Source organism: Pseudoalteromonas sp. BSi20311 (assembly GCF_000239875.1).
Lineage (GTDB): Bacteria > Pseudomonadota > Gammaproteobacteria > Enterobacterales > Alteromonadaceae > Pseudoalteromonas.
In genome coordinates, this window is sequence record NZ_BADU01000156.1 from 1 (window position 1) to 57,671 (window position 57,671).

Annotated in this window: 46 protein-coding genes and 1 tRNA gene (1 of these 47 running past the window's edge); 28 read left to right on the forward strand and 19 right to left on the reverse strand. The window is 40.7% G+C overall.

The window, feature by feature from the left end:
* Both P20311_RS15940 and P20311_RS15945 read left to right on the forward strand, forming a co-directional pair.
* Positions 1-2,505 (forward strand): efflux RND transporter permease subunit (locus P20311_RS15940; RefSeq protein WP_036985275.1); only part of this gene is annotated, 2,505 nt, incomplete at its 5' end.
* Positions 2,506-2,648: 143 nt separating this feature from the next.
* Positions 2,649-3,104, forward strand: coding sequence for a hypothetical protein (locus P20311_RS15945; RefSeq protein ID WP_008114806.1), 456 nt, complete (start codon positions 2,649-2,651; stop codon positions 3,102-3,104).
* Between the two features lie 70 nt (positions 3,105-3,174).
* Here the strand turns inward: P20311_RS15945 and P20311_RS15950 are convergent, their stop codons facing one another.
* Positions 3,175-3,681 carry a glycine cleavage system protein R gene (locus P20311_RS15950; protein ID WP_008114808.1) on the reverse strand — a complete coding sequence of 169 codons (507 nt, stop codon included), beginning with the start codon at positions 3,679-3,681 and terminating at the stop codon, positions 3,175-3,177.
* Between the two features lie 423 nt (positions 3,682-4,104).
* Between P20311_RS15950 and P20311_RS15955 the strand changes: the two genes are divergently transcribed.
* The 7 genes from P20311_RS15955 (at position 4,105) to P20311_RS15985 (ending at position 12,729) form a co-directional block, all read left to right on the forward strand.
* Positions 4,105-6,339: an ABC transporter permease subunit gene (locus P20311_RS15955; protein ID WP_008114809.1), complete on the forward strand. Its 2,235-nt coding sequence runs from the start codon at positions 4,105-4,107 to the stop codon at positions 6,337-6,339.
* Between the two features lie 15 nt (positions 6,340-6,354).
* Entirely contained in the window at positions 6,355-8,004 is a 1,650-nt protein-coding gene (gene pstA, locus P20311_RS15960) for a phosphate ABC transporter permease PstA (RefSeq protein WP_008114811.1), read from the forward strand.
* Positions 8,005-8,023: 19 nt separating this feature from the next.
* Positions 8,024-8,851 carry a phosphate ABC transporter ATP-binding protein PstB gene (gene pstB / locus P20311_RS15965; protein ID WP_008114812.1) on the forward strand — a complete coding sequence of 276 codons (828 nt, stop codon included), beginning with the start codon at positions 8,024-8,026 and terminating at the stop codon, positions 8,849-8,851.
* A 44-nt stretch (positions 8,852-8,895) separates the two neighbouring features.
* Positions 8,896-9,597, forward strand: coding sequence for a phosphate signaling complex protein PhoU (gene phoU / locus P20311_RS15970; protein ID WP_008114815.1), 702 nt, complete (start codon positions 8,896-8,898; stop codon positions 9,595-9,597).
* Positions 9,598-9,747: 150 nt separating this feature from the next.
* Entirely contained in the window at positions 9,748-10,422 is a 675-nt protein-coding gene (locus tag P20311_RS15975; protein WP_008114817.1) for a TIGR00153 family protein, read from the forward strand.
* Positions 10,423-10,461: 39 nt separating this feature from the next.
* Positions 10,462-11,730: an inorganic phosphate transporter gene (locus tag P20311_RS15980; protein ID WP_008114819.1), complete on the forward strand. Its 1,269-nt coding sequence runs from the start codon at positions 10,462-10,464 to the stop codon at positions 11,728-11,730.
* Positions 11,731-11,811: 81 nt separating this feature from the next.
* Positions 11,812-12,729, forward strand: coding sequence for a hydrogen peroxide-inducible genes activator (locus P20311_RS15985; RefSeq protein ID WP_008114821.1), 918 nt, complete (start codon positions 11,812-11,814; stop codon positions 12,727-12,729).
* A gap of 47 nt (positions 12,730-12,776) precedes the next feature.
* On the opposite strand, the gene P20311_RS15990 is transcribed toward P20311_RS15985, so the two are convergent.
* The gene (locus P20311_RS15990) at positions 12,777-12,980 is read right to left on the reverse strand and encodes a hypothetical protein (protein ID WP_008114823.1); all 204 of its coding nucleotides are present in this window, start codon (positions 12,978-12,980) and stop codon (positions 12,777-12,779) included.
* A gap of 187 nt (positions 12,981-13,167) precedes the next feature.
* Positions 13,168-15,699 (reverse strand): EAL domain-containing protein, encoded by a 2,532-nt coding sequence (locus tag P20311_RS15995; protein ID WP_008114824.1) that lies wholly within the window; start codon positions 15,697-15,699, stop codon positions 13,168-13,170.
* A gap of 253 nt (positions 15,700-15,952) precedes the next feature.
* Between P20311_RS15995 and queA the strand changes: the two genes are divergently transcribed.
* The 6 genes from queA (at position 15,953) to P20311_RS16025 (ending at position 23,369) form a co-directional block, all read left to right on the forward strand.
* Positions 15,953-16,984, forward strand: a complete 1,032-nt coding sequence (queA, locus tag P20311_RS16000; RefSeq protein WP_008114826.1) for a tRNA preQ1(34) S-adenosylmethionine ribosyltransferase-isomerase QueA — start codon at positions 15,953-15,955, stop codon at positions 16,982-16,984.
* A gap of 139 nt (positions 16,985-17,123) precedes the next feature.
* Positions 17,124-18,251, forward strand: a complete 1,128-nt coding sequence (gene tgt, locus P20311_RS16005; RefSeq protein ID WP_008114828.1) for a tRNA guanosine(34) transglycosylase Tgt — start codon at positions 17,124-17,126, stop codon at positions 18,249-18,251.
* 26 nt (positions 18,252-18,277) lie between these two features.
* A complete protein-coding gene (gene yajC / locus P20311_RS16010) occupies positions 18,278-18,613 on the forward strand; it encodes a preprotein translocase subunit YajC (protein WP_008114830.1) in 336 nt (111 codons plus the stop codon).
* A gap of 19 nt (positions 18,614-18,632) precedes the next feature.
* On the forward strand, positions 18,633-20,492 hold the full coding sequence (secD, locus tag P20311_RS16015) for a protein translocase subunit SecD (RefSeq protein WP_008114832.1): 1,860 nt from the start codon (positions 18,633-18,635) through the stop codon (positions 20,490-20,492).
* A gap of 9 nt (positions 20,493-20,501) precedes the next feature.
* Positions 20,502-21,449, forward strand: coding sequence for a protein translocase subunit SecF (gene secF, locus P20311_RS16020; RefSeq protein ID WP_008114834.1), 948 nt, complete (start codon positions 20,502-20,504; stop codon positions 21,447-21,449).
* Positions 21,450-21,581: 132 nt separating this feature from the next.
* Positions 21,582-23,369 (forward strand): bifunctional diguanylate cyclase/phosphodiesterase, encoded by a 1,788-nt coding sequence (locus P20311_RS16025; protein ID WP_008114836.1) that lies wholly within the window; start codon positions 21,582-21,584, stop codon positions 23,367-23,369.
* A 50-nt stretch (positions 23,370-23,419) separates the two neighbouring features.
* On the opposite strand, the gene suhB is transcribed toward P20311_RS16025, so the two are convergent.
* Positions 23,420-24,223, reverse strand: coding sequence for an inositol-1-monophosphatase (gene suhB / locus P20311_RS16030; protein WP_010391751.1), 804 nt, complete (start codon positions 24,221-24,223; stop codon positions 23,420-23,422).
* Positions 24,224-24,460: 237 nt separating this feature from the next.
* Between suhB and P20311_RS16035 the strand changes: the two genes are divergently transcribed.
* A complete protein-coding gene (locus P20311_RS16035; protein WP_008114838.1) occupies positions 24,461-24,877 on the forward strand; it encodes a VOC family protein in 417 nt (138 codons plus the stop codon).
* 46 nt (positions 24,878-24,923) lie between these two features.
* Here the strand turns inward: P20311_RS16035 and P20311_RS16040 are convergent, their stop codons facing one another.
* Entirely contained in the window at positions 24,924-25,589 is a 666-nt protein-coding gene (locus P20311_RS16040; protein ID WP_008114839.1) for a LiaF domain-containing protein, read from the reverse strand.
* Between the two features lie 579 nt (positions 25,590-26,168).
* Here P20311_RS16040 and P20311_RS16045 point away from each other — a divergent pair.
* From P20311_RS16045 to P20311_RS16060, 4 genes are all read left to right on the forward strand, one after another.
* Positions 26,169-26,771 carry a BON domain-containing protein gene (locus P20311_RS16045; RefSeq protein WP_008114840.1) on the forward strand — a complete coding sequence of 201 codons (603 nt, stop codon included), beginning with the start codon at positions 26,169-26,171 and terminating at the stop codon, positions 26,769-26,771.
* A gap of 65 nt (positions 26,772-26,836) precedes the next feature.
* Positions 26,837-26,995 (forward strand): YqaE/Pmp3 family membrane protein, encoded by a 159-nt coding sequence (locus P20311_RS18785; RefSeq protein ID WP_008114841.1) that lies wholly within the window; start codon positions 26,837-26,839, stop codon positions 26,993-26,995.
* A 276-nt stretch (positions 26,996-27,271) separates the two neighbouring features.
* A tRNA-Ile gene (locus P20311_RS16055) sits at positions 27,272-27,348 on the forward strand.
* A 259-nt stretch (positions 27,349-27,607) separates the two neighbouring features.
* Positions 27,608-29,485: a methyl-accepting chemotaxis protein gene (locus P20311_RS16060; protein ID WP_008114842.1), complete on the forward strand. Its 1,878-nt coding sequence runs from the start codon at positions 27,608-27,610 to the stop codon at positions 29,483-29,485.
* A gap of 86 nt (positions 29,486-29,571) precedes the next feature.
* On the opposite strand, the gene P20311_RS16065 is transcribed toward P20311_RS16060, so the two are convergent.
* Together P20311_RS16065 and P20311_RS16070 are read right to left on the reverse strand one after the other, a co-directional pair.
* Complete coding sequence (locus P20311_RS16065; protein WP_008114843.1) at positions 29,572-29,901, reverse strand: 5-carboxymethyl-2-hydroxymuconate Delta-isomerase; 330 nt, start codon at positions 29,899-29,901, stop codon at positions 29,572-29,574.
* A gap of 115 nt (positions 29,902-30,016) precedes the next feature.
* The gene (locus tag P20311_RS16070; protein ID WP_008114844.1) at positions 30,017-32,137 is read right to left on the reverse strand and encodes a winged helix-turn-helix domain-containing protein; all 2,121 of its coding nucleotides are present in this window, start codon (positions 32,135-32,137) and stop codon (positions 30,017-30,019) included.
* Between the two features lie 328 nt (positions 32,138-32,465).
* Here P20311_RS16070 and P20311_RS16075 point away from each other — a divergent pair, with 328 nt between their 5' ends.
* The 7 genes from P20311_RS16075 to P20311_RS16105 all read left to right on the forward strand — a co-directional run bounded on the left by P20311_RS16075 (position 32,466) and on the right by P20311_RS16105 (position 40,610).
* A complete protein-coding gene (locus P20311_RS16075; protein WP_008114845.1) occupies positions 32,466-35,486 on the forward strand; it encodes a TonB-dependent receptor domain-containing protein in 3,021 nt (1,006 codons plus the stop codon).
* A gap of 136 nt (positions 35,487-35,622) precedes the next feature.
* A complete protein-coding gene (locus P20311_RS16080; RefSeq protein WP_008466374.1) occupies positions 35,623-36,093 on the forward strand; it encodes a CreA family protein in 471 nt (156 codons plus the stop codon).
* 3 nt (positions 36,094-36,096) lie between these two features.
* The gene (locus P20311_RS16085; protein ID WP_008114847.1) at positions 36,097-36,879 is read left to right on the forward strand and encodes a hypothetical protein; all 783 of its coding nucleotides are present in this window, start codon (positions 36,097-36,099) and stop codon (positions 36,877-36,879) included.
* A 2-nt stretch (positions 36,880-36,881) separates the two neighbouring features.
* Complete coding sequence (locus P20311_RS16090) at positions 36,882-37,508, forward strand: LysE family translocator (protein ID WP_008114848.1); 627 nt, start codon at positions 36,882-36,884, stop codon at positions 37,506-37,508.
* Positions 37,509-37,519: 11 nt separating this feature from the next.
* The gene (locus P20311_RS16095; protein ID WP_008114849.1) at positions 37,520-38,014 is read left to right on the forward strand and encodes a gamma-glutamylcyclotransferase family protein; all 495 of its coding nucleotides are present in this window, start codon (positions 37,520-37,522) and stop codon (positions 38,012-38,014) included.
* A 27-nt stretch (positions 38,015-38,041) separates the two neighbouring features.
* Positions 38,042-39,583 (forward strand): serine hydrolase, encoded by a 1,542-nt coding sequence (locus P20311_RS16100; RefSeq protein ID WP_008114850.1) that lies wholly within the window; start codon positions 38,042-38,044, stop codon positions 39,581-39,583.
* A 103-nt stretch (positions 39,584-39,686) separates the two neighbouring features.
* Positions 39,687-40,610 carry a histone deacetylase family protein gene (locus tag P20311_RS16105; RefSeq protein WP_008114852.1) on the forward strand — a complete coding sequence of 308 codons (924 nt, stop codon included), beginning with the start codon at positions 39,687-39,689 and terminating at the stop codon, positions 40,608-40,610.
* On the opposite strand, the gene P20311_RS16110 is transcribed toward P20311_RS16105, so the two are convergent.
* Positions 40,590-40,889 carry a DUF4144 family protein gene (locus P20311_RS16110; RefSeq protein ID WP_008114855.1) on the reverse strand — a complete coding sequence of 100 codons (300 nt, stop codon included), beginning with the start codon at positions 40,887-40,889 and terminating at the stop codon, positions 40,590-40,592. The two genes, P20311_RS16105 and P20311_RS16110, sit on opposite strands and share 21 nt — an antisense overlap.
* A gap of 76 nt (positions 40,890-40,965) precedes the next feature.
* Between P20311_RS16110 and P20311_RS16115 the strand changes: the two genes are divergently transcribed.
* Positions 40,966-43,494: an EAL domain-containing protein gene (locus P20311_RS16115; RefSeq protein ID WP_036985280.1), complete on the forward strand. Its 2,529-nt coding sequence runs from the start codon at positions 40,966-40,968 to the stop codon at positions 43,492-43,494.
* On the opposite strand, the gene P20311_RS16120 is transcribed toward P20311_RS16115, so the two are convergent.
* The 11 genes from P20311_RS16120 to P20311_RS16170 form a co-directional block, all read right to left on the reverse strand.
* Positions 43,467-44,282, reverse strand: coding sequence for a DUF2797 domain-containing protein (locus P20311_RS16120; RefSeq protein WP_008114859.1), 816 nt, complete (start codon positions 44,280-44,282; stop codon positions 43,467-43,469). The two genes, P20311_RS16115 and P20311_RS16120, sit on opposite strands and share 28 nt — an antisense overlap.
* A gap of 21 nt (positions 44,283-44,303) precedes the next feature.
* Positions 44,304-46,844, reverse strand: coding sequence for an EAL domain-containing protein (locus tag P20311_RS16125; RefSeq protein WP_008114860.1), 2,541 nt, complete (start codon positions 46,842-46,844; stop codon positions 44,304-44,306).
* Between the two features lie 92 nt (positions 46,845-46,936).
* Positions 46,937-48,220: a phosphoribosylamine--glycine ligase gene (gene purD, locus P20311_RS16130; RefSeq protein ID WP_008114861.1), complete on the reverse strand. Its 1,284-nt coding sequence runs from the start codon at positions 48,218-48,220 to the stop codon at positions 46,937-46,939.
* Between the two features lie 14 nt (positions 48,221-48,234).
* A complete protein-coding gene (locus P20311_RS16135) occupies positions 48,235-49,053 on the reverse strand; it encodes a class I SAM-dependent methyltransferase (protein WP_008114862.1) in 819 nt (272 codons plus the stop codon).
* 109 nt (positions 49,054-49,162) lie between these two features.
* Complete coding sequence (purH, locus tag P20311_RS16140; protein WP_008114863.1) at positions 49,163-50,749, reverse strand: bifunctional phosphoribosylaminoimidazolecarboxamide formyltransferase/IMP cyclohydrolase; 1,587 nt, start codon at positions 50,747-50,749, stop codon at positions 49,163-49,165.
* Between the two features lie 332 nt (positions 50,750-51,081).
* Positions 51,082-51,372: a DNA-binding transcriptional regulator Fis gene (fis, locus tag P20311_RS16145; RefSeq protein ID WP_002957804.1), complete on the reverse strand. Its 291-nt coding sequence runs from the start codon at positions 51,370-51,372 to the stop codon at positions 51,082-51,084.
* A 19-nt stretch (positions 51,373-51,391) separates the two neighbouring features.
* Complete coding sequence (dusB, locus tag P20311_RS16150; protein WP_171034673.1) at positions 51,392-52,363, reverse strand: tRNA dihydrouridine synthase DusB; 972 nt, start codon at positions 52,361-52,363, stop codon at positions 51,392-51,394.
* 282 nt (positions 52,364-52,645) lie between these two features.
* A complete protein-coding gene (prmA, locus tag P20311_RS16155) occupies positions 52,646-53,527 on the reverse strand; it encodes a 50S ribosomal protein L11 methyltransferase (RefSeq protein ID WP_008114871.1) in 882 nt (293 codons plus the stop codon).
* Between the two features lie 71 nt (positions 53,528-53,598).
* Positions 53,599-55,443, reverse strand: a complete 1,845-nt coding sequence (rpoD, locus tag P20311_RS16160; protein ID WP_008114873.1) for an RNA polymerase sigma factor RpoD — start codon at positions 55,441-55,443, stop codon at positions 53,599-53,601.
* A gap of 124 nt (positions 55,444-55,567) precedes the next feature.
* Positions 55,568-57,319: a DNA primase gene (gene dnaG, locus P20311_RS16165; protein WP_008114875.1), complete on the reverse strand. Its 1,752-nt coding sequence runs from the start codon at positions 57,317-57,319 to the stop codon at positions 55,568-55,570.
* A gap of 160 nt (positions 57,320-57,479) precedes the next feature.
* On the reverse strand, positions 57,480-57,671 hold the 3' portion of the coding sequence (locus tag P20311_RS16170) for a GatB/YqeY domain-containing protein (RefSeq protein ID WP_008114877.1). 255 nt of this gene lie beyond the right edge of the window; the window shows 192 of its 447 coding nt (coding positions 256-447); its start codon lies beyond the right edge, outside the window — the gene reads right to left on this strand; the stop codon is at positions 57,480-57,482.

The following is a 57,671-nucleotide window of genomic DNA, read 5'->3' on the forward strand; positions in this document are numbered from 1 at the left end:
ATTATTCAAACTGCCATTAAGCAAGGCAATCAAGAAATGGGTGCGTCGGTAGTTGAAATGGCAGAAGCCGAATACATGGTAACCAGTACTGGCTACGTAAAAAGTGTCGCTGATTTAGAAGCTATTCCTTTAGGTATAAACGCTAACGGTACTGCACTACAGTTACGTGATGTTGCTAATGTGCGTCTAGGTCCGCAAATGCGCCGCGGTGTTGCCGAGCTTAACGGCGAAGGCGAAGTGGCTGGTGGCGTAGTGGTTATGCGCTTTGGTGAAAACGCGCAAAAAACCATAGAGCTCGTTAAAGCTAAATTAGAGTCACTTAAAAAAGGGCTACCAGAGGGGGTTGCAATTGTACCTGTGTACGATCGCTCTCATTTAATAAAGGACGCAGTTGATAACCTTACCTCTAAATTGACGGAAGAGCTTATTGTAGTGGCTTTAGTGTGTGTGGTGTTTTTATTTCATGTACGCTCATCGCTGGTGGCTATTATTACCTTACCGTTAGGCATACTCACCGCTTTTATTATTATGTATTGGCAGGGGATTAACGCCAATATCATGTCATTAGGCGGGATTGCTATAGCGATTGGTGCCATGACCGATGGTGCGATTGTGATGATTGAAAACATGCACAAGCACATGGAGAAAAAACCGCTAACAGATGAAAACCGTTGGCAAGTGGTGATTGACTCTGCCAGTGAAGTAGGGCCTGCGTTATTTTTTAGCTTATTAATAATTACAGTGAGCTTTATGCCGGTATTTATTTTAGAAGCTCAGGAAGGGCGAATGTTTGCGCCATTGGCGTACACAAAAACCTATGCAATGGCGGCCTCTGCGGGATTAGCAATTACCTTAGTACCCGTACTGATGGGTTATTTTATTCGCGGTAAGGTGATATCTGAAAATAAAAACCCAGTTAACCGTTTATTGGTAAATAGTTATAAGCCGCTGTTAAATATAGTATTAAAATTTCCAAAAAGCACCTTGCTGGTTGCGCTAGTTATTACTTTAGTGGGCTTTTATCCGGTTAATAAAATAGGCAGTGAATTTATTCCACCTCTTGATGAGGGGGATCTAATGTATATGCCGACTACTTACCCAGGAATTTCAATTGGTAAAGCACGCGAGCTATTGCAGCAAACCGATAAATTGATTGCCAGTGTGCCTGAGGTAAAAACCGTATTTGGTAAAATTGGACGAGCGGAAACGGCAACTGATCCGGCACCACTGACCATGATTGAAACCTTCATACAGTTTAAGCCTAAAGATCAGTGGCGCGAAGGCATGACCACTGAAAAACTCAAACAAGAGCTGGATGCTTTAGTTAAGTTTCCTGGGCTGACTAACGCTTGGGTAATGCCAATTAAAACGCGGATAGATATGCTGGCTACAGGGATTAAGACCCCTGTGGGTATAAAAGTAGCGGGGCCAAATTTGAATGAGATTCAAAAAATAGGTCAACAAATAGAGATATTACTTAAAGATCTTCCCGGTACGGCGTCTGTTTACTCAGAGCGTGTAGCGGGTGGGCGTTATATTAAGGTAGATATTAACCGTGAAAAAGCAGCGCGCTACAGTTTAAATATTGCTGATGTGCAACAAGTAGTCGCAACCGCTATTGGTGGCATGAACGTGACTGAAACGGTTGAGGGTCAAGAGCGCTACCCGGTTAATATTCGTTATCCGCAAGCGTACCGTGACTCCCCCGAAGAACTGATGCTTTTACCTATAGTTACTCCAACGGGGCAACGAATTGCACTTGCTGATGTGGCGGATGTATTTATTAGTGATGGTCCGCCTGGCATAAAAAGTGAAAATGCCCGTTTAAATGGTTGGAGCTTTATTGATATTAAAGATACAGATATTGGTAGCTATGTAGCAAATGCTCAGCAGTTACTAAACGAGCAGCTTACTTTACCTGCTGGATACTCTATAACTTGGGCTGGGCAATACGAATACATGGAGCGCGCTAAAGCTAAACTGAGTTATGTGTTGCCGCTAACCTTAGCCATTATTGTAGTGCTGCTTTATCTTAACTTTAGAAGCTTCACCGAGGTATTTATCATTATGGCGACTTTACCACTAGCAATGATAGGTGGCATTTGGCTAATGTACTTAGAAGGCTTTAACTTCTCTGTTGCTGTGGGGGTCGGCTTTATTGCTCTTGCAGGGGTGGCTGTAGAAATTGGCGTTATTATGTTGGTGTATTTAAACCAAGCGTATAAAGCGCAGGTAGAGGCCGCTTCTCAAGTGGGAAAAAGCCTGAGTATTGAGCAGCTTAAGCATGCCATATTAGAAGGCGCCGGTTTACGTGTTCGCCCGGTAATGATGACGGTAGCAACCATAGTAATTGGCCTATTACCTGTGTTATATGGCACCGGTACGGGGAGTGAAGTAATGAGCCGTATAGCGGCACCTATGGTCGGTGGTATGTTCAGTGCTATTGTTTTAACACTGCTGGTGTTGCCTGCTGTGTATTTATTGTGGCGAAAGCGAAACCTATAATATTTACATTGGTTGTGTAACTTGTACTGAAAATATCAGTACAAGTTAGGCAACCTTTTTTTATCCACTGATTTTATTGTGTTTTTTATTGGCATGATTCACGCATCTATTTAATCATTAGGGTTAAAAAGTAAGGAACGCACATGCAAGTAAAAACAATTCAAGAAGTGTTCGATTGGACCGTTCAATTTCATACACAAATGGCGGCTAATTTCTTTAGTGTTAGGGAGTTAATGGGTGAGCGAAATGTGGCGCTGGCTGATTATTGTGTTGATTATGAAAAAAAGCTCGCAGAGGATTTAATTGGATTCAAGGCAATCAGCGAAATTAATACCTTAAACACCTACTGTTATGAATACTTTTTAGAAAATAAAGATATTGTTCAATTTACTGATTTAGACCGAGACCAAGATCTTAATGCACAAGCGATTCAAGAATACTTATCTACGCAGCATCAAAAAGTGCTGGATGTTTATAGTTACTTATCGGATAAGGCTCAATCGCCCGAGGCGCAAGAAAAGTTAAATCAGCTTCATGAATTAGAAGAGCAAGGTTTGAAGCAAATGATGCAAAGCATTAATCGTCATGCTGATATGTAGTTTTAAGAGTTACTTATAAAAAGGGCGCTATAGTTAGCGCCTTTTTTGTGTTTTGAATAATAAAGCAAATTTAATTTTGCTCTATATCAACCACTAAGTCGCTAGTAATTGATTCAAGTGCGTTAATAACCTCTTCTTTATTCAGTCCGTTAGGTAGGCTCACGGTGGCAACGGCACTAAATATAGGCACTCCCCAGTTTGGCGCACTTTGCTGCCTAGAATTTAAGTTTGTAATATTCGCGCCTTTATGGCGAATAACACTTGCCAGCTCTTGCACTATACCTGGGCGATCATTACCGGTGATCACAAAATTAAGTTGCTCCAGCTCTACAGGCTCAATTTCAATGTTACCCTTTTCAATACGAACATCTAACTTAGGAAGCCCGTTAAGCGCATCTTGAAATGTCTGCAAATGCTCTTCAGCTACTTCAACTTGAATGATGCCTGCAAAGTGACCGAGTAAGTGACTTAAATTACTGCTTAACCAATTGCCGTGGTTTTCCAATATAACCGATGAAATACTTTCTACTAAACCGGGGCGGTCTTCCCCTAAAATAGTTATTACCAACTGCTTCATAATAGTTCTCTTTTTTAAGCCCAAATGAAAAAAATAAATGCATAGGCATTAAGTGATGCGATCTAATGTATGTGATTCTAAATGTATGTAAAAGCTAACCACAAAAGGATTGTTACAGCTTAAGAGGTTACTTTATTGTTGTTATATTAGATGCCCATTGAGTATTGTCTTGGATAAATAGTTTGTCCAATTAATAATTGATTTAGTTCATTAATAACGCATAAATAAATACAATTACTACTACAAACAATACTTTAATATTATTTAAAATCGCAACTTAGCCTAAAACCCGCTCATAAAGCTGAAAATTTAATCTGCAAAGATGAACAGACTCTGTATAAGTAAAGAATTATTACGACTGTAACATTACTGTCACTTTGATGAAATATAATGCGCCCAACGTTAAGATATAAGGGTGTTTTGATGACTTCAAATCCGAATAAACCGACTTTTAATACGGATCGAAGCCGTCTATTTAAAGACCGGTTTGCTAAGTTTGGCATAACCGCAGGCGGTATAATGGTATTAATAGCACTGCTATTAATCTTTTTTTACCTTCTTTATGTAGTGCAGCCTATTTTTGAGTCAGCCAAAGTTGAAAAGCGCGCTAGCTTTAATGTTGCTAATACTGAGCAAATAGTAGGGCTTGGTGTTGAAGAGCAAACTGAGGTTGCTTACTTACTTGATAATCAAGGTGAAGTTAACTTCTATAGTGTTGATAAAGCACAGTTTGGTAAAAAACTAAAAACACTTAATGCCACTTTACCCGCGCAGGTAACCAGCTTTGCAAATAGTGCTCCTTTTCAAGGGCATTATGCATATGGCTTAGAAAACGGCACAGTGACTATTGTCGCGCCTAAGTTTTTAGTTACCTTCCCTAATAATGAACGTAAATTAACCCCGCGTTTAGGTTATCCTCTGGGGGAAATGGCACTCGAAGTTGATGAGCAAGGTGCCGCTATTAAGCGTTTTGCCTTTAGCCATTATGAAGACAAAACAGCCGTGGTGGCACTTACCGCCGATAAACGAGTGGTATTTAGTAGCTTTGTAGCCGAAGAAAACATGTTCACTGGTGAAGTTGAATGGCAAGTGGAACGCACTGAACTTAACGTTGATGGTCGCGTAGATGAGCTATTAATGTCGCCAGATACCACCCGCACCTTTGTTCGTTCTGCTAATCAAATTTACGTATTCGATACTCGCTACCCAAGTGAAGTTGAGCAAATTCAATTATTATCTGCCAATGAAGAAAACGCCAATATAGTGTCATCGCAATTATTGGCGGGTGCAAACTCACTGATGTTGGCCAATGATAATGGTGAAATATCGCAGTGGTTTGAAATCAATACAGATTCAGGGCGTGAGTTTCAAAAAATCCGTTCATTTGAAACGACTAAGCAAAGTAAACTGAATATTTTTACCGAGTTTTACCGTCGCACCTTTTTTACAACCGGTCAAAATGGTGAATTAGGGCTTTATTACACAACCAGCGAAGCAAAGTTATGGCAAGGTAAAGTCAGTGACGGTGCAATTGAACAATTTGCTATTGCTCCGCGTTCAAATGCGGCGCTAATTTTAGCTGATAATAAGCTAACGGTTTTAGAAATTCATAACGAGCACCCAGAAGTAACGTGGTCAGCGCTTTGGCAAGAAGTGTGGTACGAAGGCTACCCTGAACCCGGCTATATTTGGCAATCTACTTCTGCCAGTGATGATTTTGAATCGAAATTTTCACTAGTACCTATTTCATTTGGTACTTTAAAAGCAGCGCTTTATGCGATGTTATTTGCAGTACCTATTGCTATATCAGCCGCTATTTATACTGCTTATTTTATGTCGAGCGAATTGCGTCGCGTGGTTAAGCCGACGGTTGAAATAATGGAAGCTCTACCAACGGTTATTCTAGGCTTTTTAGCTGGCTTGTGGTTAGCGCCTTTAATTGAAGAGCACTTGCCGGCTATTGTTGGTTTACTGGTGTTACTGCCATTAGGTATTTTAGCAACGGCGTTAGGCTGGACTAAATTACCTGCGGTTATTCGCCATAAAATTCCTGAAGGTTCACATTCAATTTTACTAATACCTGTGGTGTTATTTATTGGTTGGTTGTCGTTTGCGATGAGCGAAAGTATCGAACTATGGATGTTTGATGGCAATGTGCGTCAATACCTAACCAATGAATTAGGCATGACCTTCGATCAGCGTAATTCATTAGTAGTAGGTATTGCGATGGGCTTTGCGGTTATTCCCACTATTTTCTCAATTGCCGAAGATGCGGTATTTAGTGTGCCTAAGCATTTATCAAATGGCTCATTGGCATTAGGTGCTACGCAGTGGCAAACGCTAATTCGCGTGGTGTTACTAACGGCCAGCCCAGGTATTTTCTCTGCGGTAATGATGGGATTAGGCCGTGCCGTAGGCGAAACTATGATTGTACTTATGGCTACCGGTAATACCCCGATTATGGATTGGAGTATTTTCCAAGGCATGCGTACTTTAGCCGCTAATATCGCCGTCGAAATGCCAGAGTCGGAAGTAGGGAGTTCGCATTACCGAATTCTATTCTTAGCCGCCTTTGTATTATTCATATTCACCTTTATTTTCAACACCGTTGCTGAGTTTGTTCGTCAGCAGCTGCGTGAAAAATACAGCTCAATGTAAGTGGAGAAACACGACATGGTAAAGCAGTGGTTTAGGTCTGGTTCTCCTTGGATTTGGATGACCGGTGGTGCTGTCAGCATCAGTTTAATTTCAGTAATTGGTTTACTCGCCATGATTGCATGGAAGGGGTTAAGCTTTTTTTGGCCATCTCAAGTTATGCAGTATGAGCTTGAAGGCTCAATTGCGAAGCAAACCGTTATTGGTGAAATTTATGACCGTGAATTGGTACCTAAGTCGCGTTTAGCGGCAACCGGTATTGATGTTTCTAAATTTGAAAAAGATGAGGTTGAGCGTTTACTAATTAAAACAGGTAACCGTGAGTATGTTGATTTAGATTTTCGCTGGATACTCGAAACCGATATTAAACAAAGTTCAGCACCCAAAGCACTCGCGGTATTCGAGCGCAGTAAAAACGGTAATTTTTACGGGTATGTAGAAAGCGTCATTAAAGACGGTCAGACGGTAACAGCAGATAAAGTAGAAACCTTACATGACCTTGTAGAGCGTGCAGTCGACTTAAATGACGAAGCGCTTGATTTACAAAATGGCGACATAGGACATATAAACTATGAGCTAGAGCGTTTACGTTTACAAGAAAAAGCCTACTTGCTTGATAACGAGCTAACTGACGAGCGTGTTGCTGAGCTTGCTCAAGCGCGTGCTGATTTACGTGCACAATATGGTGAATTAGAAAAAGAGCTATTCGCACTGCGTAAACAAGCTAAGCGTGATCAAGTAACCGTAAAAGATATGCGTGGTGAGGTTGTTACTATCCCGCTTTATCAAGTGTTGGATGTATGGTTTCCAAACGATATGGGCTTTTTTGCTAAACTAGGTCATTACTTTGTGCAGTTAGGTAAGTTTGTTTCAGATGACCCACGTGAAGCCAATACCGAAGGTGGCGTATTTCCTGCTATTTTTGGTACGGTATTTATGGTGATGTTAATGGCTGTGATTGTAACGCCATTTGGCGTGGTTGCTGCTATTTACTTACATGAATATGCGGCTAAAAACGCAATTACTAAAATGATCCGTATTGCGGTTATTAACTTGGCGGGTGTTCCGTCTATTGTATACGGTGTATTTGGCTTAGGTTTCTTTGTTTATATGGTTGGTGGTAGTGTTGACCAATTATTTTATCCAGAGTCATCGCCTACCCCTGTGTTTGGTACCCCAGGTGTTTTATGGTCAGCACTTACCTTGGCGATATTAACGTTGCCAGTAGTGATAGTGTCTACCGAAGAAGGTTTATCTCGTATTCCAAGCACGGTCCGTGATGGTTCGCTAGCACTGGGCGCGACTAAGGTAGAAACGCTATGGCGAATCATAATTCCTATGGCCAGTCCTGCAATTATGACGGGTTTAATTTTAGCGGTTGCTCGTGCAGCGGGTGAGGTTGCACCACTTATGCTGGTGGGTGTGGTAAAAATGGCGCCAACGCTGCCGCTTGATGGTAACTTCCCATATATACATTTAGACAGAAAATTCATGCACTTAGGTTTTCATATTTACGATGTTGGCTTTCAAAGCCCGAACGTTGAAGCAGCGCGTCCGCTGGTATATGCAACGGCCTTTTTGTTAGTGTCGGTTATTATTACCCTTAACATCACCGCCATTGGTATACGTAACCATTTACGTGAAAAATTCAGATCGCTTGAGCATTAATTTAGTATAGGTAACAAACATGATTACAGTCGCTCCAAAAGTAAACCAAGCAAAGCCAAGCTTGAAGTTAGATTTAAATAATTTAACAGACGAACAAAAAGCGCTAGAAATTAAAGATCTCGACCTTTACTACGGTGATAAACAAGCACTGAGTAAAGTAAATATGAACATTCCGAAAGGCCAAGTAACGGCATTTATCGGTCCGTCGGGTTGTGGTAAGTCAACTTTGCTGCGTTGTATTAACCGTATGAATGACTTGGTTGATATTTGTCGCATAGAAGGCGAAATAATGCTGCACGGGCAAAATATTTACGACAAAAGCGTAGATGTTGCTGCGCTTCGTCGTAATGTTGGCATGGTGTTTCAGCGTCCAAACCCGTTTCCTAAATCAATCTACGAGAATGTGGTTTACGGTCTTCGCCTGCAAGGGATTAAAGAAAAGCGTAAGCTTGATGAAGTGGTAGAGCAATCGCTACGTGGTGCGGCTCTTTGGGATGAAGTAAAAGACAGACTTCACGATAGCGCATTTGGTTTATCGGGCGGTCAGCAGCAGCGTTTAGTTATTGCTCGCTCAATTGCGATAGAGCCAGAAGTATTATTACTTGATGAACCAACATCAGCACTCGACCCGATTTCAACTTTAGTGATTGAAGAACTAATTAATGATTTAAAGAATAAATTTACTGTGGTTATTGTTACTCATAACATGCAACAAGCAGCGCGGGTATCTGATCAAACCGCGTTTATGTATATGGGTGAGCTCATTGAGTATTCAGATACCAATACCTTATTTACCACACCAACGAAGAAAAAAACTGAAGATTATATTACCGGACGCTACGGCTAGTCGGGTTAAAACGCTAAAACAATGAATTATTAAAGAAGGTCATTATGGAACACAACATTAATAAACATATTTCTGGTCGTTTTAACCAAGAGTTAGAAGATGTGCGAAACCATGTACTGAGTATGGGTGGGTTGGTTGAGCAACAACTTAATAGCGCGCTTGATGCAGTTAGCAAAAACGATGCGGTATTGGCACAAAAAGTACGTGAAAACGACTACAAAGTTAATGCAATGGAAGTCAGTATTGATGAAGATTGCACCCGTATTATTGCTAAGCGCCAACCGGCAGCCAGTGATTTACGTTTAGTAATTGCAATAGCAAAAACCATTGCTGATTTAGAAAGAATTGGTGATGAAGCTAAGCGAATTGCTAAAGTTGCACTAGACTCATTTACTAAGGATCAACAAGATTTATTAGTAAATATTGAAAATATGGGTCGCCAAGTATCTAAAATGCTGCATGACGTTTTAGATGCATTTGCACGTATGGATGTGCAACGTGCATTTGAAGTGCATAAAGAGGATGCTAAAGTAGATAGAGAGTATGAAGCTATCACCCGTCAAATAATGACGTACATGATGGAAGATCCGCGCTCAATTCCAAAAATCATGGATTTAGTATGGTCTGTTCGCTCATTAGAGCGTATCGGTGATCGTTGTCAAAACATCGCTGAATATGTCATTTATTTTGTAAACGGTAAAGATATTCGTCATACATCTCAAGAAGATATTGAAAAATCACTGTAGTGATACGAATAACTAGAAAATAAGAAAGGCAGTAATACACTGCCTTTTTTATTTTTTGTAAATAATTGAATGAGAAAAAGCGTTCACAATCTAGCTTAATGCTGTAAAATTCACGCTGAACAGCATATTGAATTGATTAAAGGGTCAGTTATGCCAACAAATTTTTTAGGTGTTTTTGCAAAATCACCTATAAAACCAATAGAAGAACACATCAGAAAAGCGCATCAAGCAAGCGAAAGTTTGATACCTTTTTTTAATCATGTTTTTAAAGAAGAATGGCAACAAGCTGAAGAGCTACGTTTAACTATTCGTAATTTAGAACGTGAAGCCGATGAAATGAAAAGAACTATACGCTTACAACTACCTGGCGGATTATTCATGCCGGTAGAGCGTACAGACCTTCTCGAATTAGTAACCCAACAAGATAAAATTGCTAATAAGGCAAAAGACATTGCTGGGCGTGTAATTGGTCGTGAGATGATCATACCAAAAGAGATTCAAGAAGACTTTTTGGCGTATGTAACTCGTTGTGTTGATGCAACAAAACAAGCATCTAAAGCGATTAATGAATTAGAAGAATTGTTAGAAACGGGCTTTAAAGGCAGAGAAGTTACTCTGGTTGAAAAAATGCTCGTAGAATTGGATGCCATAGAACAAGACACGGATGAAATGCAAATTAGAATACGCCGCCAACTACGTAAAGTAGAAAGTGAGCTAAATCCAGTAGATGTAATGTTTTTATACAAAATCATTGAATGGGTTGGCGAGCTTGCAGATATTGCAGAGCGCGTAGGATCACGTCTTGAGCTGATGTTAGCTCGTTAATTTAAAATCAGTTCAAACACGAAAGATTAAGGTTACACAATGGATATCATTGCATCTTACGGCACGGTATTAATTTTAATTGCCGCAGCAGTCGGCTTTTTTATGGCTTATGGTATTGGCGCAAATGACGTTGCCAACGCGATGGGTACATCAGTAGGTTCAAAAGCACTTACCATTAAACAAGCGATTTTTATCGCGATGATTTTTGAGTTTGCAGGTGCTTATTTAGCCGGTGGTGAAGTAACATCAACAATTCGTAAAGGGATTATTGATGCGGCCCCATTTGCCGACATTCCTGAATTGATGATTTTAGGTATGATCGCCTCTTTATTTGCCGCGGGCAGTTGGTTATTAATGGCCTCGTTTTTAGGCTGGCCGGTATCGACGACTCATTCAATCATTGGCGCTATTATTGGCTTTGCTCTGGTTGCAGTAGGCACAGAGGCTATTCAATGGGGTAAGGTTGCCGGTATCGTAGGTAGCTGGATTGTAACGCCGGCGATATCAGGTTTTATAGCGTACTTAATATTTATGAGTGCGCAAAAGCTGATATTTGATACAGACGCTCCACTTAAAAATGCCAAGCGCTTTGTACCAATATACATGGGTTTAGCTGGCTTTATTATGGCACTTGTGACCATTAAAAAAGGCTTAAAGCACATTGGTATTAATTTAGGTACCTTTGAAGGTTTTGCTATTTCTATAGGTATAGCGGTACTAGTTGCTGTTATTGGTAAAATTGCGATTTCTCGTTTAAATATCGATCCTAAAGCGGATAGAGAAATGCAGTTTAACAATGTAGAAAAAGTGTTTGCAGTACTTATGGTGTTAACAGCCTGTTGTATGGCATTTGCTCATGGTTCTAATGATGTTGCTAACGCAATTGGACCACTAGCTGCTGTTGTAAACATTGTTGAAAATAACGGTGAAATTGCGAAGAAAGCGGCTATTGCTTGGTGGATATTACCACTGGGTGGTTTAGGCATTGTTGCCGGTCTTGCTATTTTAGGCAAAAAAGTAATTAAAACCATTGGTGAAGGAATTACACATTTAACACCAAGCCGTGGTTTTGCTGCTGAATTAGCCGCGGCCTCTACGGTTGTTATTGCATCGGGCACAGGCTTACCTATCTCAACTACACAAACCCTAGTGGGTGCCGTGTTGGGTGTAGGAATGGCACGTGGTATTGCCGCACTTAATATGGGTGTAATAAGAAATATTGTAGTTTCTTGGGTAATTACATTGCCAGTTGGTGCTGCCCTTGCTATTGTTATTTTCTACGTACTAAGAACCGCTTTTGGGGTTTAATAAAAAGTACTTAAAAGACTTTTAGCTTGAAAAGATCTCAACGCCCTTGGTGTTGGGGTCTTTTTATTTGTGGAAAGAAAAATGACCAATCTCCCTAGTATAAAGCAGCTACAGTATTTATTAGCTGTGCATCAGCATCAACATTTTGGCCGCGCAGCAAGTGCCTGCTTTATTGGCCAGTCAACGCTGAGCACCGCAATTCAAAATTTAGAAGAGACCTTAGGGTGTCAGCTTATAGAACGAGAAAATCGCAGCCTTATGTTTACCACTATTGGTGAAGAGGTGGTTGAGCGTTCAAGAAAAATTATTAACGACACTATTAGCTTAAAAGAGCTTACCAAAAGCTTTTTAACGCCGCTTAGCGGCACATTAACGGTCGGTGTTATTCCCACGATTGCGAGCTTTATTGCAGCGCCTCTTTATCACTTTTGTCAGCAAACGTTTGCTGACTTAGAGTTAGTTTTAGTGGAGGATACCAGCGACAAGCTACTTGATAAGTTAGAGCATGGGCAAATTGACTTGGCACTATTAGCGCTGCCCTACGAAACCGATAAATTTCATACTCAAGTACTTGCACAAGATCATTTTAGCTTAGTGCACCATAAAGACTACACACCAGCTAAAGGCATTAAAGACTTTAATTTACTACCAGAAGCGAGTGTATTTTTACTTGAGCGAGAGCACTGTATGACAGGGCATGCGCTCAGTGCGTGCCATTTAAACCGCTCTAGCTGTATAAATCCCTTTGAGGCAGCTAGCTTACATACTTTATTGAGTATGGTTGAGTATAAACTTGGCGTGACTTTTTTACCGCAAATGGCGATTAACGCGGGTATTTTAGAAAACAAAAACATGCTTGCTACGCCATCACAAGGTGATGCCTATCGTGATATTGGTGTACTGTGGCGCAAAACAACGGGGCGGATTCGTGACTTTAAATTGTTTAGCCAACAGTTAGAGGTCTTTTTGAAAAAGCAGTGCAGTGTTGATTTTAAGTAACGTAAAAAAAAGCGTATTAGAGGTAATACGCTCAATAACACAGGGAATTAAAGTGGCTGCTTGTGCTGGCCATGGTAGCTCTCTAGAGGCGGTAAAAACAATAAGTAAACCCACACAACAACATTGAAGTAAGGCACCAGTCCAAGCACTGTAAAGGTTTTTACAGGGTAGCCTTTAATCTGAGCATACTTGTAACATTGAAGCGCAATAGCAAAGTGTATAAACAATAATAACGTGATTAGTTGCGTCATAAACATCCTCCTTATGACCAAATGTCCATCTTTAAGAGTATAGACATCTAGACGATAAGAAATAAAGATGTCATGTAAAATCAAGGTAATCACTTAATTTTCATGACATTGTGCTGCCGATAAGCAAAGTATAGGTTAGATGGGCAATTTTGGTAGTAATAAATTGCTTAAATTTGTTTATTAATGTTTATAGTGATGTGAGGGTATCTTGATAAAAAATAGGGTTGTTCTTTATTTTTTCTAATTCAATCAGTACCTTGTCGATAGGGACAGGGCGAGCAATAAAATAGCCTTGCCCGTAGTCTACGCCTATTTCTTTGAGTGCAAAAAATACTTCAGCGGTTTCCACATATTCAGCCACAGAGCGCTTATCTAGTGACCGACTGATGTCATTTATGGCTTTTACTAGCGCTAAATCAATGGAGTCGTTAAGCATATCACGGACAAATGAGCCGTCAATTTTTACATGTTGGGCTGGTAATTGTTTAAGATAATTAAAGGTACTAAATCCGGTACCAAAGTCATCAATCGAAAAGTGGCAGCCTAAATTATTTAACCGTTCAATCATTTTACGAGTGGCAGCCAAATTATTAATGCTAGCCGATTCGGTTATTTCAAAAATAATTTTTGACGGAGGCACTTGATATTTTTCGAGGCTCGACTCTATTAACGGCAGTAAACGCTCATCTAAAAATGACTGTGCCGATAAATTTATTGCAACCTGAAGAAGCTCTGGGTGCGCAGCAACACTTGCAATACTGTTACGAATAACACATTGATCCATTAAAAAGGTGTCGTTAAGCATTTCCAATGAGGGAATAAACTGATTTGGGTAAATAAGTTCGTCGTCGAGCTTTAATCTCAGTAGTACTTCAAAGTAAGCAACCTGATTAGTTTTAAAATCCCAAATGGGTTGATAATGAAGTTCTATACTGTCTTGTTGTAGAGCTTGGCGTACGCCATGACCCCATTCTAAGCCCGTTTGCAGCGCATTGTTTTCACCATCTTGTTTTGAATAACAATGTACTAAGTTACGGCCTAAATTTTTAGCAATATATAACGCAATATCTGATTGCTTTAAACATTCATTTGGGTCGCAATTATCAGCAGTAATTTGTGTTAAGCCAATAGAGCAGCTAATTGAATACACTTGATCTTCTGACTTAAATTGGTTGCCCTCAATGGCACTACAAATCCCCTCTGCAATTAAATGTGCATCTAATAAATTGGTGTTTTTAAGGATCACCGCAAACTCATCGCCACCCACACGGCAGATCAGGTGCTCATTACTAATATTGGCAATAAACAGTTGTGCCACTTCTTTTAAAACAATATCGCCTTGTTGGTGGCCTTTACTGTCGTTGATTATTTTAAAGTGATCAAGATCGATATAAATAAGCGCATGCTCAATATTTGCATAGGTATTTTCGCTTTGGCAAATATAGTTAAGTTGTTGGTCAAAGTAATAACGATTATGTAGGCCGGTTAACGTGTCATGCAATGCTAAATGGCGTAATTGAAGCTCAGCTTGCTTACGCTCATGAATATTATCGAGTGTGGCGGTAATGGTCGCGTTATTACTGCTATTTTTTATTAGCTGGAGGCGGCATTCAACCCACACCGAATTGCCGTTTTTTTGTTGCAGTTTAACTTCTATTTTTTGTTTATTTGCGCCACCTTGTAAAATGTCATCAATAGTGGATTGTAACGACTGTTTATACTCTTTGGTACAAAATGCAGTTAATGGCTGTTTCAAGGTCGATTTAACCCCAAAACCACTCAAAGACTCCCATGCAGGGTTTATAAAGCGAATATTGCCTTGCTGGTCTAGCTCAAGCACCACGGTATTTAGGTGCAATAAAATACGTTGATGTGCTGAAAACAGGTCGCGATACTTTACTTCACTAATACTTAATTGCTGCACTTTATTGGCAAACTCAGCATAGCTGACCATAAAGTCTTCACGACGAGCTGCGTGGTCACAGACTTTATTTAAAAATGAGGGGTCGTAAGGGGCGCGAATAAAGTCGGTAACGCCTGAAAGTAATAACTGCTCGGCGTAATCGGCATCGTTTTTATCAATAATAGTAACAATGGCTTGCTGAGGGTTATGCTGCAGAATTTTTTCGACTAATTGATTTGAGCTTTCTGCTTGTGCCGCTGTGGCATCCAGTAGCACGATAGCAAAAGGCTGCTGATTATAAGCACTTAGCGCCGCTTTCTCAGTTGTAACATGGGTGATAGCAAAGTTAAGTTTTAATTGCTCACTCATGTCGTTTGCTCTGCTGGCAAAGGGTTCTAATAACAACAGGTTTAAGCGACTACTTTTTTCTAAATGGCTCGACAACACATTTGCGAGTATTTGCGGCAGAATATCTTGGCGCTCAAAAGGCAGTACCGCATCTATGCCATAGCTACGTGCGGTAGTTTCGGCGATACGCTCACAATAAATCGGCGGAATTAGCAAAATAGGCGTATTTTTAGGCGTGTTTAGTAATCCAGAGCGGATCATACGGGAAAACCGCCAACCATCAATTTTACCTACGTCTAAGCCGGTTATGATTATATTTACGCTTTGATTTTTTAATATTTTTAGGGCGTCTTGGCTGTCTGATGCTTCAATGAACTCAAACACATTAAGCCTCTCTAACGTGGCACGAATAGTCTGGCGCTCATCATTACTTGCATTCAATATTAGCAATTTAAGCTGTTTTGCCACGTAGGTACCACTCCGAGAGATGCAGATTATAAAACAGTAAGAATAATGATATTTAGCGATAAGAACAAGCGTATTTATCTTAGAGATGCCTTAAATATATCGATCATAATTAAATCTGTCTTTAGCAATAATTGCTTCTACTTAAATAAGTGTAAAAAGCAATTCCATTATAGTGGAATCGAGCACGTACCTTGTGGTTGTTTAAGTATAGATATACACTTGGCGCGATTTTAAATGATGTGGAATTCTAACAATGCGCGTAGCTGATTTTAGCTTTGACTTACCTGATGAATTAATTGCTCGTTTTCCTAAAGCAGACAGAACCAGTAGCCGTTTATTGAGCTTAGACGGGCCGAGTGGTGCTGTTGAGCATAAAATATTTAGTGACATTCTTGAGCTTGTAAACGAAAACGACTTACTGGTTTTTAATAACACCAAAGTAATACCTGCGCGTATGTTTGGTCAAAAAGAATCTGGCGGTAAAGTTGAGGTGCTGGTAGAACGCGTATTAGACGAACACCGCGTGCTCGCTCACATTCGCGCGAGTAAATCGCCAAAGCCGGGTAATGTACTCATTTTAGAGGGCAAAGCAAAAGCTATTATGGTGGCACGCCACGATACTCTGTTTGAGCTTGAGTTTGACCGCAGTGAAAATGTGCTCGACATTTTAAATGATGTGGGTCATATGCCGCTTCCTCCTTACATTGACCGCCCAGATAACGAAGCGGATCGTGAGCGTTACCAAACGGTATATGGTGAAAAGCCAGGCGCGGTTGCGGCACCAACAGCAGGCCTTCATTTTGACGATAAACTCATGACTGCACTTAAAGGCAAAGGCGTACAAATGGCGTTTGTTACCTTGCATGTTGGCGCAGGTACATTCCAGCCAGTTAGGGTAGAAAGTGTTGATGAGCACATCATGCACTCTGAATATATTGAAGTACCGCAAGATGTGGTGGATGCGGTTGCAAGCACTAAAGCCAAGGGCGGGCGTGTGATTGCGGTAGGTACAACTTCAGTTCGTTCACTTGAGTCGGCAGCAAAAATACATGGCGGCAAGTTAGATACTTACTTTGGTGATACCGATATTTTTATTTTTCCGGGTTATCAATTTAATGTTGTTGATGCCATGGTTACCAACTTCCATTTACCTGAATCAACCCTAATCATGCTGGTCAGTGCCTTTGCAGGGCAAGACAATATTATGGGTGCTTACAATACTGCGATTGAACAACAGTATCGCTTTTTTAGCTATGGCGATGCGATGTTTTTGACCCGTAAATAATTTACAGCGTTATCGGTTTTTATTTTACTCCCAAGCACAGTGAATTTATCACTGCTAATAGTAATAGGGTGGTAAAAAGGGTAGAATCGAGCGGTTAAATTATAGCTTGTTGGACTGTTTTTCCGACACAGAGGATATTATGAAATTTGAATTAGACTGCACCGATGGCAAAGCACGCCGCGGTCGCTTGATTTTTGACCGAGGTGTAATAGAAACACCAGCGTTTATGCCTGTAGGCACTTATGGCACGGTTAAAGGCATGACACCTGATGAAGTTAAAGCAACGGGTGCACAAATCTGTTTAGGCAATACATTTCACTTAATGTTGCGCCCTGGCACTGAAATCATCAAACAGCATGGTGATTTACACGATTTTATGAACTGGGACTTCCCAATTCTTACTGACTCAGGCGGTTTCCAAGTATTTAGCCTTGGCGCAATGCGTAAAATCACTGAAGAAGGCGTAATGTTCCAATCGCCAGTTAATGGTGATCAAATTATGATGTCGCCAGAGAAATCAATGGAAGTGCAGCGTGATCTTGGCTCAGATATCGTGATGATATTTGACGAATGTACGCCATATCCTGCCACTGAAAAAGAAGCCAAAGACTCTATGGAGCTTTCTCTTCGTTGGGCTAAGCGCTCAAAAGAAGGGCATGGCGACAACCCGTCAGCATTGTTTGGTATTATTCAAGGCGGTATGTATCCTGAGCTTCGTGCACAATCACAAGCGGGCCTTGAAGAGATTGGTTTTGATGGCTATGCGCTTGGTGGTTTATCGGTTGGTGAACCTAAAAATGAAATGATTAATATTCTTGATCATTGTGCTTATAAAATGCCAGAAAACAAACCACGTTATTTGATGGGTGTTGGCAAGCCAGAAGACTTAGTTGAGTCGGTTCGTCGTGGTATTGATATGTTTGACTGTGTAATGCCAACGCGTAATGCACGTAATGGTCACTTATTTATTACAACGGGTACCATTAAAATCCGTAACGCAGTGCATAAAACAGATACGGGTCCACTTGATCCTGAGTGTGATTGCCATACCTGTAATAATTATTCGCGCGCCTATTTGCATCATTTAGACAAATGTAACGAAATTTTGGGTGCACGACTAAACACTATCCATAACTTACGATACTATCAACGTGTTATGGAAGGTTTGCGTAATGCTATTAGCGAAGGTCAACTAGAGACATTTGTCCACGATTTTTACGCTCGCCGAGGCCAAGAAGTGCCAGAGCTAGCTGATACAACAAATTAAAATTTAAAAATTAAAGAGGAAGTATTATGAGTTTATTTATTTCAAACGCACATGCAAGCGCTGGCGCACCTGCGGCAGGCGGCGGTATGGAAATGCTAATTATGTTAGCGATTTTTGGTTTGGTTTTTTACTTTTTAATTTACCGCCCGCAAGCAAAGCGTGTAAAAGAGCATAAAAGTTTAATGAGTGCGATGGCAAAAGGCGATGAAGTGCTAACCCAAGGTGGTTTAGTGGGTAAAATCGTAAAAATTGCCGATGATAAAGACTTCATCGTGATCTCATTAAATGAGCAAGCAGAAGTAACAGTACAAAAATCAGCGGTATCTGCTGTATTGCCTAAAGGCACAATGAAGTCGCTATAAAAATAATAAGGACGACCCCGTGTTAAACAAGTTTCCAATTTGGAAGTATTTACTTGTTTTAGCTGTGTTAGCCATTGGCCTTTTATATGCTTCACCAAACCTGTATGGCCGCGATCCGGCCATACAGGTTTCTGGCGCTAAAGGCACCGATGTTGACCTCAGTGTTGTAGACAAAGTAAACGCAATCCTCAAAAAAGATAACGTTAGCGCTAAATCGACAAAGCTCGAAGACGGGCAAATTCTTGTTCGCTTTAAAAACGTTGAAGACCAACTTAAAGCGCAAGACTTACTGCGTAACTCGCTTAGTAACGATTATATCTCAGCAATTAATATGGCTCCTGCACAACCGGCTTGGTTAAAGTCGCTGGGCGGTAATCCTATGAAGTTAGGCCTAGATCTAAGTGGTGGTGTGCATTTCACCATGGAAATCGATATGGTCACTGCGGTGGATAATCAGTTAGAGCAAATGGAGCAAGATTTTCGCAGCGACCTGCGCGAAGAAAAACTACGTTATCGTAGTGTGCGCCGTGTAGCTGGCACTGAGCGTATGCGTGTAGAAATGCGTAACGAAGAAGATAAAGACGCTGCAGAGCGCTTTTTAGAAAGTCGTTACCCTCTAAACGTTTACATTGATGATAGCAGTAACGATAACGCATTCTTTGCCACCATGAGTGAGCTAAAGCTAAAAGAAATTCGTGACTACGCTATCAAGCAAAACGAAACGATTATTCGTAATCGTATCAATCAAATTGGGGTTGCAGAGCCAAACGTACAGCGCCAAGGTGCTGAACGTATTATTGTGCAATTACCAGGGATTCAAGATACCGCTCGCGCTAAAGAAATTTTAGGTGCTACGGCAACGCTTGAGTTTCGTGAAGTTGACGAAAATGCTGACATAAGCGCGGCTGCTCAAGGTCGTATCCCTCCGGGTACTGAAATGATCATGAGTCGTGATGGTTACCCTGTAGTACTAAAAAAACGCATTATTCTTGAAGGCAGCCATATTACTGGCGCGCAGTCAGGTGCGGATGAGTACCAGCGCCCACAAGTAAGCATTAAACTCGATAGTAAAGGTGGGGCAAAAATGAATGCCTTTACCAAGCGTGCTATCGGTAAACGCATGGCTACCGTGTTTATTGAATACAAGCCATCGGGTAAAAAAGACAGTGACGGTAAAGCGCTTCCGCCAATTAAAGTGGAAGAAGTTATTAACGTGGCAACGATTCAAGCGCGTCTTGACCGTTCATTCCGTATTACCGGTATTGATAACCCAGCTGAAGCACATAACTTAAGTTTACTACTCCGCGCGGGTGCACTGGTTGCGCCTATTCAAATTGTAGAAGAACGTACGGTTGGGCCAAGCCTAGGTCAAGAAAACATCGAAGCAGGTATGACCGCTGTAGCTCTTGGCTTTGCGTTTGTACTGGCCTTTATGCTTATTTACTACAAAGGTTTTGGCCTTGTTGCGAATATTGCACTGGCTGCCAACTTAGTACTTATTATTGGTGTAATGTCGTTAATTCCAGGTGCAACGCTTACCCTACCGGGTATAGCTGGTATTGTACTGACTGTTGGTATGGCAGTTGATGCGAACGTACTTATATTTGAGCGTATTCGTGAAGAGTTAGCCGATGGCCGCAGCCCTCAACAAGCGGTTCATTTTGGTTACGATAGCGCCTTTAGTACTATTTTTGATGCCAATATCACCACATTAATTGCGGCGATTATCTTGTTTGCTGTTGGTACCGGTCCTGTTGCAGGTTTTGCGGTAACCCTAGCAATTGGTATTTTAACCTCTATGTTTACAGCAATTATAGGTACCCGTGCGGTGATCAACCTATTTATTGGTGGCAAACGTGTTGATAAACTTTCAATTTAAGGAGCAGACATGCAAATTTTAAGATTGGGCGGAAAAACCCTTCGTTTCATGTCTCTTCGAAAAGTGGCAATGGGCTTTTCTACGTTATTAATTATAGCGTCGCTGGCGTCACTTTTTGTTAAAGGCTTAAATTTCGGTTTAGATTTTACCGGCGGTACCGCGGTTGAGGTGGGTTTTTCACAACCAGCCGATCTGAAAAAAGTTCGTAATGTACTTGCTGAAAACGATTTTGCTGATGCATCGGTACAGCTTTTTGGCTCAAGCCAAGAGATACTGGTTCGTTTAGCCCCTCGTGGTGACGATGTAAAAGCAGAAGTGATTGGTAACCAAGTGATTGCTGCTCTTAAAAAAGCTGATGATAGCGTAGTAATGCGCCGTATTGAGTTTGTAGGCCCAAGCGTAGGTGAAGACTTAAAAGAGCAGGGTGGCCTTGCCATGTTAACTGCGCTTATTTGTATCTTAATTTACGTGGCATTTCGCTTTGAATGGCGTTTTGCTGTGGGCGCAGTTGGTGCGCTTTTACACGATGTAATTATTACGATTGGTTTGTTCTCGGTACTTGGTTTAGAGTTTGATCTAACTATTTTGGCAGCAATACTCGCCGTGATAGGTTATTCACTAAACGATACCATTGTTGTATCAGACCGTATTCGTGAAAACTTCCGTAAAGTACGTATTGACGACACTGTTGAGATTATTGATATCTCGCTTACGCAAACACTTAACCGTACCTTAGTAACCTCAATAACCACTATTTTAGTATTGATTGCGTTATTTGTATGGGGTGGCCAAACCATTCATGGCTTTGCCACTGCACTACTATTTGGTGTGTTTATTGGTACTTATTCTTCAGTTTACGTTGCCAGTTCGGTGGCTATTGCCATGGGCGTAAGCAAAGAAGATTTAATACCAGAAGTGATTGAAAAAGAAGGCGCTGATTTAGATCCAATGCCTTAATTGAGATTAAATTATTCTTAAAACAAAACCGCTCCTAGTGAGCGGTTTTTTATTGCCTTCCAGATAAGTCACATAATAGTCATACTCAGTTGGTATTTTATTGCTCTTATTAAATTTTTATCCGAGCTAGTAGTGACAGAGCAACGACAAGTCTTAGAATCAATTATACAACAAGGGGCAATAACAACCTTGTTCCAACCTATTTTCGATATAGCTAAGCAATCTATTATTGGGTATGAAGCGCTGAGTCGAGGCCCTAAAAATAGCCCATTAGCCATGCCAAATAAGCTATTCGAAACGGCTCATAAATATCAATTGATCTCAGAGCTTGAGCTTTTATGCCGCTCTCGCGCCATTGAAAATTTTGTAAAACTCAGTTTACAAGGGAAGTTATTTTTAAATGTCAGTCCAAAAATTTTACTCGATCCGAGCCACCCTAAAGGAGAAACCTTACATTTAATTGAGCAGTTTGGTCTTGCAGCCAATCGAGTGGTGATTGAAGTCACCGAACAAGAAAAGGTAGATGATGGTTTTTTACTGTTAAAAACCATCGCGCATTATCGAGAGCTAGGCTTTACTATTGCTATTGACGACCTCGGTGCAGGTTATTCCGGACTAAAGCAATGGTCGCAGTTATGCCCAGATATTGTAAAAATTGATCGTTACTTTATTGATCATTGCGATCAAAGCGAAGTTAAAAAAGAATTTTTAAAATCAATTATGGTGTTAGCGCGGGCAACAAATACAGCGGTGATTGCAGAGGGAATTGAACGTCCTGAAGAGCTAGATTTAGTTAAAAGTATAGGCATAAATCATGTTCAGGGGTTTTTGTTAGAAAGACCGAGTCAACAGCCAAGTTATGACTATAACTGTAAACAGTTACAATCACTCACTTCGACCCAAGCCGCCTCAAAGTTTGAGCAATCAATGGCAATAGGTGTGCTTGCTGTTGCTCAGCCTGCTATTAGCAGTCATACGCGTTGTAAAGAAGCTCATGCACTTTTTGAGCAAGACAAAAGCATAATCAGCTTACCGGTATTAAATAGCAGTCAGCAGCCTATAGGGCTGTTACACAAAGATCAGCTAACAGAAGTGTTTGCCGCGCCTTATGGGCACGCGCTTTATGATAAGTGTGAAGTCACAGAGTTAATGGATAAACAACCTCTGGTGGTTGATGAAAATCAAATGCTTGATATTGTCTCCCAGCAAATAACAGAGCAAGATTTTGATATTCGTCGTCATATTGTTATCACCTGCAACAATAAATATTTAGGCTTGGCACCGCTCAGAGACATACTAAAGCACATTACAGCAGAAAAAATCCGCCACGCCCAACATGCTAACCCTTTGACCATGTTACCGGGTAATGTGGCAATTAGTGAGGTAATAGAGCAGCGTCTGCAACATAAACAGCCATTTTCACTAGCCTATATCGATTTAAATCACTTTAAACAATTTAACGATTTGTATGGTTATGCCAGTGGTGACAGCGTGATAAAACTTCTGGCCGATGTGACTGTAAAAGCGTGTGCGCACAGCGCTAACTTTGTCGGACATATTGGCGGCGATGATTTTATGGTGGTGTTTGAAAAAAAAGATGCGGTGGAAGTTTGTAATACTATTATCACGCAATTTGAACTGCAGTCACGCGTGTTTTTTACGCCAGAGCATATTGCTGAAAAAGGGTATTGGGCAACTAATAGAGAAGGCGAAAAGCAGTTTGTGCCTTTACTTACATTATCGATAGGTTTAGTTGAGCCTGATCTGCAGCAGTGTAAAAATAGTCATCAAGTGGCGGCATTAGCAACCGATGCAAAGAAGGAAGCTAAGCGCTTCAAACACAGCTACCTATTTATTTGTAATCGCAGAAGACCCGCTCCCGCTGTTGTACGTTTATCCAATAGTAAAAAAAGTGGCTAACAAAAAGCAAAAAAGGAGCCAAGGCTCCTTTTTTTAGTACGTAATTACGATTAACGTAATAACGACTCAGATAATACTGGACGCATTTCACGAACGATCGCTTGTGTTAGCTTAGGTGCACCACAGATTACGTTACCGCTCACGTTGTAGTTATTACCGCCAGCAAAATCAACAACCATGCCGCCAGCTTCTTTAACTAATAACTCACCTGCTGCTGTATCCCAAGGTTTTAAACCAATTTCAAAGAAACCATCAACACGACCCGCTGCAACATACGCCATATCTAGCGCAGCAGAGCCTGCACGACGAATATCAGCTGTGTGAACAAATAACGCTTTAAACGCTTCAGAATAGGCATCTAAGTGATGTTTTTGTTTGAAAGGAAAACCTGTAGCAAGAACAGAACCGGCAAGTTCAACCGTTTTAGATACGCGTAAACGTTTGCTGTTTAACTGTGCGCCTTGACCGCGAGAAGCAGTGAAAAGCTCACCACGAATTGGATCGTAAATTACTGCTTGGTCTAAACGACCTTTAACTTTAAGTGCAATAGATACTGCGAAATGAGGGATACCCTTGATGAAGTTAGTTGTGCCATCAAGTGGGTCAACAATCCATTGGTAATCAGCATCCTTACCTTTGTGTTCGCCTAACTCTTCACCAACAATGCAGTGATCAGGGTAAGAACGTAAAATAGTGTCACGAATTACGGCTTCGGCTTCTTTATCAATGTTAGTAACTAAATCGTTGGTGCCTTTTTGTTGCACTTCAACTTTTGATAAGTCTTCACTTGCACGAAGAATAAGTTTGCCTGCGTTACGCGCAGCGCGAACCGCAATGTTTAACATTGGATGCATGGTATTACCTTTGGGTTGTAAAAGAACGTTTATATATTTAAGCCGGCGTATTTTAGCGGTTTTTGCCATAAAGTAAACCATAAAGCCTAAATACTTGTGAGTGTTTTTTGTACAGCCATGATCTTTCACTACATTTTTTTGAAATAAAAACAGGCAATAAATTTATGAATGAGCGCTTTACCTAAAGTTAGCTTGAGGTTTTATGATGTTCTATATTCAATTAACAGGAAGAAAATTATGAAATTAGAACACGTAAATTTAGTTGTCAGTGATATAAACGCCATGCTTAAGTTTTACCAAGCAGCGTTTCCCTATTGGTCAATTAGAAGTGAGGGAGAAGGAACCTGGTATGGTAAAGCAAGACGCTGGATACACTTTGGTAATAACGAGCAATATATTGCTATTAGCGATCATGGAGAAGGTGAAAACCGTGACTTATCAGGGCATCAAATTGGTTTGGCACATTTTGCTTATGTCACTAATAACTTAAATGCAGTAATAACGCGCTTAAAGCGTGCGGGCTTTGCAATAAGTAAGCAAGGCGCTGAAAATCCATTTAGGAAGAATATATATTTTATTGACCCCGCAGGGTTTGAGGTTGAGTTTGTAGAGTACATGAGTGATATACCCAGTGAGCGTAATAACGATTTATAATATGGATGAAGCCAACTATTTTGGCTTCATCAAATGTTTAGCATATTTAATAATGTTTACCATTCATGCCAAGTTGAGTTTTTAAATCATTTGCAAAGCTAATAAATTTTTCTTTAATAGTGCGTTTAACTTTAACTTCCACAGAGCCTAAAACAGTTTTTCCTTCAATGTGAATTGTTGGCCCTTGGCGTTTATTGAGTGACACGGTTTTATTTTCAAAACTGCCTAAAATACAAAACATTTTAGAAACTACATTAACGTGCTCTGGTACATATATTTCTTCGCTACCAAAGTAACAATTAACGTGAATAGTGACATGTTGGTGGGTAAAAATAGCATCCGTAAAATCAAGATTGATAGATCCCATGTAGTTTTCTATATAAATGTTTTGAGGCACTACCCATTGGCCGCTTCGTTCACTTGAGCCAAGAATGCTTCTTAATGTAAGTGGTTCTTCACTCCCCTCATGCTGCGCGCTATAATTAGGTGCAAACTGAGAGTGCTTTTGCGCCTTATATTGCTGGTCAGTATTTAAGGTTAAATCTTCAACGAGATCCATAAGTGCTTTATTGTCACTCGCTGCCATGGCGTCGTCTAAGCGCCTTTCAAATGCTTCTACAGAAATAACACCATGGCTGTAGTTATAAATGAGCTGATCAATCACTTGCTCACGAACTTGCTCAATAGGGCGGTCTTCAATTTTAACAGACATTTAAATTATCCTTTTATGATTGCTGGTTATTTCAAAGCAAGCCTTATACCAAATATTAAATTGTTTAAATTCAGTGATTTATGATTTTGGGTTTTTGATTCTTTATTATATTAACGACATATTAACCAAATATACAATTATTTAGTAAGTTTCGCTATTCGAGAAACTTTTACGCAATAGTCTGTAAATGTTTACTTAGTAGGTTTAAGCCAATATCTACTATTTTAAATTAACCTATTGAAATTAAAGGTTAAAAAATGTTGGCCCGATGCTCGCATTAGCTTAAGTGTCTAAAGGGTCTGTTGACCTTTCAGGATTAAAACTTGTTCAATCTAGGGGCGATTTAATCGCGGCGCGAGATTTGTAACCTAGTGGACTAAGTAAAAATTGAGTAACAAAGAGTTAATCGCCCCTAGGTAGAACCCTTCGGGCAGCGCATGTTTGGCATTTATGCTGCGTTATCGTCTATTCATGGGGAATAACCACACTACATAGACTCTGCCTGGCCTAAAAACCAAACATACAGCTGCAAATTTAACCTCGAAAGATAAACAGACCCTAACTAAAAGGAGAACGATTATGAAAACATTTAATAAGTCTATGATTGCAGCCCTAGTATTAGGAACAACCGCAATGGGCGCTCAGGCAAGCAGCTGGGAAAACGAAAGCAAAGATGCTTGGATTGATGGCAAAGCAGAAACCGTACTGCTGATGAACACTAACCTGAATAACTTTGACATCAACACGGACGTAAAGAATGGCAAAGTAATGCTAACAGGTAAAGTTAATAGCGAAGTAGATAAAGAGCTTGCTGAAGAGCTTGTGCTAAGCCTAGATGGTGTAACTGAGGTTGAAAATGATCTAACTGTTATTGAGCTCAAGGATGCAAAAGATTTAACAACAGTTGATCAGATGAATGCTAAACACCACGATTCTACTATGATGGATAGCGACACTGAAAGTGATTTAACCGATGCGAAAATTACCACCGTAATTACCACTCGCTACTTATTTGATTCAGAAGTCGGTGGTACAGACATTGATGTTGATACTGATAACGGTGTAGTTACCCTAAGGGGGACTGTGGAATCGGATGCTGAAAAAAAACTAGCAATGGAAATTGCTAACAACGCTGAAGATGTTCGCAAAGTAGTTGATGAATTAACTGTCATTGCAGAATAATACACTATACTAAAAGCCTAGCTCTGCTGGGCTTTTTGCTTTGTTAACGTTATAAGGGTTAAATTATGGATATCATCAGAATTATTTTTTCTATTTTATTACCACCACTGGGTGTATTTTTACAGGTGGGGATAGGGATGCACTTTTGGTTAAATATTTTACTAACCTTGCTCGGCTATTTCCCAGGATTAATTCATGCGATTTATATTATTGCCAAGAAGTAATGCAGTAGCTTGACTGGACATTTAACACTGAGTTGCTAAGTGCCAACAAAGGTATGTGTATTAGCCACTCAGACTGTAATTTAATAAATGGATTCGTTTTAAAAGTCATCACCATTAAAATCTCAAAGCCTACTATTTGAGCAGTTAGCCCCTTGATTGTTAAAATAAAGCTTTTTGCTAGTGACAAGCCCCTAAAAACTTTTTATACTGCAACCCGCTTTAGTCGCTCTGTGGCTAAACGCTTCAAAAATTAACTGCTTACAGTTATACAAAGTTGGCCCCTTAGCTCAGTTGGTTAGAGCACACGACTCATAATCGTTAGGTCCCCAGTTCGAGTCTGGGAGGGGCCACCACTTTTACAAGCTTTCCAAGTAAATAGAAACTCATCTTCCTCGTTTATAAAATTCGTTTTTATTATTTCTATCGTATTTTTACCAGTGCACTGATTTTTGTATTAATTCTATTGAATACATTGCAATAAACACAGTTGGATCTACTATTAAAGTGTTATGGGGTTTTATTATAAAAATCTTTACTTTATGACCTTTAATGTCGCTACTGTTAATAGTGTGCAGTATATAAAATTTCGCTTAGTTACTCCTTAGGTGCTCTATGTTATTAAAACGAAAAGTTTACCTCAGTCTTATTCTGGCTGTTGTTGCTCCTTTAGCAATATCTACTCTAATATTTTCCAATAGTATTCGCTCAAATACAGAAGAAAAGCTAGCTAAAGTAGATTTACCTACAGCGCTTAGTGAAGTGAAAAGCCAAATTGAATTAGAGCTTTCTACACCTATTATTGTTGGTAAAGAAATAGCGCAAAACTTATTTGTGCAGCAATGGATGAATAATAATGAAGATGCGCAAAGTCGCGGTAAATTTATTGATTACCTCAAACATATAAAAAATAAAAACCAAGCCAGTAACGCATATATTATTTCTAAAAATTCCCGTAACTATTACACCGATGAAGGTATTTCTAGGCAAATAGACAGCAGCGATACTTGGTTTGATACTTTTTTAGCATCGGATAGGCCATTTGAAGTCGCGCTCGACATAGATAAAGGCAGCTCTGAGGTGATGGTATTTATTAATTATGCCATTGAGCTTGATGGGCAACGACAAGGAATTGCCGGAATAGGCCGTTCGCTCGATTCTATGGTGGAGCTCATAAGCGAATATAGAATTGGCGAGGGCGGCATTGTTTATTTGGCCTCTGGTACTGGCGAGATTATGTTGCATGGTGATAAAACTAAAATAGGGCAATCTGTTAACTTAGCGCCAATTAAAAATGGGGCAATTCAAAGTAAAGTAATTGATGGCGATGACTATGTTGTCTCAAGTACACCAGTAAACTCTTTAGGTTGGCACCTAGTCGCTGAGATTCCCCAAGAGCAATTATATGGCCCAATTAATAGCGCTATTAATACTAATATCATTTTTGGTGTAATTATTGCGCTTGTAGGTTTAGCGTTAGCACGTGTGTTGGTCGGGCAAATATTTAGACCCATTGAAAACATTACTGCAGCAGTGAATGCATTAACGGAAAAAGATGGCGATTTAACAGCACGACTCCCTACCGACGATAATAATGAAATTTCTGATTTAGCGATTAAATTTAACCTGTTTTTAGAGCAGTTACATTATATGTTTAAACAGGTTTCTGAGTCGGCTACCCATGTTAAAGATATTTCGCATGACGTGCTTGAGCAAGTGCAAGGCGCGGCAAATTTAGCTGAAGTGCAGTCATCGAGTACGCAAACGGTGGCGGCTGCGGTTAATGAGATGGAAGTTACGGTTCAGGATATTTCTGGCAGTGCTAGTAATGCGGCAGATATTGCGACTAAAACTGAAGAAACGACGCATAAAGGCGTTGGTTTTGTGCAAAGCACAATTAAACAAATGGAACAGTTGGAAGCATCGATGGCCAATTCTGTAGCCTCAGTGTTAGAGCTCTCGACAGAGATTAAATCAATTTCTCATGTATTGGATGTTATTAAAGGGATTTCTGAGCAAACTAACTTATTGGCGTTAAATGCGGCAATTGAAGCGGCAAGAGCTGGCGAGCAAGGGCGTGGCTTTGCAGTAGTTGCTGATGAAGTGAGAACGCTTGCACAGCGTACTGCGGAGTCGACAGAGCAAATTAATGAGATGATTGCTTCGTTAAATGCTAAAGCTTCAAGCACGGTAACTGCGATTGAATTGGGCAGCAAAAACACCTTAGAAAATGCCGAGCGATTAAAAGAAACAGGCCATACATTAAATGGTATTTCACAGGAAATTGTACTGTTAAGCGAGTTAAATAACTCAGTGGCTACCGCAACGCGAGAGCAAACGTTAGCAACCTCAGAAATTAGCCAAAACATTGTGATGATTTCTGACTCAGCAGAGCAAACCAAAGAAAATATGAAGAAGTCAGAGCAGCTTTGTAATGGTTTAAATAAAGAGTCGAATATTTTAAGGGATTTACTAGGCAAGTTTACGCTTTAAACACGACTTCATAAAAAATCAGCCGAGCAGGGATAGCATCATAGTTATAGAGCACTGGTACTATAACTATGATGTTTTAATGGCGGTTAGTTTTTACGATAAATCTCGTGATTCATTTCGTAAATATTAACGCTTAAACTATCAGAGGCTCTGCAATATGTTTGCAGGCACGCTAGTAACTGCTCACTTAGTTTTTGCTTTTGCTCAATAGAACGCCCAGCCATAATATGTACTGCAATATGTATAAACCCTTCTTTACCTACACCTAATTGGTAATGTTGATACGCAATAGCACGAGTTTTTATTGTTTCTAAATCAAATAAGCCACTTTCAAATGTTGTTGTGTGGATTTTTTCCACTAGAACCTGAGGTAATAAAGGCAGATCTTCTGAGTGTTCAATAATAATGTGTGGCATTTAGCGTATCCTCTTTAGATTGGTTTGTTTAATTATACCAAACGGGTTTGCACACGCTAACCCTATGGAGTTTAATTTTTAAAAATTTGGCTTAGCATAGTTCAGGCTGTTGCTTTTAGGGCAAATATTGGTGATTAATACGCTTTATATCAATTTGTGGTGACTTATACGAAGAGTACACCAGCCAGTTTGCACTTGTAATATAAGTTAGGCCTGAGGTGCGGCTAAATGCGCGTTCAGGAAGTCTTATTACATCATGATGACTTTTGGTTGAAAAGTCGTAATAACTTAATCGGTAGTCGCCTTGTTTTACATTAAAATAGTAAATACGCGATTGCGCTAAGGTATCGCCTTCAAAAAAGTACCACGAATTATGATTAGATAAATTAATTTCGCTAACTAGTGGTTGCTCAGTTTGGCTATCAGGGTCTTTGATCCATAACTGATTAGTTGCTTGGTTGGCAAAAATTAAAGCGCCTTGCTGGTTTTCATAAGCGTATAATGTCGGTGAATCTATGGCCTGTTCGAGTTTATTACCATTTAAATCGAAGCGATACACGTGCTGATCATCAGAGACTAATACGCTTTTACTGTCTGCAGCCCAGCTCGGTTTGCCATGATCGCTAAAGCCTGTAGGTAATAATTGACTGGTTTGTTTATTAAAGTCATACAGGTATAACGCATGACCACTAGGGTGAGAGGCAACAAAAGCAATATAATCACCATCAGGCGACCATACTGGGTGGTAAATATTGGCATTGAGATTAGTGAGCTGCTTTCGAGACGTACCGTCTTTATTTGCGGTCCACAATTCCATTGAGCCCGACTCATTAGAGACAAACGCAAGTTTGTTTCTGGCTTTATTGTAATCAGGAAAGCGGGTACTAAAATGGCTCGATAACACTGGGAAAGGAGAGCTTGCAACCGCATTATTAACCTCTAAACGCATTAAAGCTGAGTCTATATTCCACTGATGAAAATACAAACTGCCATCACTTGCAAATTCTGGGTAGCTTAAGCCATCTATGCGGGCATTGATCATTTGTTGTGTTTTAAGGTTGTAAAAGTACCCTTGGCGTTTACCTTTTTTCACACCAGAAAAAACGAGTTGCGCCTTAGAGGGGTGCCAATCAACGCCTCTCATATCAATAAACCCAGTAGTTAACTGCTTTGCATTGCCTGTTTTTATATCGATTAAAAATAATTCTTCAAACCCCGTTGGTAAGTTACGAGAGACTACAAGTTGAGTTGCATCTGGGGAGAATACAACCGACTCATCGGTATATTGGCATGCTGAAATACAAGGTATTTGAGTAACTGTGTATGGCGATGAGGTTAAATCAACAAGGTTAAGTTGAGTTAGGCTATTATTTTCATCATCTTCACTAATATAAACCAGTTTAGTGCCCACGGCATTAATGTCTATATCGGTACTTGTTTTACTACCGCACAGCCCTAAAACAGTGGTATTGCCCGAGGCAACATTTTGCTGAATAACCTCACAGCCTTGACCAGATATGCGGCGATAATAATAAACAAAAGTTAAGTCGGGGCTAAATACCGCTCGCCCTTCAATAAATGGCGTGTCGGTAAGTGCGATGGCAGCTTGTTCGGGTAAATGTAAATCGCGTAAGTATAAATTAGCTTTGTGACCAGGGCGGCGCCACGAATACGCTAAAAAATGACTGTCATTAGAAATAGCCGGAAACAACTCTCTTCCTGGGCTGGTGGTAATTGTTTCAATGTAATCGTACAAACGTGCTGCTTGTTGCGATTGAGCAAGTGGCTGCTTTGCGTTTTCAAAAAGGGCGCTATAACCCCAATAGCTACCTAATAATATAACGATAGCAAGTACGGCAGCGTAAATATACCCAGAACGAAGCGGCGTATTGTTAATGCTATTAACAGGCTCTGGCGTTGTTGGTTTTTGTACTAAGCGGTAACCCGTTTTACGCAGTGTTTCTATATAGGTATTGTCGGGGTCGAGTTCTTTAAAGCTTTTACGAAGGTGCCATATGGCATTAGTGAGTGCTTTTTCACCCACATATTGATTACCATCCCATACGTTTTCGATTAGTTGTTCCCGACTCACCGCATTTGGATAACACGTTACTAAGTAGGTCAGCAGTTCTATAAATTTAGGTTGTAAAATACAGGCTTTATCAGCACAAAACAGCTTATTTTCAAACGCCGATATTTGGCAATTTCCAATTGAAAATGGCTGTTGAGTATTCATAGTATGTGTATTTAAACCTCTTCCTAGTATGAGTTATTAGCGATGTTTACACGTGTTGTTTAATGCAAAGTAACACGATAATTAGTTAATATTCAATTTTACACCATTCTAACACAATAAATATAAGTTCATAATTATAAATAAATAGATATTAAATAGATGTAAAATAGGGATATAAACGAGACACCTCTCATTGTGCTTTTATTCACGATTACTTACAACCTGTTGTTAGTAAAACAAACCAATTAGTACAAAACAGATTTAATAACTAAAAAGTTAATAAAAAAGCGATTTGTACTAATGGGATAATAAAAAATGAGGGAAGTCTGTGAGTAAAATATCAACCAAAAAATGCGCTTTAGCTTTGGCTATAACAGCGAGTCTATCTGGGCATGTAATAGCAAATGACGAGGCTATTGATCGTCAATCAACTGCTAAGGCAAGCGAAGAAGTGGTACAAGAAGCACCAGAAAAAATAACCGTAACGGGTTCGCGTTTAAAGCGTGATAGTTTTTCGGTTACGACTCCGCTGGTTACCATGGACAGAGCATCAATTCAGGATACAGGCTTAGGCAATCTTTCAGATGTATTAATCGATAATATGCCTGCACTGAGTCAAAGTATTGGTAACACAACCAGCCAATCAAGCATTTCGGGTACTGGTTTATCAACAGTCCAGCTTCGTGATTTAGGCGCTAATAGGACGCTGACATTGATTGATGGCCGCCGTGTTGTCTCTAATAGTTACGGTGGTAATTATGTCAGTTTAAATACTATTCCTAGTGGCATGGTAGAACGTGTTGAAATTATTAGTGGTGGTGCGTCGGCCACTTATGGTGCCGATGCGGTTGCTGGTGTAGTTAATATTATTACCCAGTCAAAAAAAGAAGGTTTTGAATTTCAAGCCCGTGGCGGTGAAACAACAGATGGTGGCGGTCGCGAGTTTACGCTTGATTTAAACTACGGAACGTCATTTGCTGATGATCGTGGTTATGTATTTGTTAGCTCAAACTGGGATCGTGATTTTGGTATGACCTTTTACGATCGCGACCGAGCGCAAATAGAAGCGGCGCATAGTTACGATGATGAGCTGATGTGTAATCAAATGTACACTGCTGATGGCTATCAGTGTGTGAGCGGTATTACACAAGCTGATTGGGCAAGCAAAAGCGATGGCACCTTAGGTGGCGTATTTTTAGAAAACAACCGAAACGATACGCAATTTTGGTATGACGGCCAAACGCTACGTGATGATTGGAAAGGCAATGAAGAGATATACGGTATCAACTCACAACAATACGTTATGCTTGATGTACCTAGTGATAACTTTTCGACCGCAATAAAAGTAGATTATGATGTAACAGACGACATCATGAGTTATTTCCAAATTCAATACAGTAAGAGTGGCTCGTTCAACGATAAGTCACCAGAAGATGAATACGAAGGGGCTTATGTACCTCGCTACGACCCAGTGACAGGGGATCCTATCGATGATATTGCGCCAGGTTATATTCCTATTGATAACCCATATGTGCCACAAGAAATTATTGACAGTAACCCATACAAAGACCGTATTTATTGGGATCGTCGTTTTGGTGAAGTAGGTAATATCAGCACTGACAACGACCGTACGACTATTCGTACCTGGGCTGGCCTGCAAGGCATGATGTTTGATGATACATGGGATTGGGATATTTCTGCCGGATATGGTCAATTTAAACAGCATCAAATCCGCAGTAACGAGTTAAACACGGTACGTGTTAACCAAGCCCTGCAAGCTGAAAAGCTAGCCGATGGCACTATTCAATGTAAAGACGCCGAAGCGCGAGCGCAAGGATGTGTCCCGCTTAATTTATTTGGTGAAGGGTCTATTACCCCTGAAATGGCTGACTGGATCCGTACAAATCCAATTATTGATACTGAGATTCAACAGTACACGGTAATGGGTTATATCACCGGTGACTTATATGAATTGCCAGCAGGTAATGTGTCTGCAGTATTTGGTGCAGAGTATCGTAAAGACTCGCAAAGCTTAGATACCAGCGATGATATGAAAGCGGGCGGTATTACGTTTAACGTTGTGCCTTCTTTTTATGGTGAAGTAGAAGTATATGAGGCGTTTGCAGAGCTTGCAGTGCCACTACTTAAAGATGTGCCATTTGCTAAAAGCTTATCGGCAGAAACATCGTTGCGTTTAGCAAATTACAGTATTGATAATATCAGCACCGTAGCCAGTTATAAGTTAGGATTATTGTGGCAGCCAATTGATGGGTACATGCTACGTGCTAACTATGCACGTGCACAGCGTGCCCCAACTATCACGGAATTATTATCACCCCCTCGTGGCGATTTTGATTCATTTGATGATATTTGTGATGGCTTAACGGCAACATCAACAAACCCAGGGCACGATAACTGCCGTTTAGAGCCAACCTTGGCACAAAAGCTGGCTGATGATCCTAACTTTGAATTTGAAAGTGAAGACAATAACTATTCACCAAATACGGGTAATCCAAACTTAAAAGAAGAAACAGCCGATACCTATACCTTTGGTATTACTGTTTCACCTGAGTTTTTAGATGGCTTTAACTTAGCGGTTGATTATTACGACATTGCCATTGTTGATGCAATTGATGAAATAAGTAACGAAAACATCATGCGTGAATGTTATGACTCAGAGGCTGCGTGGGGTAGTGATAACGAATATTGTAACGATATTACCCGTAACGACGAAGGTAACATTGTAAAAATACTACAGCGTGAATATAACTTAGATGAGTTAACAGCGCGCGGTTACGATGTAGTTGCAACTTACAAATATGACATAGGCAGCTATGGTAACCTGTCATTTAAGCTTGATTACAATCACATTATTGAAAACTCGCAAACCTATGAAGGGCTAGATGGTAACAGTGTTACTTCACAGTATGCAGGTTATGGCCGTTCAAAAGATAAAGCCGCTATGTCGATTGTATGGAAAATGGATGACTTACGTATCCGCTGGCGTACAAATTACGTAGGTGCTTTTAAAGCAAGCCAAGAAGATGAAAAAGATTACCTTGAGTATGTTGCTGCAAATGATGAACGCTGTGCTGCGGGCGATGCCGGTTGTATTGCTAACCCCGAGCCACTGGCATATCAAAACTATGGCTCATTTTTAAAGCATAGTTTATCAGCGTCTTACACTATGGCACTGACTGATAAGAGTGACTTGCGTGTATTTGGCGGGATTAATAATGTATTTGACGACAAAGGGGCATTTTATCCAAGTGGCCGAGGCAACTTTTATAGTGGCTACGGCGGCGGTGCCGGTCGTTATGTTTATCTAGGTGCACAATATAGCTTTTAATTATTTTTAGCTGTATTTGTTTGCAAAGGCACTCCTTCGGGCGTGCCTTTTTTATTGCTTATAAAATTTGTTTTATCGCAGTGAAAGCGTTTAGTATAAGGCATAACTTAATTTTATTATGAACGAAGGACTTGCTATGAAGTATCTCAAAATGGGTAGTCTAATTGCGTGTTTAGCAGGGCTTACAGGGTGTTCTGATGATGTTGCTTCAGTGAGTTTAGGGCTGTTTACCACTAAAGATGTGGTGGTTAACTCACAGCAAGACCCGCTTGTTACAGGGGTTACTTGTCATATTAGTCACATTGAGGCTAATTTAGATTTTTCAGATCCTTCAGATATGTCGATTGCTTGTCGTCAAACAGGGCCAATTACCGCAGACCAATTACAGTCTATTGACCGTAGTAAGTCGGGTGAAGTCGTGTTTAAATCATCTAAGAGTATTTTGTTTAAGTCGTTAAAAGTTCGTCGCATTTATGATGCTAAAACCCATACGTTGTTGTATTTATCGTACTCAACGAAAGAATCTACGGGTAGTCATCATCACGCGCTTTCTACGGTGCCTTTATACAATACACAAGCATGGCAATGGGCCCAGGGGCAAGAGTAGTTTATGTTAACCCTATTTAAATCAAAGCCCTTATTGGCAGAACAAGAACAACAGTGGCTAGTTGATACCTTTATTTGGGCTGCAGAAAACTTTGACCTGAATTTTTTTACTAAGCATAGCCAAATTATTTTACCAACGGTCGAGTTTTTTCCTGATTCTGTTTCAAGCATTGAAGAAATGGCCAGTAAAGTGTTTGCGCGTGTTAAACACTATGCTGGTATGGATGAGTGGCCTATAACACTTGTTGCACCGCAACAATTACAACCTCAGGTGTTTCCACATTTTGAATTTAGTGAGCATCTACGTGGTGAGCACTGCCATTTAATGGTGCCACCAAGCCATACAATTAATGTGTCGTTTAACCCCAACCAAATTAATCAGCCACAAGATTTAGTAGCTAGCTTTGCAGGTACTCTTGCTACCATTTTAATTCATCATGTAGGCGTATTACCTCCAGGTGGTAAAGAGTTCTTACCTCAAGCAACGGATGCTTTAGCGTGCTTTTTAGGTTTTGGGGTGATGATGAGCAATACCGTATACCAGTTTAAGGGGGGTTGTGGCTCATGTTACAACCCATATGCCAATCGCGAAGCCACGCTCAGTGAAACCCATACTGTATTTATGCATGCTTTAGTAAGCTATTTTAAGCAAGATAAACACTCTAAAAAACATTTAAAACCGCATTTAAGAGGTCAGTTTAAAAAAGCGCAAAAAGAAATAAAAACGCTGGTTAACCAATCGGCTAACCCATTATTATTGACTTTTGCGCCAGAGCAAGCCAGTTAACCATGGCCTATATTGATGAGTTTTTATTAATTGCCATTGCTCACTTTTTTGCAGTGGCCAGCCCCGGGCCCGATTTTGCAGTGGTACTTAAGCAAAGCGTACAATATGGAAGGCATAATGCGCTATGGACCAGTGCAGGTGTAGGCGCAGCTATTTTATTACACATAGCTTATTGCGTGTTGGGAGTCGCGCTGGTTTTAACTCAATCGCCTTCGTTGTTTATGGCACTTAAATATATAGCCGGTGCTTATTTAGCGTATTTAGGTGTGCAGGCGCTGCGCGCTGCCAAACCTTCAAATACCGCCAATAATGAGCAGATAAAACCCAGTCTTGCCGCTGAGTCATCATGGCATGCGTTTCGCCGTGGTTTTTTTACCAACGCATTAAACCCTAAGGCTACACTATTTTTTATGTCGCTGTTTACCTTAGTGATTAGTCCAACCACACCGGTAATAGTGCAAGTGGGGTATGGTGTTTATATGGCGCTTGCTACTTGGGCTTGGTTTTCTATTTTGTCGCTATTGTTATCAAAAGCACGGGTGCGTAACTTTTTTCAACAAAGTGGTTATTGGTTCGATCGCGGCATTGGCATTATTTTAATCGCACTGGCTGTGCGAGTTGTTATATAAAAAGGAATAGTATGGCGTTATATAATTTTTCGTTTGGCTCCAATATGTCATCTAATCGTTTATTGGCACGTTTACCTAATGCAAAACGTATGGGTACGGCGCTTTTAAAAGGTTATAAGTTAACCTTTAATATGGCCTTTGCTGATGGTTCAGGTAAATGCACTATTGTACCCACCAATGAACCCGATGCTCTGGTATATGGGGTGGTGTATCAGCTTAATGAGGCCGAAAAAGAGATCTTAGATAAAATTGAAGGCCCTAATTACGACTGTGTTGATTTAACCGTGAGCCTTTTAGATGACGATGACATTAATGTGCACTGTTACATAGCAAACACACATGACGACACACTGCTACCTTATGACTGGTACGTGCAGCATGTATACCGTGGTGCGCTTGAGGCCGGTGTGCCAGAGCATTATAGTCAACGCATTTTAGCTTACCCGAGTAAGCAAGATACTAATAAAGCGCGCGCCGAAATAGAATTTGCGGTTCATCGAGACTAAACAAAAATAATAACCTAAGGTAACACTATGAAACTCACAAAATTGGCTGCAGCCGCATTGCTTGCAGGCTGGGCATTTACAAGTTCTGCAGCGGTTGATACCGATAAAATAGCAGAGGTGATCAATACCTCAATGGCACGGTTTAATGTACCCGGAATGGCCGTTGCTATTGTTGAAAATGACAAAGTCGTATTCGCTAAAGGCTTTGGTGTTGCCAACCTTGATACGAATAGTAAGGTGAATAAAGACACTTTATTTGGCATTGCTTCAAATACCAAAGCATTTACCAGTGCAGCATTGGCTAAGCTGGTGGATGAAGGCAAGTTAAGCTGGGATGACCGCGTAATTGACCATCTTCCTGAATTTAGATTGTACGACCCATACGTTACTCGTGAAATGCGCATACGCGATTTACTTAGTCATCGTAGCGGTTTAGGGCTTGGTCAAGGCGATTTAATGATTTGGCCAAGTACAGATAAATCGGTAGCCGATATTTTATCTGGGCTGAAATATTTAAAACCTACGAGCAGTTTTCGTAGCCAATATGCTTACAACAACCTAATGTTTGTTACCGCTGGTGAAGTTGTTGCGCGTATATCGGGGATGAGCTGGAACGACTACATTGAAAAAAATATTTTACAGCCGCTCAATATGAGCAACTCACGGGCTGGCTTTTCGCGTATCGCTAAAAATAACAAAAACTGGGCAATTGGGCATATCCCAATGGACGGTAAATTACATCCCTTTTTTGTTAATTACCTTGAAGATTTTAGAGGGGCAGGAGCCATTGCATCAAGCGTAAATGATATGAGCCAATGGCTACGTACTCAACTTGCTGGTGGTAAAATGCCTAATGGCGAGCAGCTGTTTAGCGAAAAACAACAAGCACAAATGTGGCACCCACATATTACCTCACTGGCATCTAAAAGTGCTTATGAAGCGTACCATCAGCAATTTAGAGGTTATGGGTTAGGTTGGAGTATAGAAGATTACCATGGCGTTAAGAAGCTGGCACATGGTGGTGGTATTTTAGGTATGGTATCGCAGGTTACTCTTTTGCCAGAGAAAAACGTGGGGATTGTGATATTAAGCAACCAACAAGCGTTTTCTGCGTTATCGGCGGTGACCCATGAGGTACTTGAAGATGTACTAGAGCTTGAAGATAAAGACTGGGTTGAAGATTTAGCTAAAAAGCATTTTGCAGGTAAAGAAAAAGCTTATGCTAACGCGGCTCCATCAGTACCAACAGATATTCAGCCAGCATTACCAGCGATTAATTACACCGGTACGTTGCATGATGATTGGTATGGCGATGTCATTATAGAAGATCTAGCTGGTAAATTACGCATTGATTTTACCCACACAAAGCGCCTTAAAGGTGAACTGGAGCATTACACTGGCAATACCTTTATCGTTAAGTGGGATGAAAAACTATTAGAAGCAGATGCCTTCATTCGTTTTTCTATGAGTGCAGATAACCGCGTAGAATCAGCGAAAATGAATGCAGTTTCAACGCAGGTGACCGATTTTAGCTTTGATTTTAGAAATCTCGACTTAAAAGCTAAATAACCTGAACCTTGGTTATATAGTCGTTTAGTATCAACCAAAGTCGCAAAGCCACCCTCAGGTGGCTTTGTTATACTTGTCAAGCAACTTATCTTTGGAGTTAGCTATGCGCACTGCGATTATTTCTCACCCCCACTGTCGTAAACATAAAATGATTGACGATCATCCAGAGTGCCCTGAGCGTTTGGATGCCATTAACGACCGTTTACTTGCAAGTGGACTGGATGTCGCTATTGAGCAAAAACAAGCGCCTAAGGCCTCGCGTGAGCACTATTTATTAGCGCATAGTGAGCAACACATTAAGCATGTAGAAAGTATGATCCCAATCGAAGGGCTTAGCGATTTGGACGGCGATACCTGGTTGTGCCCCGATTCACTGAAAGCCATTGAGCGTGCAGTAGGAGCTGGGTTACTCGCTGTTGATGAGATTTTAGAGGGTAAATTGGATGCCGCGTTTTGCTCAGTGCGCCCGCCAGGGCATCACGCTAATCGCGACAGCTCTTCTGGTTTTTGTGTGTTTAACAACCTTGCGATTGCGGTTAAATATGCACAAAGCAAAGGGGTGAAACGCATTGCCATTATCGATTTTGATGTGCACCATGGCAATGGCACGCAAGATATTTTTATGGATGATGAAAATGTGTTGCTGTGCTCGTTATTTCAATATCCATTTTATCCAAATACCGCCATTAAAAATAACGCCACACTGGTAAATTCACCTTTGCCTATAGCTAGTGATGGTACTGATTTAAAAGCGCTTTATGAGCAGCAGTGGTTGCCAAAATTAACAGAATTTAAGCCTGAGCTACTTTTTATAAGCGCAGGGTTTGATGCGCACCTTGAAGATGATATGGCCAGTTTAAAGTTTGTTGAAAGTGATTATATATGGCTTACTGAGCAATTAGCGCAATTTAGCCAACAACATGATTGCTTAGGTATTATCTCTTATTTAGAGGGAGGATACTCACTGTCTGCCCTCGGGCGCAGCGCAATTGCACACGTTAAAGCCTTAGTTGATTTCGGCGAGTAACCTAAATGCCTGTTCAGGAGTAACCTGCTCTATTTTACTGAGACAGCATTGTCCTTCTTTTGCTAAATATTCTTTTACCAATTGGGCTAATTGTATTGCACTGAGTGCCTTATGTGCATCACCATTTAAACCTTGATAGCCACTTACCTTATCTAAAATAACCACGTTTTGCTGCTCATTCACGTCCAGAGTATAAATAAAGTCATGTAACTCATCGGCATACTCTAATAGCTCAATCTCATTATTATAAATAATAATTAATGGGTAACTGATGCTCATATATTGTCCTAAATCAAATTGTCATTTACTGAATAATTTATAATCGTGCATTGGTTTAATTTTGGAAGTAGAAGCAATGCCTCACACTAGCCGCTATCAAAAAGTATGCGATGTTTTTACCAATAAGGTGATCGCTTGCACTAAGGATACCTCTTTAATTGAAGCGGTGAAACTAATGCGTGCGCACAATGTTAGCGCTATTTTTGTTAAATATCAGCAGCAAATAGTGGGGGTATGGACTGAAACAGATTGCTTAACGCTTAACTTTTCTGATCAGACACTAAGACAGGTAATGATTGAGAATGTGATGTCGAGCCCAGTATTAAGTGTACCCAGCCAACAATTATTAACCGACACCGCGATGGTATTTAATAAGCACGGGGTTAAGCATTTACTAGTAACCGATGCCAACGATAACCCAAGTGGGGTGATCAGTATTACTGATATTGTGAGTAATCAAGGATTAGAGCATTACCTGCAATTTAGGCCGATAAACGATCAGTATAATAAAAAAATAAGAGTCGTCCCCAGTTCATTAGCAATTAATGACGCGGTTAACTTAATGCGCGAATACGCTGAAAAAGTGATTTTAGTCTTTAATGAAGATGAAAATGTCCATGGCATTATTACCCAACGTGATTTACTAAAGCTCATCACCGAGCAGCATAACCATCTTGTTTGTTGGGATTTAGCGAGCCGTCCTCTTTATAAAATAAGCCCTCAAGACAGCCTTTTTGATGCTTACAGGTTAATGTCTGAAAGTAATATTCGGCATTTAGTGGTAAGCGAAAATAATCAAATTAATGGTGTATTGTCGCTTGAAAACCTAATTAATGAAATTGAAACCGCTTATTGTTGTGAGCTTGAAAAGGTACTTCAGCAGCGTGATATTGCACTGCAGCACTCACAGCGTAATTTATTTTTAGCCAATAAAATTATCGACTCCTCTCTAGATGGCATCATGATCACCGACTCGAATGGGGTGATTATGCAAGTAAATCCTGCATTTACCCATTTAACCGGTTACAAAGAATATGAGGTGATAGGTAAGCGGCCAAATATGTTGAGTTCAGGGCGTCATGATAAAAACTTTTACATAAAAATGTGGGATTCACTGACCAAAACAGGGGTATGGCAGGGGGAAATTCATAATCGTAAAAAATCTGGCGATATTTATATTGAATGGCTCAGTATTATAGAGATAAAAGAGCCAAGTCATAGTGATGTGATTTATGCCGCTATTTTTAGTGACATAACAGAGCGAAAAAGTGCAGAAGAAAAAGTGGTGCAGCTCGCGTATTTTGATGAGCTAACTGGCTTACCTAACCGGCGCTTATTTAACGATAGACTCTCTATGGCACTGGCCGCAGCTCACAGAGATAAACAAATGTTGGCGGTAATGTTTATTGACCTAGACCGTTTTAAAGAGGTAAACGACAGCTTAGGCCATAACGCCGGTGATACCTTATTAAAATTAGTCTCTGAGCGCATTATTAACACTCTTAATGAGGGAGATACACTGGCGCGATTAGGGGGGGATGAGTTTATTGTATTGTGTGAGGTTGAAAACGTAGCAGCTGTTATCAGACTTGCAGAAGGGATTTTAAATCACTTAAATACCCCCTTCAAATTGGAAGGATTTGAAGTGGGTGTTACCGCCTCTATAGGGGCTGCCGTTTATCCCGACGATGGCTTGGACAGTGAAACATTATTAAAGCATGCTGATATTGCCATGTATCGCTCAAAAGATGTAGGGCGTAATTCGTTTCAGTTGTTTCAACCCTCAATGAATGCACGCTCTCTAGAGCGCTTAGCGATGATGAGCCGCTTTCAACATGCACTCGAACATGATGAGTTTGAGCTTTATTTTCAGCCTAAAAAATGTTTAAAAGCAGGGGCGATTATGGGGGCTGAAGCATTACTGCGTTGGCATGACCCTGATTTAGGCACTATTTCACCAGCGCAGTTTATTCCACTCGCTGAAGAGTTAGGTTTAGTTGTACGTCTCGATTTATGGGTTATTAACCAAGCCGGTAAAGAGTTAACTCTTTGGCAAGCAAAAGGAATGAACCCTGGGCGTTTAGCAATTAATGTATCTGCTTGCCACCTAAGCCAAGGTAAGTTGGCTGATAATATTAAGGCCATGCTTACTCACTATCAATTACCAGGAAGTTTACTTGAAATAGAGCTGACAGAAAGTAGCTTTATAGGCTCTTTTTCACAGGCAAAAGAACAATTACAACAGCTTAAAGCGTTAGGTGTACATATCGCGCTTGATGATTTCGGCACCGGGTATTCGGCGTTAAGTTATTTAACCAAATTGCCTTTTAATACGTTAAAAATAGATGACAGCTTTATTGCGAAAATTCCTGATGAATACGGCAATAGCCAAATTGTTGCGGCGATTATAGCCATGGCGACAAGTTTAGGATTGGATGTGGTTGCTGAGGGGGTAGAGCATGCCTCTCAAGAGGCACACTTAGCAACAATAGGCTGCAATATTATTCAGGGTTACCATTATTGCTATCCATTAACACGACAGCAATGGATAGCATTTTATAACCAAGCAGCAAATGGTTATTCTGAGTCTACACTCACTTCATAAGAGGTGAATTTTCGAATATTAATCACACCACTATCAAAAATTAAGTACTGACCTTTTATACCTTGTAAAACGCCGCTAACAACGGGGTTTTTGTCAAAGTTAAATGAGCTAATTTTAGTTGGGTATTCACTGACTGGAAAATCAAGGTTTACTACGTCTTCATCAAGTTGTTCAATGGCGGTTGCGCCAAACAACTCACTCAGCTCTGTAAGCTTTTCGCTTATTTGTGGAATAAGTTCAGCGGCCGCTGCTTTTAAATCAAGCGCGTCGTTTTGCCCTTTAAGCATATTGCGCCAATTGGTTTTATCAGCAATAAACTGTGCCAATGCTACTTCAACTAAGCCCGATTGCAAACGAGTCTGCACTTTAAAAATGGGTAAGGCTTGGGTTGCCCCTTGGTCAATCCAACGGGTAGGGATTTGTGTATGGCGAGTAATGCCCACTTTTAATCCTGAGGTATTTGCTAGGTATACATAATGCGGGATCATGCAATTTGCTTCACCCCACTCTGGCTCGCGACAGGTGCCTTGGTCGTAATGGCAGGTTTCAGGTTTCATGATACACATATCGCAACTGGCAAGTTTGCGCATACATACAAAGCAATGCCCTTGAGAGTAGCTCTTTTTGGTTTTTTTACCACAGTTAGAGCACAAAATTGTGCCACTAAAAGTAAGTGTCAGCTGTTTGCCAATTAAGGCATTTAAATCAACCAGCTGCTCACCTACAGGTAGATGATATTGAACTGGCTCTGTTAAGCTCGACTTTAATTTACGCAGTGTACCTTGCATCTTTTCTTGGCCCCAAAGATGTTAAAAAGGGGAGTTTAACATTTTTAGGCTGTATTGGCTTTTTAAGAACTCTAAATAATTATCATAAGAGAGTGCTTTGGCATATAAGTAGCCTTGGGTACGATCGGCTCTCATGGCTGTAAGTAGTTGATGAACCTCTTGAGTCTCTACGCCCTCAATCGTAATCGTTAGGCCCAGGTTATGCGCCATATCTATGGCTGTTTGTACAATAACCTGATGTGCACGGTTATCAGTTAAATCAAACACGAACGACTTATCTACTTTAAGTTCGCTAAAATGATAGTTAACTAAGTAGCTAAGCGATGAATAACCTGTACCAAAGTCATCTAGCACTACTTTAACGCCTAAAGTGGCAAGTTCATCCACTAAGGTGACTAACGCATCTTGGTTTTCGACAAAAGCAGATTCAGTCAGCTCAAACTTTAATAAATGAGGTGCGACCTGATACTTAATTAAAATATTCTCTACTTTTTCCGTTAAATTGGCGATGGCTAAATTTTTTGCACTTAAATTCACACTAACACTGTGATTTTTGATGCCATCGTTTGCCAGCCTTGCAATGTCTTTACAGGCTTGCTCAATAACCCAAAGGGTTAGCTCATTAATAATACCGGTGTGCTCAGCGAGCATAATCAGCTTTTCTATCGAAATATTTTTAAATTCCGCGTTAGGCCAACGTAATAGTGCTTCAGCGCCATTGACACTGCACTCTTTTAAGCTAATTTGTGGTTGATAATAAAGCGCAAGCTGATCCTCTCTTATGGCTTGCTGTAGCTTTGCAGCAAGCGATACGTCCATTGCTAGGTTATTATTAGCAGATGATGAGCTGACCTTAGTTAGGCTATGTTTAGCATCGTGTAATGCTAAATAGCCTCGTTTTAACCAAAACTCAAAGTCATCACGTTTACCATAACCACTAATGCCAACACTGTAATTAAGTTGTAGGTCTAGACCTTTAATTTGATACGTTTTTGGTAATTTATTTAAGATCTGTTTCAATAACTCTTCAAGTGTATGCTGACTCTGATTTTTAGTGGAAATACAGGCAAATACGCCACTGCCTAAATCAGCAATTTTAGCAGGCTGATTAATGCCACTGTTGAGCTGAGAGAACTCTCGTTCAAAGCTCAATTGGCGTTCTAACTCCTGAGCAACATGTTTAATGAGCTCATACCCTTGCGAAGGGGTAATAATAGTATTTAGAGAATTAAAGTGACGTATTTTCACTAAACATAAAGTGGTAGAGCGCTGTTGTGCTTTGAGTGCCATAAAGGCATATTTTAACTTTGCACTATTGAGTAGCTTGGTTTGCTGAGTATGTGTTGCATGGTACAGCGCTTGCTCACGCTGATAACGAATCCGATCAGCGAGTGCCATTGCCATTAAGACAATTTCACACAAAATGGCAATCAAAAATGCATGGCGTATTGAAAAACTATAGGAAATTACGCCTGTCAGTTCTAAGGGTTGTATCGCAGCGCCAATGATCAGTGGCACCCACGAAAACACGTAAAACTTAGCCCAGCGAAAACCACTTCTTAATTTGTTATAAATTAAAATGAAGCAGACGATATAGAGCGATCCTAAAATCACAAAAAATATCGGTGCTGCTATATTTTCAGGAATAAAAAAACTCAATATAGCAAGCACTAGCATTAGCCTTAATAAGCCGATGCTCAATTTATAACGCCAGCAACCATCTTTGTGATAACGCAAAAACAGTGTGCAAAAAGCAAGGGTAAAAAATGCAATAGCGTAATTCGCTACAATTACTTTTTCGTGAATAAATAACTGCCATTCAAGCGGCCATAAGTAAAAGCCAAACCCAAGCACCGTGCCCATTAATGCAATAGCGCTAATAATGTAGCCAATATAAACCAAATATACGCGGTCTTTAATACCAAAATAAAGCAATAGGTTATACAGTGAAGCCATTAACAGTACGCCAACAAAAATTCCCCAAATGCCCGTTTGAGAGCGCATCAAGTCAACAAATACTGTATGGCGATATAAATGAATTGGGGTTTTACTGATCCCCACGGTATCTATTTTTATAATGAGGCGTTGCGTAGATTGACCATCAAGCTTAAAACGAATATGGGGTACACTGTATTCAAACAGAGTCAGGCGCGGCTCTTTGTCGCCAAGCTTATAAGTATCGAGTAGCTGGTTGTTATTATTAAGTCGGTATATGGTGAGATGATCCGCCATTGGGTTATCAAAGTGCGCCACTACATCTTCTTGTTGGCTACTTTTATTTTCTAAATCAAGGCGTAACCAATAATTTTGCTGTTTAAAGCTCCAAGGAATATCGTTAAATTCTTGCTGTGTAAACTGCGTTTGTGTACTCATTACTTCTGCGAAGTTTTGTGTCTTGGTTTCATCTATGTAATAAGCATGATCGAGGTAAACAGGGGTGATTTTATCTATAGTATAGCGAGAGGGCATCACAAAGTTTGATGACAATGTGCTGATAATAAAAAAAATAAAAATAAGTATCACGACCGCTATCGCATGATAGCGCAAGGTTTTAAAATCCAATATTAATCTGTGCCCTGATTGTTTTTTATAGTGTAGCAGTAAAAAGCGCAGATAATCTGCGCTTATAAAGTTTAATGAGTAAAACTCAATAATTATTGTTCACGAGCAATTGCACGATAGGCTATATCTGTACGGTATTCCATGCCGTCCCAGCTGATTTCATCAACCAGTTTATAGGCACGTTGTTGCGCTTCGGTAACGGTATTACCTAGTGCCGTTGCACATAATACTCTACCACCGGCAGTTACTACGTTATCGCCATCTTGCTTAGTCCCTGCGTGAAAAACTTTTTCGCCTTCAGGGTAGGTTACTTTTAGGCCACTTATTGCATCGCCTTTCGGGTAGTTATCTGGGTAACCTTTGGCAGCTAAAACAACACCTACAGCAGCACGTGAATCAAACTCAATGGTGGTTTTATCAAGTTCTACACGGTTAGCAGCTTCAATTAGTTCAACTAAATCTGATTGTAAGCGAAGCATCATAGGTTGTGTTTCAGGGTCGCCAAAACGACAGTTATATTCAATAACTTTTGGTGTGCCGGTGTCATCTATCATCAAGCCTGCATATAAAAAGCCAGTGTACGGATGGCCTTCATCAGCCATACCTTCTACCGTTGGGTAAATCACTTCATTCATAATGCGTTGATGAATTTCATCGGTGACTACAGGCGCTGGTGAGTATGCACCCATGCCGCCAGTATTAGGGCCTGCATCGCCATTGTAAGCGCGTTTATGGTCTTGGCTGGTTGCAAACGGCAGTACGTTTTTACCATCAACCATTACAATAAACGACGCTTCTTCACCTTCTAAAAACTCTTCGATGACAACACGGCTGCCAGCTTCACCAAAGGCATTACCCGCAAGCATATCGCGAATAGCTTCTTCTGCATCGCGCTCGTCCATAGCTACAATCACGCCTTTACCGGCCGCTAAACCATCAGCTTTTATAACAATCGGTGCGCCTTTCTCTTTTAAGTAGGCAAGCGCGGGGTCGATTTGTTCAAACGTTTGGTAATCAGCCGTTGGAATAGCATGACGTGCTAAAAAGTCTTTAGTGAACGATTTAGACCCTTCAAGCTGCGCTGCACCGGCTGTTGGGCCAAAAATGGCTAAGCCGTGTTCACGAAACTTATCAACAACGCCTAACACCAATGGCACTTCTGGACCAACAATGGTTAGCTCAACATTATTTTGTTGTGCAAAGCTCAGTAGCCCATCAAGGTCTTCAACGTTAATTGCTACGTTCTCAAGTTTTGGCTCAAGGGCTGTGCCGGCATTACCTGGTGCAACATAAACAGTGTTTACTTTTGTATTTTGAGCGGCCTTAAACGCAAGTGCGTGTTCGCGGCCGCCGCTGCCAATGACTAATACATTCATGGCGAATATCCTATTTAAAGCGGTTTTTTAAATTTCAGCGTCATACGGTCGCTTTCACCTATGGCTTTATATTTAGCGGCATCTTGCTCGCCAAGTCTAAGGCTAGGTGGAAGGGTCCATACCCCTTTAGGGTGATCGGCTGTATCAAGAGGGTTTGCATTAATATCGCTTTTTGCTTCAAGTTCAAAACCTGCTTGTTCAGCAAGTGCAATAACCACACTTTGCTTCATATAACCTGATGACTTTTGCATTTCATCGGCTTGCTCTTCGGGTAGGCGATGTTCAACTACACCTAAAGTGCCGCCAGGTTTAAGTGCTGTATAAAAAGACTTAAATGCATTGCTTGCAGCTTCTTTATCTTTACTCATGTACCAGTTATGGACATTACGAAAAGTAAGTACCATATCGGCGCTACTCGCAGGGGCAATATCTAAATGAGTAGAAGGAGCAAACTCAGTAAGTTTAACGTCACTAAAGCGGGCATCTTCAGCGATTTTAGCTTTAAAACCAGCAAGAGAACGTTGGTAGTAACCTACCGATGAATCAGCAGGAAAATGCGCGGCATAATAGGTGCCTTGCTCTTTTAATGCTGGCGCTAAAATTTCACTATACCAACCACCGCCAGGCGCAATTTCTACCACAGTCATTGTTGGTTTAAAGCCAAAAAACTCCAGAGTTTCTACAGGATTGCGGTATTGATCGCGCTCACTGCTGCGCTCGCTTGCTTTAACTGCATTTGTTAATGCTGATTCGTGGCCGTGGTTGTGTGCCAATACCATTGTTGAACTTAATGACAGTGTGGCAACCAGTAGAGATTTTAGTGCAAATTTCATCGTCTAATCCTTCACATTATAATTGTTAGTCATGGTTATAGAATAAGCAGAATACGTGAATTTGATGCAAACAAAAAGAGCTAACTGAAGTAGTTAGCTCTTTAAGCGATTAATGGCGGAAATGGCGCATACCCGTAAACACCATTGCCATACCGGCTTCATCAGCGGCGGCAATTACTTCTTTATCGCGCATTGAACCACCCGGTTGAATAACCGCGGTAATGCCTGCAGCGGCTGCAGCATCAATACCATCACGGAATGGGAAAAATGCATCTGATGCCATTACCGAACCTTTTACTTCAAGGTTTTCATCGGCAGCTTTAATACCGGCGATTTTAGCTGAGTAAACGCGGCTCATTTGGCCTGCGCCTACACCAATAGTCATACCGTCTCGGGCATAAACAATGGCGTTTGATTTTACAAATTTAGCGACTTTCCAGCAGAACAGTAAGTCTTTAAGTTCTTGCTCAGAAGGCTGGCGCTTAGACACGACCGTTAAGTCGCCTTGCGTTACCATACCTAAATCACGGTCTTGAATTAGAACACCGCCATTAACGCGTTTAATATCATGGCCTGTGCCTTTAGCTGAAAACTCACCACACTCTAATAAGCGAACATTTTGCTTAGCCGAGACTATTTGAGCCGCTTCTGCACTTACACTTGGTGCGATAATAACTTCAACAAATTGACGTTCAACAATCGCTTGTGCAGTTTTTGCATCAAGTTCTTGGTTAAAAGCAATAATGCCGCCAAACGCTGATGTTGGGTCAGTTTTAAAAGCACGATCGTATGCTTCTAAGATATTGTCGCCAATTGAAACACCACATGGATTAGCATGTTTTACAATAACACACGCAGGTACATCAAATTCTTTAACACATTCAAGTGCGGCATCGGTATCGGCAATATTGTTAAACGATAATGCTTTACCTTGTAGCTGAGACGCTGTCGCCACAGACGCTTCAGTGATGTCGTTTTCAACATAAAACGCGGCATCTTGATGCGAATTTTCACCGTAACGCATATCTTGCTTTTTAGTGAATTGCATATTGATAGTACGCGGGAACTTAGTATCGATAGCGGCTTCATCTGTGTAATCAGGCACCATTTTACCGAAGTAGTTAGCAATCATACCGTCGTATTGCGCTGTGTGCTCATAGGCGGCAATAGCTAAATCAAAGCGGGTTTTGTAGGTGGTTGAGCCGTTATTATTTTGCATTTCGCTGATAACACGGTCGTAGTCGCTTGCGTTAACAACAATTGTCACATCTTTGTGATTTTTAGCGGCGGCACGCACCATAGTTGGGCCACCAATATCGATGTTTTCAATAGCATCTTCAAGGCTGCAGTTTTCTTGAGCGACAGTGTTCGCAAAGGGGTATAAGTTAACTACAACGATGTCGATAGCAGCAATGTTGTTATCTGTCATTACGTCTTCATCTTGGCCACGACGAGCAAGGATACCGCCATGAATTTTTGGGTGTAGGGTTTTTACGCGACCATCCATGATCTCAGGGTGACCGGTGTGATCTGATACTTCGGTAACTTTGATAGCATTATCAGCAAGTAGTTTACATGTGCCGCCAGTTGAAAGTATTTCAACACCTTGTGCTTCTAGTGCACGGGCAAATTCAACAATACCGGTTTTGTCTGACACACTCAAAAGTGCGCGACGTATAGGACGATGTGTATCCATTGTAGTTTGATTTCCTCAGTTAATGAGCTAGCTTAGAAGCGCGTATTTTAACTGATTCAGACTCAAAAAACGACTTATAACGACCCATAAAGCGTGAGCATTTTGCAATTTCGTTAATAAATTTTGCATATAAAAAAAGCACCCTAAGGTGCTTTCTACTCAAAATACTTTATACCAGTTGTATTGGATTAGTAAGCAATTATAACGACAGATAAATAAGTCAATAACAAGGCAAAAATTTTGCTGTGTAGTTATTCTACATAAAAAAATTTTAACGCAGTTAGGGGCTTATTTAGCTCGTTAGAATGATTACGGTTTCAATATAGCTGGTATCAGTTCATACCGTATTTTTTAAGCTTTTTACGTAAAGTACCACGGTTGATACCTAGTAAAATTGCCGCACGAGTTTGGTTACCACGTGTGTAAGTCATTACTTCTTCAAGCAATGGCGCTTCTAGCTCAGAAAGAACAAGGTCGTAAACGTCTTGCACATCTTGACCGTTAAGCTGCTTTAAGTAGTGGTGAACAGCTTTTTTTACTGCATCACGCAATGGCTGCGGTTTCTCGTGTGACTGAACATGAGGGTTAGTGATAAATGGAGAAGTCACGTTTTGTTCGAACATTATAAAGTCTCTTTCTTTCTTAGTTAGCTGCTAGTGTTTTAAAGTATTGCTCTAATGCGACGACCTGTGCCTCTGAATTGTCGAGCGCATTAAATACTCGCCTAAACTGACCGTCACTGTCATGGGTTTGCAAATACCAAGATACATGTTTGCGAGCGATTCGTGCTCCCATTGGCTCACCGTAAAACATATGGAGGTTAGTTAAATGCTCCATTAAAATACTGCGCACCTCTGCTATAGCAGGTGGCTGCATATGTTCACCAGTTCGCAAATAGTGGTCTATCTCCCTAAATATCCAAGGGCGACCTTGGGCGGCTCGACCAATCATAATGGCATCTGCACCCGTATAGTCCAAAACCTGTTTTGCTTTTTCTGGTGATGTAATATCACCATTAGCAACCACAGGTATCGACACTGAACGTTTTATATCCCTAATAGTGGCGTACTCAGCATCACCTTTATACATACATGCGCGCGTGCGCCCATGTACAGCCAGTGATGCAATGCCATAACGTTCAGCTATTCTTGCAATCTCTACACCATTACGGTTGTCCTGATCCCATCCAGTACGGATTTTAAGTGTCACAGGTATATCAACCGCATTAACGACGGCATCAATAATCTCTTCCACGAGTTCTGGAAACTGTAATAAGGCTGAGCCTGCAAGTTTCTTGTTCACTTTTTTTGCTGGGCACCCCATATTGATATCTATGATCTGTGCACCGTTTGCAACATTGAATTGTGCGGCCTGTGCCATAAGCTCAGGGTCTGCTCCTGCAATTTGCACCGCACGTATACCCGACTCACCAGAATGATCCATTCGGTTCATCGACTTTTCGGTTTTCCAAACCTTCGGATTCGACGACAGCATTTCAGACACAGCAAGGCCAGCGCCTAAACGACGACATAGCTGTCTAAATGGTCTGTCTGTTATGCCCGCCATAGGCGCGACAATGACATTATTCTCAAGTTGGTATGAACCGATACGCACGATATTCAATAGGCCTCTTTTCAAGGGGCGCTAAGTTTACGGCTTTTTGCGCAAAAATCAAAGGCTATAAATTGAACAAAAGTGACTTTTTTTTGCTCTTTTCGTATTGACATTTGATAACCGTATGACGAAGCGGTTTATTTGTGTGAATTTTGAACGGTCGTTGTTTTTATAATAAAAAATCTTTATTTTTTATTATGTAAAAAAATAGTAAAGCCTGTTAAATACAGGCTCTAGATACGACTTTTGAGTTAATACTCTAAATTTTTTAAAAACGCACTATTATGCTTTTTTAATGCCACTGACTCGGGTCCAATCACCTTCAATGGCAATTTCATCGAGTTCAATAAAGGGCGCGTATATGTCAGCAACCGATTGTGCTTGTTCTTCTAAAATGCCAGACATGGCAATTTTACCGCCTGGCTTTAATAATCCTAAAATAACACTATGAAGCTCACGCAGTGGTTGCGCTAAAATATTTGCCACTACAATGTCAGCAGTAAACTCAGGCTGGTTTTCTGGAAGGTAAACTTCAAGCTTGTCAGCAACGCCATTACGATTAGCGTTATCTAGGCTTGCTTCTAGCGCTTGTGGGTCTATATCTATCCCAATCATGCGCTCAGCACCTAATTTAATTGCTGCAATGCCTAATATGCCTGAGCCACAGCCAAAATCGACTACCGTTTTACCAGTTAAGTCTTGGCTTTCAAGCCACTTTAAACACAGCGCGGTGGTGGCGTGTGTGCCAGTTCCAAATGCAAGGCCTGGATCAAGCAGTACATTGACTGCGTCAGGGTCTGGAATATCGCGCCAGCTAGGGCAAATCCAGAGTTTTTCGCCAAATTGAATGGGGTGGAAATTATCCATCCATTCACGTTCCCAGTCTTTGTCTTCGAGTTGCTCAATTTTGTAAACTAAATTGTCTTTTAGTTCATCATGGCGCTTTAATAGCGCAACCACGGCGTTCATATCATGATTAGCTTCGAACAGACCAATTACTGTGGTGTCAGCCCAAAAAACGACAGTGCCAATTTTAGGCTCATAAATAGGGGTGTCTTTTGCATCAATAAAGGTGACTGAAGCACTACCAGCTTCCATTAATAGGTCACTTACTGCATCAGCAGTTGCAGCATTGGCATTGATACGGATTTGGATCCAGGCCATGTTTATTTCCTTGAAATAGAAAAAAGGCCGCTACAGCGGCCTTTTAAGTTAACTCATAATGTAACGCTAGATTATTTAGCGTCTAAAAAGCTTTTCAGTAAATCAGAGCGAGAAGGGTGACGTAATTTACGCAGTGCCTTCGCTTCAATTTGACGAATACGCTCACGTGTTACGTCAAATTGTTTACCTACTTCTTCTAACGTGTGGTCGGTATTCATATCAATACCAAAACGCATACGTAATACTTTCGCTTCACGGGCTGTTAAGCCAGCGAGCACATCGTTAGTTGCGCCACGAAGAGACTCCATTGTTGCCGAATCGATAGGCGAATCAATAGTGGTATCTTCGATGAAGTCGCCTAAGTGCGAATCTTCATCATCACCAATCGGTGTTTCCATTGAAATTGGCTCTTTTGCAATCTTAAGTACCTTGCGGATTTTATCCTCAGGCATCATCATGCGTTCAGCTAATTCTTCTGGATTTGGCTCACGACCCATTTCTTGTAACATTTGACGTGAAATACGGTTCAATTTATTGATCGTTTCAATCATATGTACTGGAATACGGATCGTTCTTGCTTGGTCAGCAATAGAGCGCGTAATTGCTTGGCGGATCCACCACGTAGCATAAGTAGAGAACTTATAACCACGACGGTATTCAAATTTATCAACCGCTTTCATCAGACCTATGTTACCTTCTTGGATTAAATCTAAGAACTGTAAGCCACGGTTGGTGTATTTTTTAGCGATTGAAATTACAAGACGTAAGTTTGCTTCTACCATCTCTTTTTTAGCACGGCGCGCTTTCGCTTCACCAATACTCATGCGACGGTTTATATCTTTAATACGTTCAATGCTTAAGCCAGTGCTTTCTTCCATTGAAGTAAGTTTGCTAATACAACGAAGTATTTCAGGCTTCACTTCTTCAAGTTTAGCTGAATGCTTTTCGTTGGCTGCAATTTCAATATCAAGCCATGCTGTGTCAGTTTCGTTGTTTGCAAAATGCTTAACAAAGGTTTTCTTTGGAAGCTTTGAAACTTGTACTGCATGCTTCATGATAAGACGTTCTTGAACGCGAACTCGGTCCATCATTTCACGCATGTTATTAACCATGCGATCAAATTGTTTAGGCACAAGTTTGAAGGTTCTGAACAACTCACCGATTTCTAAAATAGCGGCTTGAGATTCTGGGTGAGAGCGACCTTTTTTATCGAATGTTTCACGTGCTTTAGTGTATAAATCACGTAAGTTTTCGAAATGGATGCGCGCTTCTTCAGGATCTGGCCCTGTATCTACTTCTTCTTCGTCTTCATCATCGCTGTCATCGTCATCATCATCGCTGTCATCAAGCTGTTTTTCGCTTAATTCAGAACCAATGTTAGTGGCAGCAATCGGTGGTGCTTCGTCTGCATCAGGATCGAAAAAGCCAGAGATAATGTCGCTAAGACGCATCTCTTCTGCTTCAAACTTATCCCACTGTTCAAGTAGGTAAGTGATCGCTTCTGGGTATTCAGCAACCGAAATTTGTACTTGGTTAATGCCTTCTTCAATACGTTTAGCGATAACAATTTCGCCTTCACGGGTAAGAAGCTCAACAGTACCCATTTCACGCATATACATGCGAACAGGGTCAGTTGTACGGCCAATTTCTTTTTCTACAGTAGCAAGGGCTGCAGCGGCAGCTTCCGCTGCGTCTTCGTCTGTCGTGGTTTCTTGCATCATTAATTCATCAGCATCAGGCGCGTTTTCGCTAACCTTGATACCCATGTCATTAATCATGCTAATGATATCTTCTACTTGATCTGAGTCGATAATATCTTGTGGAAGGTGATCATTAACTTCTGCAAAAGTTAAGTAACCTTGCTCTTTACCTTTTTGAATCAGAAGTTTTAATTGTGACTGAGGAGTTGGATCCATAGAGATTGTTTCTTCCACTCTGATAAGTTGATACAACAGGCGCCATCATGGAGTTTGCTCAAAGGCTAACCAGAATAATGTGACGCAGTGAATAGCACAGTATAACAGCCTAAATCAAATCTGACTAGCCGTTAGTCGTTTTTAACGCTGTCATTAGCAAATGACATTCTAGTCGTTCATCGCTATTTAAGCCCTGTGTCTTGTCTTTTATTAATAGGGTCTCTAGTCGATAATTTAAACACTGATCTTCAATAAATTTAAAAGTATTTTGAAAAACAGTCTCTAAACGCTCTTCATTTATTTGATGTTGCCATGTAGCCAACTTAGTTAATGGCTCATAGTCATCAGTGTCTCTAAATGATTCGAGAATTTGTGCAGTGGTAATACCATCTTTTTGTAACGCTTGATGTTGTAGGCGTAATAATAAGCCAATACCCGCTATATTCATTTGTGCTAAATCAGGCAAGTAGGGCACGCTTTTCGCCAAATTAGGATGCTGAATTAAAATACCTATCGCTTGGCGCATGGGGGTAATTTTAAATTTGCGTTCAATTGCTTGCTGTTGTTTTGGCGTTTTTAAGTGATTATTAAGTTGCTCACGGGTGCGACCAATTAATCGGCCTAACTGCTCTAGGATATTTTCTTGATAGAACTCACTTGGGATCTTTTCAATTAATGGCAATGCTGCACTAAGTAGCTTAGCTTTACCGGAATCAAGCGTTAAATCAATCTCTTTACTTAGTTTATTAAACAGCACTTTAGTGAAGTCATCGGCGTTTTCAAGGCGCTGCTCAAAAGCCTCTTTACCTTCTTGTTGTACAAGTGAATCAGGGTCTTCACCATCGGGTAAAAATACAAAATGCAGTGCTTTACCATCGTTTAAGTAAGGAAGTGCATTTTCCAGTGCACGCCACGCAGCATCTTTACCTGCACGGTCACCATCGTAGCAACAAATAACTTTGTCAGTGGTTCTAAATAAAGTGTGCATATGCTCGCTAGTTGTCGCTGTGCCAAGGGCTGCTACGGCATATTCAATACCTTGTTCTGCCAGCGCTACTACGTCCATGTAGCCTTCTACAATCAGTACATGGTCAAGCTTTTTGTGCGCTTGTTTAGCTTCATAAAGCCCATAGAGTTCAAAGCCCTTATGAAATATGCGCGTCTCCGGAGAGTTTAAATATTTAGGCCCTTGATCCGCTTGCATTACTCGCCCACCAAAAGCAATAACGCGACCGCGTTTATCACGAATAGGGAACATTAAGCGATCACGGAAAAAGTCGAACTGTTTACCTGGGGTTTTCTCTGATGCGAGTTTTAGCTCAACTAATTGCTCTTTTTGTTCTTGGTTTCGCCCAAGTTGTTGGCAGAGGCCTTCCCATTCGCTGGGCGCATAACCCATCATAAACTTTTTAACTGTTGCGCCGCTTAAGCCGCGACCTTTTACATAATCTATTACTGTTTCAGAATTACTATGATGTTTTAACTGGTGTTGATAGAAACGCGCTGCATGGAGCATTAAGTCGTAGTCTGAACGTTTTTGTGCTGCGGTGCGCTCTGGGCCATTACTGCTTCCTTGCTCGCGAGGAACATCAAGGTTAAGTAAACTGGCTAGTTCTTCAATTGCATCAACAAACTCGAGTTTGTCATACTCCATAACAAAAGAAATAGCGTTGCCGTTAGCGCCACAGCCAAAGCAATGATAAAACTGTTTATCTTGCGATACAGTAAACGAAGGCGACTTTTCATTATGAAAAGGACAGCAAGCTTGATAGTCTTTGCCCGCTTTTTTCAACCCTACCTTTGAGTCAATCAGGTCGACAATATCGGTTCGTGCCAATAAATCATCGATAAAGTTGCGTGGGATCTTTCCAGCCATTGTTTAAAGTACAGCCCTAAGGTAAATATAAAAGTGTTAAAAGCGAATTATAATACGCAGAGATTGGAACACAAATGCATATTTTTTTGAAGTGCTCTAAACGAAGAAACCGAGCTCAAGGCTCGGTTTACTTCAATCATACTTAATGTATGTGGGAGTGTTAGGCTGTTAATCGTTGCTTAATTAAACCTGAGATTTTGCCCATATCGGCACGACCTTCGGCTTTGCTTTTGATTATACCCATTACTTTACCCATGTCTTGCATACCTGCTGCGTTAGTATCAGCAATAGCCGCGTCAATGAGAGCAATGATTTCTTCTTCACTCAATTGTTGAGGTAAAAAAGCTTCAAG

Excerpts from the sequence above, each read along its gene's own strand:
- P20311_RS15945 (WP_008114806.1), top strand. The coding sequence starts at position 2,649 with ATGCAAGTAAAAACAATTCAAGAAGTGTTCGATTGGACCGTTCAATTT.
- P20311_RS15950 (WP_008114808.1), bottom strand. The coding sequence starts at position 3,681 with ATGAAGCAGTTGGTAATAACTATTTTAGGGGAAGACCGCCCCGGTTTA.
- P20311_RS15955 (WP_008114809.1), top strand. The coding sequence starts at position 4,105 with ATGACTTCAAATCCGAATAAACCGACTTTTAATACGGATCGAAGCCGT.
- pstA (WP_008114811.1), top strand. The coding sequence starts at position 6,355 with ATGGTAAAGCAGTGGTTTAGGTCTGGTTCTCCTTGGATTTGGATGACC.
- pstB (WP_008114812.1), top strand. The coding sequence starts at position 8,024 with ATGATTACAGTCGCTCCAAAAGTAAACCAAGCAAAGCCAAGCTTGAAG.
- phoU (WP_008114815.1), top strand. The coding sequence starts at position 8,896 with ATGGAACACAACATTAATAAACATATTTCTGGTCGTTTTAACCAAGAG.
- P20311_RS15975 (WP_008114817.1), top strand. The coding sequence starts at position 9,748 with ATGCCAACAAATTTTTTAGGTGTTTTTGCAAAATCACCTATAAAACCA.
- P20311_RS15980 (WP_008114819.1), top strand. The coding sequence starts at position 10,462 with ATGGATATCATTGCATCTTACGGCACGGTATTAATTTTAATTGCCGCA.
- P20311_RS15985 (WP_008114821.1), top strand. The coding sequence starts at position 11,812 with ATGACCAATCTCCCTAGTATAAAGCAGCTACAGTATTTATTAGCTGTG.
- P20311_RS15990 (WP_008114823.1), bottom strand. The coding sequence starts at position 12,980 with ATGACGCAACTAATCACGTTATTATTGTTTATACACTTTGCTATTGCG.
- queA (WP_008114826.1), top strand. The coding sequence starts at position 15,953 with ATGCGCGTAGCTGATTTTAGCTTTGACTTACCTGATGAATTAATTGCT.
- tgt (WP_008114828.1), top strand. The coding sequence starts at position 17,124 with ATGAAATTTGAATTAGACTGCACCGATGGCAAAGCACGCCGCGGTCGC.
- yajC (WP_008114830.1), top strand. The coding sequence starts at position 18,278 with ATGAGTTTATTTATTTCAAACGCACATGCAAGCGCTGGCGCACCTGCG.
- secF (WP_008114834.1), top strand. The coding sequence starts at position 20,502 with ATGCAAATTTTAAGATTGGGCGGAAAAACCCTTCGTTTCATGTCTCTT.
- suhB (WP_010391751.1), bottom strand. The coding sequence starts at position 24,223 with ATGCATCCAATGTTAAACATTGCGGTTCGCGCTGCGCGTAACGCAGGC.
- P20311_RS16035 (WP_008114838.1), top strand. The coding sequence starts at position 24,461 with ATGAAATTAGAACACGTAAATTTAGTTGTCAGTGATATAAACGCCATG.
- P20311_RS16040 (WP_008114839.1), bottom strand. The coding sequence starts at position 25,589 with ATGTCTGTTAAAATTGAAGACCGCCCTATTGAGCAAGTTCGTGAGCAA.
- P20311_RS16045 (WP_008114840.1), top strand. The coding sequence starts at position 26,169 with ATGAAAACATTTAATAAGTCTATGATTGCAGCCCTAGTATTAGGAACA.
- P20311_RS18785 (WP_008114841.1), top strand. The coding sequence starts at position 26,837 with ATGGATATCATCAGAATTATTTTTTCTATTTTATTACCACCACTGGGT.
- P20311_RS16060 (WP_008114842.1), top strand. The coding sequence starts at position 27,608 with ATGTTATTAAAACGAAAAGTTTACCTCAGTCTTATTCTGGCTGTTGTT.
- P20311_RS16065 (WP_008114843.1), bottom strand. The coding sequence starts at position 29,901 with ATGCCACACATTATTATTGAACACTCAGAAGATCTGCCTTTATTACCT.
- P20311_RS16070 (WP_008114844.1), bottom strand. The coding sequence starts at position 32,137 with ATGAATACTCAACAGCCATTTTCAATTGGAAATTGCCAAATATCGGCG.
- P20311_RS16080 (WP_008466374.1), top strand. The coding sequence starts at position 35,623 with ATGAAGTATCTCAAAATGGGTAGTCTAATTGCGTGTTTAGCAGGGCTT.
- P20311_RS16085 (WP_008114847.1), top strand. The coding sequence starts at position 36,097 with ATGTTAACCCTATTTAAATCAAAGCCCTTATTGGCAGAACAAGAACAA.
- P20311_RS16090 (WP_008114848.1), top strand. The coding sequence starts at position 36,882 with ATGGCCTATATTGATGAGTTTTTATTAATTGCCATTGCTCACTTTTTT.
- P20311_RS16095 (WP_008114849.1), top strand. The coding sequence starts at position 37,520 with ATGGCGTTATATAATTTTTCGTTTGGCTCCAATATGTCATCTAATCGT.
- P20311_RS16100 (WP_008114850.1), top strand. The coding sequence starts at position 38,042 with ATGAAACTCACAAAATTGGCTGCAGCCGCATTGCTTGCAGGCTGGGCA.
- P20311_RS16105 (WP_008114852.1), top strand. The coding sequence starts at position 39,687 with ATGCGCACTGCGATTATTTCTCACCCCCACTGTCGTAAACATAAAATG.
- P20311_RS16110 (WP_008114855.1), bottom strand. The coding sequence starts at position 40,889 with ATGAGCATCAGTTACCCATTAATTATTATTTATAATAATGAGATTGAG.
- P20311_RS16115 (WP_036985280.1), top strand. The coding sequence starts at position 40,966 with ATGCCTCACACTAGCCGCTATCAAAAAGTATGCGATGTTTTTACCAAT.
- P20311_RS16120 (WP_008114859.1), bottom strand. The coding sequence starts at position 44,282 with ATGCAAGGTACACTGCGTAAATTAAAGTCGAGCTTAACAGAGCCAGTT.
- purD (WP_008114861.1), bottom strand. The coding sequence starts at position 48,220 with ATGAATGTATTAGTCATTGGCAGCGGCGGCCGCGAACACGCACTTGCG.
- P20311_RS16135 (WP_008114862.1), bottom strand. The coding sequence starts at position 49,053 with ATGAAATTTGCACTAAAATCTCTACTGGTTGCCACACTGTCATTAAGT.
- purH (WP_008114863.1), bottom strand. The coding sequence starts at position 50,749 with ATGGATACACATCGTCCTATACGTCGCGCACTTTTGAGTGTGTCAGAC.
- fis (WP_002957804.1), bottom strand. The coding sequence starts at position 51,372 with ATGTTCGAACAAAACGTGACTTCTCCATTTATCACTAACCCTCATGTT.
- prmA (WP_008114871.1), bottom strand. The coding sequence starts at position 53,527 with ATGGCCTGGATCCAAATCCGTATCAATGCCAATGCTGCAACTGCTGAT.
- rpoD (WP_008114873.1), bottom strand. The coding sequence starts at position 55,443 with ATGGATCCAACTCCTCAGTCACAATTAAAACTTCTGATTCAAAAAGGT.
- dnaG (WP_008114875.1), bottom strand. The coding sequence starts at position 57,319 with ATGGCTGGAAAGATCCCACGCAACTTTATCGATGATTTATTGGCACGA.